Here is a 57,671-nt window from a genome sequence, read left to right on the forward strand (position 1 = left end):
CTCCCTTTTTTGATTCTGTTTCTTTATTTTCTTTCTCTAATTCAATTACTTCTTCTTTTTTTGATTCTGTTTCTTTACTTTCTTTCTTTAATTCAATTGCTTTATCTTCTTTCTCTGATTCTGTTTCTTTACTTTCTTTCTTTAATTCAATTGCTTTATCTTCTTTCTCTGATTCTGTTTCTTCAATTTTTCCCTTTTTTCTTATTTCGCGTGAATCATCTTGAACATTCAGCTTTTTCCCTTTATAAACTTTGTTCCATATTTCCTGACCAACCCATGGATTCTTCATCACCATCCCCCCGTCTAATGAAATTCATAAAAATATGTTTTTTGTACGCGACCATTTCATCATTATATATGTTTTATAATAATAAAAAAGACATTGTCTTTTTATCAAAGACAATGCTTTTTTAGTTTTATACTTGTACTTGTTGTACTTGTAAAACTTTTAAAGTAAGATCTAGTACAATTTTTTCACGAAGAGTATCAAATGGTTCGTTTAGGTCTGTTGGACAAGGTGAAAAGTCTAATTCAAAAAATTGAGCGCTAACTAATTCGCAATACGGTTGTTCATTATAAAAAACTGTATTTTCGAAGAAGTATTTGTCTAAACGTGGTAGATCACCATTTTTAGGATTAATAAAGTGAGAAGTAGTATCTGAGGAAGCAGCCACTATAGCTAGTGATAGAAAATCACCAGCTGTTAAATCAGCAAAACCAGAAAATGGAACATTAGCAATGCGGTCATATAGCACTCCATTACACTCGTCATTTGCATATTCAATATTTTTACGAATATATCCTTGTACAAATAACTTTGCTCTTGTAACTCGGCGGTAAGGTGTTCCTGGTACTGGTTCGAATGCTACAGGAACTAACTTACATTGTGTTAAAAATGCATTTTTTAAGATACGTTTAATTTCAACCGCTGGAGGATCTAATGAAATATCAGATTCTACAACAATTTGAATTGTTCTTTCTGCTAATACAACCGGTATTTTTACAATTGGTGCTCCCGGAGTAGTAATTGGCGTTGCAGGTGCATCACTTAATGGTGTTTGGGTTTGTCCTACTACCTGACATGGTACATTAATTGGACATTGTTCACTCATATTTTATAATCTCCTTTATAAAAAATTTAGAGTTTTTCAACTCTCTATACTGTATATGTACTTTTTCTATTAATGCGTGGGTTTGTATCATAGTCACTTTTATCATTTGCAAAATAAGAGATTCATTGCTTCTAGATAGTTAAAAACACATACATTAATATACGTAGCCTATACTGATATCTACCTATATAAAATAGAATTTCTCGACTTTTTTATGATAGAGCTAATTGGTGTTCCAATATTAATTTTTCAAGACTCTTTTATTCTATCTAACAAAGGATACATTTAATAAGAACCATTTACCAACTTAATACTATCCACAAAACAGAACATCACGACTATTGTCCCCTTTTATAAAAAAATAAAAACCGGCTAAAAAAGCCGGTTTTTGTACTCAATAGATTATAAAATCTCCTTATTATTGAACTAATCATTTTATTCTCTAATATTTCCATAGGAGTTTTTAACAATGGTATCGAAACATTCTAGTCATTTGTCTTTCCCTTTTTAAATTCTTTATTTTGTACAACTCTTACAATCTCTGCTCATTCATCTATTATCCACAAAATAAGTATCATACGCCTTATCAAAAACATACCCTAGCTTTTCTGCTAGTTTGGCAGATGTCGTATTCGCTGCATCCCAGTTTGGGTATTTCCCCTTTTCTAAACAATCCAATATTAACGCTGCACTCACTACGGTCGCCAAACCTTTTCTTCTATGGTTCAGATCCGTCGCAACTTCAATTTCTATCCCCTTATCGTAAATACTATACGAGGATGCACCACATATAACTTCTTCGTTATACAAAATGCTATAACCTATACCTCGATTTAAATAATCTTCTACCGATTGAAATTGACTTGTAAAGTCTTTAGAAAGCTTATGTAGTGTAGAATCATTTGCAATATGCTCATCTATTCTTCTTACCTCATATCCTTTCGGAAGTGTTGATATAAAAGATTGTAATTTTGAACGATCAAAAACTTCCGAATTACGTTTGAATTTATAACGTAAAAACTTATCTATTTTTCTTTCAAAAAATGTTTCTAAACGCTTTTTCCACTCTTCACTATTTACGATTACTAACATTCTATCAGAAATGTTATGTAGTAATTCTTCTGTTTCTTTCACATTTGGATCCCCAGCGTAAAATGTGAAAATCCCTACCGTAACTTGCGCTACCGTTGGATTTTCGAGATTATTTACCCAAGCGTTACCCATATGACCTTGTAAATAAGAAAGTAAAACAACGTTATTGAAATCTTCGAACATAGTAACTAATTTTTCTCTTGTCTGTATATTCGCTTCATATATCATTCACATTCCTGCTTTCATTAGAATCAATGTACCTCTACTTTTTTTCATAAGTCCTTTTATTCTACATATAAGCAATCGTCTACTAAATTCCATATAATTATATATTATTCATAAATATAAAATTATTATAACATCTAATCAAAAAAGTAAAATTCACTTTTGCAATTTCAAAATGCACATCTTTATATCTAAATAAAGCCAATTTATTGAAAAACTTTTACACGTATACCAAACCTATCTAAATAACTGTAAGATTAAATGGAGGAGTTCAATTAATGAATTGGTTTAGCGTTGCAGCTGAATTACAGCGTGACTAGCGAAATGATGTTGAAGGCTTTGGAGCTTTACTTGCTAAACATCTTCCAAGTTATCAAAATATCATCGGAAGCTACGTGGGAGCTCAAAAAGAATTTAGTAAATAACACAATCATTAATTAATCTTAATAAAAGTTACTAACAACTATTTACATAGTTAAAAAAGGGCTACTTCAATAGCCCTTTTCTTATTTGCTTTACTAACATTTATATTAACAAAGCAATTTTTTCGTTAATACCATCCAATTCGCATATTGATTAACCCTCATTATCTTGTAAGAGGGTTAATCAATATGAATACGTTATATCTCCTTCTTAGAAGTAAAGGATTCTGTAGCGCCATTTTTATATATTTTAGTCAGGTTAATAATTGACTTGTACGTATTATTGTCATTCTTTATCATCTTTTTCATTTCTTCTATTTCAGCATTACCAGTTCCACTCTCTATTCTCAAACAGTTCGAAATGTTGAGGTATCCACTCGATGCGAAAAGAATAATAAACGTAAGATCTGGGAAATTAATGAACAGTATTCCAAACTTTAAAGGATTCCCAGCCGTATCGGATAAAACTAATTGAAAGTTTAATAGTTCAGGCACTTGAACAAAGTCTTTAGAAACAATCGCTTCCCCAACTATTGTAACCTGCTTCACTGCATTGCCATTTTCATCTGTAAATTCAGTACAACTAGGTGCATCAATTGTTTTTGCTTGCAGTGATAAATTCAATTCTGGATTGTGAAAGTCAAAAAAGAGTGTACTTCCCTCGGTTAAACATTGCGGACAAACATTTCCAAGTAGACTAAAATCCTCTTCAATAAATTTAACTTTCGTTTTACAACTACAAACTTTTCCTATTCGAATTGCATCAATCTTAGAGCAATCTACAAAAATAACCTCATTGTCCTCTTGTACGAAGGATACGATACCATTCCTCTTATTAAATGAAAGAAAATAAGATACAACAATTCCATTTCCTGCTATTACAATACTCTCAACTTTAGTATACGGTTCAAGACTTTGTAAAAATTCACATATACTATTTTGGCAACATCCACAATCACGTTTCGGCTCACAATCCACTTACACTCCATCCCTTCCCTATATGTTTTTATCTAATACATATAATATGAGCGGAGTATAAAAAAGCTTGGACAATATAACTTTAACGTAAGAATTCACACTAAGAACAAGAAATAACACATAATTTTTACTATAAATACATATAACAATTTCATCTTTCATGAAAAAAACGTTATAATGAGGTGTAGCCTCTACGATTACGTTATAAAGGAGATTAAAACAATGGCTAAAATTAAAGTATACCAAGCAAAAGAAGAAAATATGGAAGCAGTAAAAAACATCATTGATGTTGAGGAACAAAATCCAACTGCTGAAAACTTACAAAATCTATATGCATGTGTATTAGAAACTGAAGATATGGCATTGCCTGAATCATACATTGAAGAAGATATCTTAATCGATTCTATGGAAGTTATGGTTAACGCTTCTCAAAGCAAAGTAAGAGACTTAGGTGCATACGATGTAATCGAAGTTCAAAACAAAGGTAAGAAAACACAAATTTTATTACTTGCAGACGAAGAATACGAAATTATCGAAGGCTAATCTAAATCTGTACATACGAAAAAACTCCTTTCCAATTGGAAAGGAGTTTTTTCATTACGCTTTTGATGTTTCGTTCTTATTATTCTTTTGTTGTTTCTTAATTACCATGCGCTCATTTCCCATAAAGAAAATAAATATGAATGCTAAACCAGCTGGCACCAATGCCCACATAAATGTTTGAACAATTGAATTAGAAAGAGCGCTAATAATTTTATCTAATATTTGCGGCGGAATTTGAGATCTCGCCGATTCTGATAAAATAGCTCTTGAATCTCCTAAAGCGTTTGTATTCATTCCTCCGCTCATACCTTTAAATGCTTCTTCTAATTGATCTTGGAAACCTGTTCTTTGGATCATTCCGAAGATTGTAATACCAAGCGTCATTCCTAATGAACGAATGAAATTACTCGTTGAAGTCGCAGATCCGCGCTGTTCCATACCAAAGTTGTGAATAGCTGCCATACTTAGTACAGAGAATGAGAATCCAACTCCAAATCCGATAATAATCATATACACTGTTAATAATGCACGACTTGTTTCTGGCGTTAATGTGCTTAATAAAAATAGTCCAATTAGCATAATAACCGCAGAAATAATCATAATATTTCGGTAGCTAAGTTTTGTCGTTAAAAATCCGCCTAATTGCGCTGTTACGACTGATCCTAACATCATCGGTAAAAGTAATAACCCTGAGTTTGTTGCGCTACCACCGTATACCCCTTGAATGAATAACGGAATATATACAGTTGCTGACATAAACGCAGCACCGTAACATAATGCAATAATGGTACTCATTCCGAATAAACGTTGTTTAAACATTTCAAACGAAATGATTGGTTCTTCTACTTTACGTTCAATAAAAGTAAATGCAATAATTAAAATAGCGAATCCGCCAAATAAACTTAAAATAAAGCTAGAATCCCAGTCATACTTTTGTCCACCAAGTTCAAGCGCAAACATTAACGAAACTACTGCACCAACTAAAGTAATTGCCCCAAACCAATCAATCTTTTGCTTTCTATGAACTCGTGACTCTTTATAAAAGAATGTAATAAAAATAAGTGCTAAAACGCCAAGCGGTAAGTTAATATAAAATACCCAGTGCCAGCTAATATAATCTGTAATATACGCGCCAAGCAACGGTCCAAAAATACTTGATAAACCAAATACTGCTCCGAATAAACCACCCATTTTCCCGCGCTTTTCAGGAGGGAAAATATCAAAAACGATAGTAAATGCTATTGGTACTAATGCCCCGCCGCCGATACCTTGAATCGCACGATAAATACCTAACTGTGTAATGTTTTCAGCTGTACCACAAAGTGCCGAACCAATCATAAAGACGATTAAACCGAAAATAAAGAACCTTTTTCTACCATACATATCTGATAGTTTACCGAATATCGGCATACCTGCCATTTCTGCGACCATATAGGCAGAAACGACCCATACAAAGTTTTCAAGGCCTCCTAAGTCACCAACAATCGTTCCCATCGCTGTTACGACAATGGTATTATCCATTGATGCCATTAAAATACCTAGCAATAAGCCCGCCACAACAAAGCCGAGCTTATTATTCTTCTCAACCATAACCTTGCTCTCCCTCGTACTACTTATATTTGTTTATGTTCTTTTACGACTGCATTACCCTTTTGATTAAAACTAGTATGATATTCTACAACACTAATTTCACAACCAGGGCCAATTGTAACATTGTTTCCTCTCACTACTTCAGCAATCGTATGTTCTAAATATATATCATCTCCTTCAACAATTGAAGTTTGGAGGTTTCCAACATGACTAGTAAAAGGAAGAAATCTCGCTTTTTTACGAATAGTAATTTTTTTACCACCAATTTCTCTTACCTTACTTCCTTCATAACGAAGTGAGATTTGAATATTTTCAGCATTTAGTAATCCATCACTTTCAAGACCACCAGTTAATGATAAATCTTCTACTTCAATATCTCCCTTCACATTTAAAGCACCTTTTACATCGACAAGATCACCTGAAAACTTTCCTGCAATATCTATCATACCTCTAACTTTTGTTTTTTTAATATGTGCATCACCATGAATTTGTGTATTACCATATACTTTTACATATTCCGCATCTACATTTCCTTGTACTTCGCTATCTCCATACACAACATAATTTTTCACTTTCATATCACCGCGTACATCACTCGTACCATACGTTTTAAATTCATTACAACTCATAGCATTCGTAATCGTTCCTTCACCGCGAATCTTCACTTCATTATAATCTCCGCCTGCTGAATTACCGGAACCATTTACTGTGAGACTATGTGGATGTTCCATATTACTTACTCCCTCCCATTAAACCTGCTTAATTTCTTTTACATTTGCGCTTTTATCAACAGTAAGCTCACCGGTATATTCAATCAGTTCAATCTCACAGTTCGGTCCTACTGTAACATTACCTCCTCTTACCGTTCTTATGTGAGCATAATCAATATCAATATTGTCACCTTCAAGCAGCTCAGCTTCTAACTGCAAGCCAAATACTGTTTTAAATAGCCTACTAAATGTACCTGATCTATGTCTTACTTTAATCGTTTGACCACCAATTTCTTTCGCTCGACATGTACCGTGAATATTAATATTTATTTCATCGGCGCTTAATAATCCACCAATTGTAAATTGTCCTTCTGAAGAAAAAGTATCCACTTCACAATTACCATCAATTGTCGCTTGACCATTGACTTTAAATTCTTCACCAGTGACATTTCCACCTATCGTACCTTTTCCTGCAATTTTCAAACTGTTTGCTTTCACATCTTGCGTAATTGTTGCTTTCCCATCAATTCGCATCTTTTCTGCAAGTACTGTACCATCGACTTTACCTGATCCACTAATTCTTGCATTGCTGCTTTTCAAGTTTCCAGTAACGGCACCGTAACCATTACATTCAAATTGCTCACATTCAACATTTCCATTCACAGTTCCTTTTCCGTTTAATTGCACTTTATGAAACTCGCCGCCATTCGATGAACCGTAACCATTTATAATCAAATTATCTGTACGCATACTTTCTCCTCCACTACAACAATTTAGTTTTTAATGCTTCGGTATATTTCATAATCGCTTCGCGTAAAACGATTTTGGTTCCTTTTTCAAAAATTAAATCATCCACGTTTGAAACTAAGAAACATGTAGAAATCCCTAACTTTCGGACAATGATTAAGTCACAAGTTTTATGTTTAATTGCTTCATAATTTTCACGTAAAACTTGCAAGACCATTTTGCCTTCTTCTAAACTAATCTCTCCCGATTGTAGTAATTCTTCTAACATGTACACATAAAGAATATTTACAAATTGAAACTCTGTTGTTTTATTCGTTTGTTCTATGAAGAATTGTAAAACTGGCTCTGATGCAATCCCCTTACGTAAAATGTCTTCCTTTGTTAAAAGAATTTCTCTCACACTCGGTGAAAACATATTCGCTAGTTCATCAAGTGATAGGTCCTCTTTCATCGTTTGGATTTTATCAATTCGCTCTAAAATCTTTTCTTTCGGAAAAAATGTCTCCTGACCCGTGAAAGTAGACTTTCGTACAAACCAATCTTCCGGTATTAAATTTTTTCTTTTCCACCTATATAACTGTCCGTATGAAATACCAGTAAGTTCTAATAAATCTTTTTTTGAAATTAATTCTGTACTCAACTGTATAACACTCCTTCCTGATAACAATGTAACATAACACTGTTACGTTGTAAATGGACTTTTATCACAAGTAGCGTAACAACGTGTAAAACAACCCTATTTTACATACAAAAAAGGCCCTTACACATCTCATAAAAAATGCATAAGAACCTTTATCTATCAAGGTTTAAACCATATTTTATAAAAATCAATCCACCCTTGTGAATTAATCATTATATTTTGTACTTTTTCGTGAGAAGTTACTTGTTGTTTGTTACGGTATAAAGGGATAACTTGAATTTGACGTAACAAAGTCTCCTCAATATCGCGTAACAGTGTAACTCTTTTCTCTACTTGTTCTTGTTTAAAATAAGGGGACAACGTTTTATGAAAATCCATGTTGCTTTGCCCATGAATAAAACTGTTTTTTGTAAGAAACATATATAGCAAACTATCTTCTATTCGTTCGCTAATTGTTGCGCTATCATGCATCATATCAGCCTTTTGTATCGTACTTATTTCTAACAGATCTTCTATTTCAAGAAAATTATTTTCTACACGAATTCCGTACTTCGCACACTCTTTTTGTATCCATCGCGCATCTTCAACATGATCTTGTCCTGTAAATGTGTAAAGTTGTAGCACTTCATAATGATACATACTCTCTTTAATTAAACTTTCTACCTCCTCCTCAATCTCTACTATGCTGTCACTAGCTAATAGTAGTTCCTTTGCCACTTCTCCACGTTCCCCACCAAGTTCTTTAATGATTGCATGGCCATGAATGATTTTATATAACGCTTTTCGGAACAGCTCATCTTGCATTGGTCCTTCTTTTGCAAGATTACATGTTATATATGTCACATTCGACTCAAGTCGAGACAACTCTTTATTAAGATTTTCTTTATCTTTATACTGCGCCTTTACTAACACGTCATATGTATTTACATTTTGCTCCACATTCAATAGTTCAATTCGGTCAAGAAAAGATCTTTCTCGATAATATAAATCATGTACTTCTAATACAAATAAATGTTCATTCTTTTCGCGTAATTTAAAAGGGCCTGTTCCAATGAGGTTTTCCGCTTCATCTTCATTTACGATAGAACACTGTTCTGAACTTAGCATATGTAAAAATATGCCATTTTCTGTATGTAATTGAATTTCAATAATATATTCATCTACTGCGCGGACGCTTTCAATATGTTGTAACATCCACGCGTGTGGATTATTTTCAGCTTTTATAAATCGATTTAGTGAATGTATAACATCATGTGCAGTAAGTTGTTTTCTATTATGAAAGTGTACTCCTTTTCGTAAATAAAACGTCCATATCTTTTCAGCATCATTATATTCCCAGTGAAAAGCAAGTCTTGGTTCTATATAGTTTGATTGCTCATTTACATATACGAGCGTATCAAAAATATGTTTTACCATATGACATTCTGAACGCATTGTAGCGTAGACCGGATCTAATGCAATATCTAAATTCATTTGAACCTGCAAACGAAGGACATCTCTTCTCCCTTCGGATGTCCTTTCTATTTTATGACCAAATATTGAATCTACCCAAACTTCATACTCTTTCTTTACTGACGGAAATTGTGAGCTGTAGCGCTCCACAAATGAAATTCCGCTTTTCACATCCCCTTTTCTCGTTATCTCTTTTCCTTTAGCTAAAATCAATGGTATCGGTTGCTTTTGAAATATTAGTTTAGAACGATTCCCTCTCCCGCGACCTGGAAACCAAACGATCCAATTTAACTCATGTAATTTTTTTATAATTAATTTACTATTACGCTCTGTACAAAATAATGTTTCGGATATATTTTGCACTGTTATTTCTAATTGTTCTCCTTCTTTTTTCCCTTTCCCATAGGCAATCCATAGCTCAATGTATTGATCTAAAATAAACATCATATTCCCCCTAAAAGGTGAAAAATACTCCCTATTCTTTCTACCCTTTTTCCAATTCTCCTTTCATCTTATCATTTCAATATAGAAAGGAGGAAATAATATTGAATCATCTTTTATTACGTTACAATAAACCAATTATCATTAGACTGTGCGGTGAATTATTAACTCGAACAACAGAATCAATGTTAGCTATTATTATGATTATTTACGTTAATAAGATGCTAAACGGCAATATTATGATGACTATGCTTATTTTCGGGTTACAACCGCTTTCGGACATTATATTTACACTTATTGCTGGAAGAGTCACTGATAAATATGGACGAAAGAAAATTATGTTACTCGGCTTATTGCTACAAAGCGTTGCAATCGGTAGCTTCATCTTTGCTCAATCCGTTTTTATATTTGCTTTGTTATATGTCATAAATGGGATTGGCCGCTCCTTATATATTCCTGCTCAACGTGCACAAATAGCTGATTTAACAAAACATGGGCAGCAAGCAGAAATCTTCTCCCTTCTGCAAACGATGGGAGCAATAGGTACCCTAATCGGCCCTTTAATTGGTACTATTTTTTATAAGACTCATCCTGAATATGTATTTACGGTGCAAAGCATTGCACTTATAGTATATGCACTCGTTGTTTGGACGCAGCTTCCAGAGACCGCTCCGGCAATGACAACACCAACGCAAAAGCTTGAAGGATCATCTCAAAAACATTTTGTACGCAAACATTACGCCGTATTTGGACTTATGGTTTCTACACTTCCTATTAGCTTTTTTTATGCACAAACTGAGACGAATTATCTTATCTTCGTGAAACATACTTTTCCGGATTTCGAACTCATACTCGTTTTTATTTCAACATGCAAAGCTATTATGGAAATCTTTCTGCAAGTTTTCCTCGTGAAATGGTCTGAACGATTTTCCATGGCGAAAATCATTATTATTTCTTATGCCTGCTATACAGTAGCTGCACTTGGCTACGGGCTTTCAGCAACAATCACGTCACTATTTTTCACATTACTCTTTTTAGTCATCGGTGGAAGTATTGCTTTAAATCATTTACTTCAATTCGTTTCAGAAATCGCTCCTTCAGATAAACGTGGATTGTATTTTTCAATTTACGGCTTACATTGGGATGTATCTCGAACGTGCGGTCCTGTTATTGGTGCGGTTTTATTAAGCAAACTAAACGGCAGTATGCTATTTTATATTTGTGCTTGTTTCTTAATAATTGGGGGCATTATTCAAGCTCTTTTTGTTCACAATTTAGAGCGTAATAAAATAAAAAAAGACATTTCAGAGCATACTCCTCATGTTTTATAGGCTGCTTTCCTCATCCTTTTAACAGTAAAAAGAAGGCTATCACAAAAGTCTTGATGACCTTTGGTGATAGCCTTCTTTATTACCCTGCCATCTTATTTATACTATCCTCGGGCGAAAATACCGAAATATGATTTACCTTACCAGTCGATTTTGGAATGATAAATTTTAACTCAAACTGATTGTTTACTTTATATACATATATTTTATCTTCACCATTTACTTTAACTGATTTTGGTTTTCCTAATGCCTTTTCAATTTCTTGTAATGTAATTAACTTTAGCTCTGCATGATAGGAGCGTACATCAAAAACTTGTGATCCTTTATTAAAACCGAAGGAAACATTTTTACTTGTAAAGGTTGCGTACATTCCGTTTCCTGCTTGCTCCGTTTTATCAGCTTTCCCCCACGCTTTTTCTATTTCTTCGATATCTCCTGTATGAGCTGCGAACGGAACATTAGGCACTTTTCCTTCTTTCGCTAGTTCAAACAAATTTTTAACGTGGTTAATTGATTTTTGATTTATTATTGTATCTTTCGAATTTGAATCGTTATTTGATTTAACCTCAGGCTCTTTCTTTTGTTCAGAAGAATTATTCTGTTCGTTTTTACTATTTTCCGAAGTTGGGTTTTTTTCCTTTTTTTCATCTGTTCCTTTACATGCCGCTAAGGCAAATATGCATGTAAAAGTAAGAAATAATAAAGCTATCTTTACATACACTTTCATACATTTCAGCTCCCTATTAAATGCTATTCATTTCGATAACCAATCCAATACACTACTTTTTAAATTGTGTTTATTCCAAAAAGTAAATACTTCACTCTCTCCCCATGCTTGTACAACATATTCTACAAAAGCAGTTCCTAAAAAATAACCGAGTCGATTGTATCCAAAATACTGTCCGCCAGATAACCGAAACCACTCTTTCTCTTTTTCAAACGTCCATCCTTCTATATAATCTTCCAAAAAACGTTTCTTTATATGTTTTTCATTTTCTATATAGCATTGTAACCAACGTTCACCATCATTATCATATGAGTAATATACTGATTCATTTAAACCTTTCATAATTTGCTTTGATAAATATGTTGCAACACCTTCACGATACAAATTAACTGTCGCATCGGCCCACTCTGCTTTCCTCCAGTCCATTCCATCATTTTGTAACATAACATTATGATATATATGTCCTATTTCGTGAGCGACAATAACACGAAGGTGATTTAAATCAGGAGATAATTTTTCTGCCGCAAAAAACATGTCTCCAATAATTTCTCTTTCTACAAATGCATTAGAGCCAAATCCTCCAACAAATAAGTGGAATTTCATTTTTACATCACATTTAAATTTATTATGATATTCATTCGTTACCTCTTGAATAATGATTGGTAATGATTCTGCAATGATACGAATATCTTCTATTTTTGCGGGATATAGGTTAATAGCATTAGAAAGACGTTCTTTCGTTTTAGGACAATGATACTTAAAGTATTCTTCAAATATCTCTGGATGCGAAGTGAAGTATTGATTGAGGACAGCTAATTCTACGTCGTTACTTTCCCATAATTTTAAAAAACTTGGAATTGTATTGTTTATCATTTTTTCCATCTCCTTATATATCCCTTCTCGCCATTTACACTGCAATCCTTCCTTAAACAGAAAAAGCAACAAAGAAAGATGAGCCTTCTTTGTTGCTTTTTCTGTTTAATCAAACCATCTATCACCATCAGAAATCCATTTACCATTTTGCAAATCATAACATTCATCATCGTCATGAAAAATAACGTAAGAGGGTAATTTCACATTCATACCACCAGCTTTATTCCAGCATGTCGCAAACCATTCTATTATAGCTTTCGTTCCAATTTCAGATAACTTCTCATCATTTTTTTTGTAAAAATCCCAAAATTCATCAGATTCTTCATCACTAAACGTATAATATGTAACGTCATCCATTACATCATAGCTACCAGAAAAAATCTCTTCGTCAGTGCCCTCATAAAAGACTTCATTAGCATCTCCATCCATTGAAAACATAACGATAGACAATTCAAATGACTGAACAAAAACAGTAAAATCTAATAAATCTATTTCTTTATAATAATTAAGCTGTGTTGTTGTTTTTAACCTTTCAATCAAATCAGAGGATTTTGCTTCTAGTCCTTTTATTAAAGAATTTTTATAGTTCTCAATTGTAAACAAATACTTCACTTCCTATTCATATTATATATTTATCAAGATATATAAAAATTATAGCAAAGGTTTTGTATATTTTGCTTGAGAAAATGAAAAAAGCTGTCCAAATAGGACAGCTTTACATATGTATTTTTACACTTCGATTGACTTACCATCTTCAACAATATGATAAAGTAAGTGAGCTAAATGATGAATTGGACCATATTCTTCCTCTTCCTCATCCGTTTCGCCTTGGAATTCAAGATCGTTTAAGTATAGTGCTAAAAATTGATAGTATAGTTTTAAATCAAATCCGTAGCACGCAGTTGGCTCTTCATGATCTCCTTCGTATTGTAACATTAAGTATTGATCATTTCCTTCTGCATCTTCTGCGTCAAAGAATACGAAGAATCCAACGTTTGTATCTAAATCAAATAGATGACGAGTACCTTTTTCTGTTGCTTTATTGAAGTCCTCTTCACTTAATTTATGTACTGTTGTTGCTTTAGCATTATCTTCTTGATGGAAATTTACTGTAAATGTTTTCAATGCTGACACCTCCTGAATGTATAATACTAGCATAACATATAAAAAGGACTGCTTACAAATGTAAACAGTCCTTTCATTCATTTCCGCATTGCTCGTAATAAGAAACTTACAATGAAGATTAAAATAATCGCACCGATTAAAGCTGGAATAATTGCAAATCCGCCAATTACCGGGCCGAAACTACCAAGTAATTTCGTACCAATCCAAGACCCGATAATACCAGCAATAATATTACCAATTACACCACCTGGTACATCCCTGCCAGTAATTAAGCTAGCAAGCCATCCTAATATACCACCAACGATTAATGACCAAATCATACGATACCCTCCTTTATATTTCACCAATCAAAATATAATTAGAAACAATTGCTTACCATTAGTTATGTTACATTTTTCATAAGTTATTCACACAGCCCAACTATTAGATTATTTCAAAATAATGAACAAGCATTTTTTCAATTTATGGTGGAAATCCTTCATAATTCACAGATTATGGACAATCAGGCTTCAATATTGTCCGCATAAACTCTTCTTTAAATGCAGGATAGTTAAAACCAACCGCAATTCTTTGTATTGGTCGATCATCGAATCGTGTCGGCTTAGCTATTTTTCTAAAGTCTGCCACACTTTGTCCTCTTGTTACGTCATTTGTCGTACTGATCCAAACTGCTGATTTTTTATATTCAAAAATATCATCATTTATAAACGAAATAAACGGAAGTAAATCATGAATTGGACTTCCAGCAATACCAGGGTATTCTTTTTTATAAAAGTTCTCATAATAAAAATCAATCATTGGCTTAATAAGTTTCGCCTGCCCTGTTCCTTCTTTATTGATAATATCCACCATTTCAGGAGTAATTAGGGCTTCTTGCGTTACATTTAACGGATAAATAGTCGCATTCTTTGCGTACTTCATCACAATATTTGCGGCGATTGGATCTCCATAAAAATTTGCTTCTGATACAGGAGTAACATTACCAGGAAATAAAAAAGCACCGCCCATAATATAATACGAACATACTTTATCCATGACATTTGGATATAATAAAAATAAAGTTGCCAATGTTGTTAATCGCCCAGTCGCTACAATAATAATATCTTCTGGACAAGGTTCAATTAACTTAATTAATTCACAAAAATTTTCCCGTTTACAAATCCTCATATCAGGTGAAATAATTGGACCTAAACCGTGATCTCCATGAATTTCTGGAAAGAACAAAGGTTCTTCAGCCGTCATCGGTCTTGCTGCACCCTCAATGATTTTTACTTCTGTAGCATAGTATCTTTCTAAAAAATACACATTTTCTGTTACAATTTCTCGCGATACATTCCCATATTCAGCAACAATACCTATAATATCTAATTTACATGTTTTATTTGCATAAATTAATGCCACAGCATCATCAATACCAAAGTCTCCAAAAAAGATGATTTTCTTATTAACTATACTCACCCCTCTTCAGCATTATCTACTACTATTATTATGTAAAAAAGACAAGGCTGTGAAACGGTGCAAACTAAAAAAGCCGCCTATTTATTGGCGACTTCAATCTTTTTATAAGATAAATATGCTAGTACATTTTTACTTGAATCGTATTTTGGATTATTTCCTTTTCGCGGTTCTCTCATATGCGTTTTTTCAAATCCAGGAATATCCGGCATTTTCTCCATAAATTCAAGCATTTCTTCTTCAGTTCCTTCAATACGTACGCGAATCATTATTACATTTCCTCAATTCTCATTTTCTCTGTACTAAGTATAACGTACTTTGAAAAGACTGCAAGAAGTTTATCTTTTTAATGTCGCACTTTTTTTACATATAAACAATGCCATTTCAGTATAAAACGACTTGATTTTATTATTTTCATATTGAATGTTAAAGAATTCTTGCATTTCAACTGATGTTTTCATCATACATTCTGTTAACTTCACCCGCTTCTGCAAAGGTACATTCATCATATCGCACCACCAGTCAAATTCAAATTTCTTGTCAAAAGTAAGACATGACTGCATTTGCAAAGCATTTTTCTCTAATAAAGTAATCCACTCTGTTTTTTTCAGTGCTCGTTCATGACTCGGATCTCGCTTTTTTTCTATAAAATTATAAAATGTATCAAATTCATTATTTTCCGGTGAAACATTATCTATTAAAATAAACAATCCATTATCTTCTAACGTACGATTTACTTCATAAATAAACTGAGCTGGATTCGTAAAATGATGTGCTGCGATTCGGCACGTAATCGTATCAAAAGAACTATCGGCAAACGGTAAACTTTCAGCGTTTCCAGCGACAAAAGTTACATTTTCATGTCCATTATTTATAATAAAATTTTTCGCATTCTCTAACATTTTTTCTGTTAAGTCTAAAGCAATTACTTCTTTAAACAATGGAGCTAAAACATTTGCAACATGTCCACCGCCAGTAGCAATATCAAGAAGACGATTATTATGACGAGACTCAACTTGTTGAACTACATATTGTAAATCCGGTCCTTTTGCATGAATTTTACTTTTCACATACTTTTCCGCATTATTACCAAATTGTTGTTTTACAAGCTCTTCTTTATTCATTTTATCATCTTCTTTCTATTGTTATTTACACGATTCAGATAACTAATAAGTTCTATTTCATATTTTCAATTCCTCTTTTAGACAGATTACATATAGTGCTTTGAAAAAATAAAAAACTGTAAGAATGTATCTCACAGTTTTTTAAGTATGCTAAAATCTGTTTTTTAATCTTCTATATAGTTTCATCTTCCCTTTTTTCATTTCCTGAAGCTAGGCTACCAATAGCATCTGCCGTTACTTCAACTACAAATTCACAAATACCTGCTACAACTTCTCCAATTACTTCATCCATCTTTTTACCCCCTAATTTTATGTAACTTATTTGTAGTATAGAGGAGATTGGTTATTTTTAACTATCGGAAAACGTGACAACAACATTACAGTTTTGTAAGCTTTTTCAATGCGCTTAACTTCTTTCCTTCCATCTTTTGAAACTCCAAGTATGGTTCATGTACATCTAGGCCATCATATTATTAGGTAAGTTCCAATTCTGCTAGAGGAGGCGTGTAAAATATACTACGTAAAATTAATTAAAGGTCAATCATTCTATGCTTTTGATCATCGTTTCTTAATGTCTGAAGAAGAAGAGGTTTCTGAGAAAGTATATAATTACTTACGTCGTAATGAATTTTTCGAAGTGCGTAAAGAAGAATATTCTGCTTAATTACAAAAAGCATCAAGAGGAACATCACGTTATTGTGATATGTTACGGTGCAAGTGCCGATGTTGTTGATCCATTATCTTTTAGTGATTTAGCTATTGGAAAAGAGCTTAAATGCTGCAAAGTGAATGTTATTGAGAAAAGCGAGACGTAGCTATACGTTCTTGCTTTTTTATTTTTTCGATATTCACTCCTACTTTTAGTTAGTTTTCACCCCTCTAATATTTGCATTTTGATTTACTTATTTTATCAACTAACAAATCAAATTTTTGACAAATCAAAAATATTGAAATCCACTCATGAAACACGTAATATAGACTCTGACTCTAAAAAAGTTCGTTAAAAATAATACATAAAATAAGGAGGTTTTATATACGAGTTTTTCATTTTAAAAGACGGAGAGGTTTTACATTATGTGGCGTAATAAAAATGTTTGGATCGTTTTAATTGGGGAGTTTATTGCTGGTCTAGGGTTATGGCTTGGTATTCTTGGCAACCTTGAATTTATGCAAAAATATGTCCCTTCTGATTTCATGAAATCAGTTATATTATTTATCGGACTATTAGCAGGTGTTCTAGTTGGTCCTATGGCTGGTCGCATTATTGATCAGTATGAAAAGAAAAAAGTTCTTCTTTATGCCGGGTTTGGTCGTGTTATTAGTGTTATTTTTATGTTTTTCGCTATCCAATTTGAAAGTATCGCCTTTATGATTGCATTTATGGTTGCGCTTCAAATTTCAGCTGCATTTTATTTTCCTGCATTACAATCTGTAATTCCACTCATCGTACGTGAGCATGAGTTATTACAAATGAACGGTGTACATATGAATGTAGGTACAATCGCTCGTATTGCAGGTACTTCACTAGGTGGAATTCTTTTAGTTGTAATGAGTTTACAGTATATGTATGCCTTCTCAATGGCAGCATACGCTTTATTATTCCTCTCGACTTTCTTCCTACAATTTGAAGATAAGAAATCAACAACACCAAGTAAGCAAGCTGCAAAAGATAATAGCTTTATGGAAGTATTTCGTATTTTAAAAGGAATTCCGATTGCTTTCACAGCACTTATATTAAGTATTATCCCTCTATTATTTATAGCTGGATTTAATTTAATGGTAATTAATATTAGCGAAATGCAACATGATCCAACGATTAAAGGATTTATATATACAATTGAAGGTGTCGCATTTATGTTAGGGGCCTTCGTTATAAAACGTTTATCTGATCATTTCAAACCTGAAAAATTATTATATTTCTTCGCTATTTGTACCGCTTTTGCACACCTTTCATTGTTCTTTAGCGATATAAAATGGATGTCTCTTACATCATTTGGTTTGTTTGGTTTTAGTGTCGGTTGCTTCTTCCCTATCATGTCGACAATTTTCCAAACAAAAGTGGAAAAAAGCTATCACGGCCGTCTCTTCTCATTCCGTAATATGTTTGAGAGAGTTATGTTCCAAATCGTATTACTCGGTACAGGTTTCTTCTTAGATACGATTGGATTACAGTACATGGTCTTAATTTTCGGCGTCATTTCATTATTAATTATTTTCATATCGCTTTCTAAACAGAAACAGTATGAAAAACAACCGTCACAATCTGCGAATTTATAACATACACAAAGACGCATGGATCATATTAGATTAATCCATGCGTCTTTGTTATATAAAAACGTATTTATTACGCTTATTGTAATTATTTAAAGGAGTACCCTCTTTCGCTTTCGAATACAGTATATTAACATGATATATATAGGAGGTACGCAATTGTCTGATGGTATGCAGTTATTTATTATCTTTATTTTTGTATTAGCTCTGTTTAGCATCATAAACTTTTTAGCTATTTCCTTATCTGGACATAACTTTAAAAGAAGAATTATCGCCGGTTTCATATTTTTACTGATAACTCCTATTGTTTTTTTTGCTACCGTAGCATTCGCTTCTATATTCGATAAAGCTGGATTTGGCGCAGGGGGGCTAGCCCTTATTGTTGCAATTATATACATTTTAAATGGAATTGTGATCCTACTTTCCTCTTTATTTTTCCTCAAAAGAGACATAACATAGGCCTCAGTACTCGGCATAAATCTAACTTTACACTAGATTTATGCTTTTTCAATTCCCCCTAAATTTTTATATGAAATTAAATAATTCTTTATAAAAATTTAAACTTTATTTATTACAATATACCTATTGGATTTGCACGTTGATTGAAAATAAAAAGAAAGGAGCACAAAATGAAAAAGTTTGTATTAATTATTCCAATATTCATCATGCTACTTAGTGGATGTAGCAATAATGATATATACGGTTCTTGGGAAGTTGTTGACAACAAAAATGGTCTTTGTCCCGCATCTTATAAATTTGAAACAGTTGTAAAAGAAGAAAAAAAAGAAAAAATCATTCAAAACTTAGTGGAAATGCAAACAACAAAGAAAAAAGAAGATTTATATAAAGGAGCATTTGTAAAAGATTCCAGTGTATATCACATTGATTATGGTAACTCATTCACATCGGATCAAACTTTAAAAGTTGTCGATGGCAAATTAAATGTATACTTTTATGCAGTAGAAAAATTATGTATATATACAAAGAAATGATTACACTTCATATAAAACGCAGAAAATATTTTCTGCGTTATTTTACTTTACAACGATTTCTTAAAAATATTATCCTCTTTTAAAACTCTTAATTTGAATGTAATATTATATAATAACAATATTCTTACTGCGAGGTGCTTTTTTTGAGAAGTTTAAATTCATTAATTGTATCAACAATCTGTTCCATTATCCTAATCCTATGGAATGCACTTTCATTTTATGAAAAATTCACGACAGGAAATTCATACTATTGGCTTAGTGGTATAATAGGCCTCGTTTTCGTGTTCTTTTTTATCCAAAATATGCGGGATATACTCAACAAAAACTATAAAATATCCTAAACAATATAGAAAGATATAATAAACAGTTCAGTTAACCGATTCTTATTTACTACGCCCCTTTCAAAAAAGACGAATCCTCCCTCTAAATTTGTCAATCGTTTTAATTTTCATAAAAAAATGATAAAATGTAACCATGTGTTTTCAGAATAATTAAAAACGCAGAAAGAAAACACTGTTTTTAGGAGGGGTTTTGATGACTTACACGTTAGCAACTAGAATGAAAGCATTCCAATCTTCTATATTTAGTGAATTAGGGGCCTATAAAAAAGAAAAAATTGCAGCAGGTCATAAAATGATTGATTTAAGTATCGGGAATCCTGATATGCCGCCTGCCGATTTTGTAAGAGAAGAAATGGTACATACAGCAAATCAAAAAGAAAGCTATGGATACACATTAAGTGGTATTCAAGAATTTCACGAAGCTGTAACTGAATATTACAACAACACTCATAATGTTATATTAAATGCCGATAAAGAAGTTTTATTACTAATGGGGTCACAAGATGGACTCGTTCATTTACCTATGGTTTATGCGAATCCGGGAGATATTATATTAGTTCCTGATCCAGGATATACAGCTTATGAAACAGGAATTCAAATGGCTGGTGCAACATCCTACTACATGCCTTTAAAGAAAGAAAATGATTTCTTACCTAACTTAGAAGCTATCCCTGTAGAAATCGCCGATAAGGCGAAGATGATGATTTTAAACTTCCCAGGGAATCCTGTTCCAGCAATGGCTCATGAAGATTTCTTTAAAGAGGTAATTGCATTCGCGAAAAAGCATAACATTATTGTTGTCCACGATTTTGCTTATGCTGAATTTTATTTTGATGGTAATAAACCAATTAGCTTCCTCTCTGTACCTGGCGCTAAAGAAGTTGGCGTAGAAATCAACTCTTTATCAAAAAGTTATAGTTTAGCAGGTAGTCGTATCGGATATATGATTGGAAATGAAGAAATTGTTCGTGCGCTTACTCAGTTTAAATCAAATACAGATTACGGAGTGTTTTTACCAATTCAAAAAGCAGCATGTGCTGCACTAAGAAATGGCGCTGCTTTTTGTGAGAAAAACCGCGGTATTTATCAAGAACGTAGAGATACTTTAGTCGATGGGTTCCAAACATTTGGCTGGAATGTCGATAAACCAGCTGGTAGTATGTTCGTCTGGGCTGAAATTCCAAAAGGCTGGACTTCTATAGACTTCGCTTATGCATTAATGGAACGTGCAAATGTCGTTGTCACACCAGGTCATGCATTCGGACCTCATGGTGAAGGCTTTGTACGCATTGCACTCGTTCAAGATAAAGCAGTTTTACAACAAGTTGTTGAAAACATTAGAAATAGTGGTATTTTTTCTCTTGAAAAGGCAGAAGAATTGGTTAAAAATTAATTGCAACTCCCCTGCTTAACTATAGCAGGGGTATTATTCATTGGAGGTACTTTCATATGCATATTAAAGACACTCTTCCTCATCGCTATCCATTTTTAATGATTGATAAAGTAACAAATGTAAAACAAGGTGAATCCGTTACAGGATATAAACTCATTACAAATAACGAATGGTTTATAAATGATAGTCAAAAACATATGCCTCATATGTTAATTGTAGAAGCACTTGCTCAGCTTAGTGCATTTGTACATACAAGCGAATCTGAAGGACTAGGCTTCCTCTCCTCGCTAGATGGGGTTATGTTCCATGAAAAAGCATATCCCGGTGATAAACTTGATTTGCATTATGAGTTAACTCGCAATCGCCGAGGTTTTATTCTCGGTAAAGGTACCGCAACCGTTAATAATCAGCCGATTGTAACGATAGAAAAGCTATTAATATATCAAGCAGAATAGAGACGTTTTCATTCACCAGGGTATCTATCTCCTACAAATTCGTCTCATCAACATGAACAGAGTAAACAAATTACTTAGTTAGGAGCAGGAAAATGGAAAGTACTATCGGTATCGATGCTGGTGGAACATTAACAAAAATTGCTTATTTGAACAGAAAAAAGCAATTAGCTTTTGAAAAATTTTATTCAAATGAACAAGATAAAATAATAGATTGGCTTAAGAAAAACGCTGGTAAAAAACAAATATGTATTACAGGTGGTAAAGCAAAACAATTACAGCAACTACTTTCAGACTCATATAAAATAGTAGAACTAAACGAATTTGAAGCTACTCTTGTAGGTGTCCAATACATATTAAAAAAAGAAAAATATGATATAAACAACTTCATTTTAACGAATATCGGCACAGGTACTTCTATTCATTACGTTTATAATGACAAATATATTCGAGCTGGTGGAACTGGTGTTGGTGGCGGTACTATTATGGGGCTTTCAAAATTATTAACAAATATAGATGATTTTGAAGATGTGATTCCTTTAACAAAAATAGGTTCTAGAAAAGAACTAGATATTACGGTTGGAGATATTTATGGTGGTATTCTCTCCCCTATTGATAATAGTTTAACTGCAAGCAATTTTGGTAAAGCGGCTACTATAGAATCAAATTATAATAGCTCAGATATACTTGCTACTGTACAAGGACTTGTCGGTGAAGTCGTTACTGCATTAAGCCTTCAATTCGCCGAAACAAAAAACATTGACCATATTATTTATATTGGTTCGACTCTATGTAATAATGTACACCTTCAAAATATTATTAGTAGCTACACAAAATATCAAAATAAAACACCAATCTTTTTACGAGATGGTGGTAATAGCGGTGCGATTGGTGCTTTACTTCATGCTACGAATAAAAAAAGCTGACTTTTGTCAGCTTTTTTGCAACGGTACTTCAAATTCAATAATTGATTCTCCACCCTCTCCAATTCGCTCTACACTAATTCTATCAATTACACATTGTAACTTTTCAGGTAAACTACGAATATCCTTGGCTACTTTAGCAGCTAACTCCTCACTACTTTTTCTTCCCACTGTTACATGCGGTATGTATAGAATATCTGCTCTCAAAAATTGTAGCAAAGGACCTGTATATAATTTAGCGTGTAATTCTTCTATCTGTTCTTTCCCTCTCTCCACTTCCAAATACAAATAGTTTCCTACATTATTGATACAATTTGCAAACTCAATTTCAATTTTGCCTATCCCTTTTGCTAAATTCAAAATATGAGATTTTAATTCATCATTTGAAATATTACTCTTAAACGGAAATACAACTGTTATATGCGTTGGAATTAATTCAAATAAAGGATCATGTATTTGTCTAATGTTCTCTATTTTATCGATGGACATATTATTTAGAAAAACTAAAATTGTACGCATTTTTATCCTCTCTACTTTCCCTTATTTTAATATGTATCATATTCTATAACTGTCTTGCACTTCAACAAATTATTTTACTTACATGTAAAAATAAAAAACTTCTCAAATGAGAAGTTTTCATATAACATGATTACTATTTTCTCGCCAAACTTTTCTAAACTTTATATAACAAGTAATTCTCCATGGAATAATATACGATACTGCAACTACGTAAAATAATAAACCAATCGTTTGTTGATCTAAATCAACGATAAATTGTCTTGAACCATATCTTAAAACAACAAGTGCAATAAAAGTAATTAAAAAGGCTACACTTTTTTTCGTATAAATATTCCCATCATCTCTTCGCTCATAATTTGTTAGTGCTATAAGTGGTACAGAGAAAAGAATCCCAATAAATGCTGCTATAGCCACTTGTAATATAGCTGGATGTACGGGACCAAAAAACCACACAATACCTGGCGTTAAAAATAGTAATGGCCATAAAATACGTTTTCCTGCTCCTTTTATTGGCTTATGCATAGAACGATAACGACGCCAAAATATTAGTAGTGCAATGCATAAAAAGACTGTAATTAGTGAAGAAGTGTCTCCCATTTGTCTTTCCTACTCTCCTCAAATATATACTTAATTATATTTTAAATTGTTTGCTCAAATGATACCTTTCGAATAAATATACCGCTAGTCACGACATAGACGATAGTTAATATAATTGAAATGACAATAAAGTATGGGATATCTATTAAAGATAGATTAGATGTAGAATTTAAATCCTGTATTCCTACTTCTGCATAAAGCACACTATTCAATGATATAAAAAATGTTCCACCAATCATAAGACCAATCCACTTAAAACGTTTCTTAATCACTACTACTACTTGAAAGAAAGTTGCTATTGTAACATACAATAATAGTTGTACAATAAACTGTTTAACTGATTGTTCTCCTAAACTAATATTTACTGTACTATACAATGTATTTTTAAAAAAAATCACTTGAAGGAATGAGAAAACCACAGCTTGTAATAAGATATAGAAAACTGATCCAATGAAAAACTGTAATCTCGTTACTCCAAATGAAACCACTAAACGAAACACATCATCCTGTATGATAAAAGTACTTACTACTATAAACAGTGTAATTGCAATCGAAGGATTATTTAATATATGTTGTAAAAATCCTTCTCTTATTTCTCTCAAATCCATTACACTTGTAATTCCTTTTATAAGTAATGCTGTAATCCAAAATATTAAAATTGCTTTATAATGAAAATTTATATGTAACTTCAACTGCTTCATTAAAATCGTCATTTTATTTCACCGCCAGTTATGTGAATAAATAGTTTTTGTAATGTAATTCTATCAATCAGTAGCCCTTCTTTTTCAAGAGAATAATAATCTTCATTAGAAAGCTCTTCCCATAAAACAACAATCCCCTTATTTCCATAAACTTCTCGATTTATAACTTTTTTATTGATTGAAAACTCATCCACTTTATCTTTTTTCCCTGAAATAATATGACCTTGTTGTAATAAATCATCCACTGATAATTGAACAACCAGCCTTCCTTCTTTTATGATAATTACCTCTTCGATAACATGAGTTACTTCTTCTACTAAATGTGTTGATAATATAATTGTTCTTGGATACTTGCCGTAATCTTCTAATAGTAAACTATAAAATAACTCACGATGTGCTGCGTCTAAACCTGTAGTTGGTTCATCAAAAATTGTAATTGGCGCTCTACTTGCCAGTCCTTGAATAATTCCGACGACCGTTTGCATGCCATGTGATAGTTTGTGATATTTCTCTGTCATATTAAGCTGAAATTTGCCCGCTAGTTCTTCAGCAAACTGCTGATTCCAATTTTTATAAAACATGTTACATAACTTAAAAATTTCTTTTACTTTATAACTTAAATGAGCTTCTTCCTTCACTCTAACGAAACAAATATTCTGCATCGCTTTACTATTTTCAAAAACATTTTCACCAAATATTGATATACTTCCACTGCTTGAAGTAATTTGGCCTGCAAGTAAATTTAATAGTGTCGTTTTTCCTGCTCCATTTCTTCCAAGCAAACCATATATTTTATGCTCTTCCAATGAAATCGTAACTTCATTTACAGCTACTTTCTTTTTATATTTTTTCGTTATATCCTTCGTTTCAAGTGCAATCATCCCTCTTTCCCCTCCTTCGTAATTTTTCGAATCATATCCATCAATTCATCATTGGATATTTCTAATACTTTTGCTTCTTCCCACACTTTAGGTAAATATTCGGTCATAAAAGTGTTTTGTCTTTTTTTAAGTACGACTTCTTTCGCTCCCTTTGTAACAAACATCCCGATCCCTCTCTTTTTATATAAAATCCCTTCATCCACTAATACATTTACCCCTTTAGCTGCAGTAGCTGGATTTATTTGTAACATCTTCGCAAATTGATTTGTTGATGGAACTTGTTCTTCTTCTAGTAATATGTCTTTTAAAATATCAGACTCAATCGTTTCTGCAATTTGTAAGTATATTAATTTATTTTGCTCTAGAGTAGGTTTCACAATTTCACCACCTTAGGTTCATAGGTTCATTACTTATGTAATTAACCATATCACATTAAATTACTTATTTCCATAAATTTCTTTTACAAAAAAAGAGCCATTCTTAAACGAATGACTCTCTTTCTAAAATTTCGAAGTTTCAACTCTTGTTCTCAAATTCTTTTCATTTATACCATTTTGACAAAAGTTAAATTGTTGTCCTTTTATTGACTTTGTACGATCTACTATTTGCCCTAAATGATAACTTGTGTGCTCCACTAAATGTAATAAACTATGAAGATCAATATGTCTTTTTTCTTCCCATGCTTGTATATATGCTTTTCTCCATTCACCAAATACTTCTTCAACGTACTGTAGCAAAACTTCAGTATGTTGTCGTTTTACTGGAAAATACTCCTCAATTTCCTTTTCAAAAACTATATTTTGATTTTTATAACGATTAGTATTTCTTTGTATATGTTCACAAATATGCAATACGATTCTACCAATTGAATTAATAGAGTTCCCTTCCTTCCACAAATCTTCTTCACTAACGAGGCTAATTGTCTGTATGAACTTAGGTAAATAATGATCCTGCATTCTATGATAAGAAATTTTGTATACTAACTCCATCTTTGTCACTCCAATTATTTCGACTACTTTACTGGATATTTAACAAATAAAGATTTTCGGAAATCTTTATCATTCACAAGCCTATTAATTTTTTCGTTATTATCATTAAGGAACTTTACTACTTTCTTTTTATCCCATATATCATCTTCGTTTGGAAAATCATTAAAATTTTCATACAAGATTGGTCGTATTTCTTCTCTTTTCACCGTAAACTTTTTATTTTCCACTTGAAACTCATAACCTTTTGCATTTGGTACTAAAATGACAAGATAAGTGATATTAAAGACAAAATTCTTCTTCACCGTATCCTTACCATCAAACCAATACGTCTCAACCATGTCTTCTGTAAGGGTTCCATTCCCTTTTGCACCATAGTTCACCTTTATACCTTCATTCTCTAAACTTATACTTTGAATTGTTTCACCACCCGGTAAATGATTAACAATTGCAACTACATCTGAATTATTACCAACGTATGTCCCAGCATATTTTTTTAAATCACTTGGTTCCATATCTGATATTTCTTTTATTCTTTCTCCGCTTGAACAAGTCGTAATAAATAAAAAAATTGTTAGCATAACAATGACATTACGATGCATATATTTCATTTAGCATCCCCCATTTTTATCACTATTTCTTTAATTACAATAGTACTTATCAAATCCCTTTAAAACATACGCATTTTAATCAAAATTAAAAATTTTCAATTTTCATGTTTACAATTATCCATTAATTGTATATACTTACTAACGTAAGAAAAATATTCTAAAAGGAGGTCGAAGGAAATGATGAAATTACAATTACATGCTTTAACTTTAGCGTTAACTGCACCTGTGTTTTCTGGACAATTAAATATGAATTCGACCACCCTAATGGAGAATTGAAAATCGTACTTTATTTCTATTAATTCATAAATTCGCCACAGGAGGTCGTATACTTTCCTGTGGCTTTTTCACGCCAAGCCATAGGAGAACTATATCTTCCTGTGGCTTTTTTGTGCGATTTTTTAGTCTCTTACATTATTTTTTAATGAAAGGAGCAACATTCGATGACTATTAGCGTATTGTTTTTAAGTATTACGATTCAAAGAAATACAATTTCCAAGGATGAAATTTTTCATAATAAGCAAATTGAAAAAGCAATGAATGATGTTAAGGAGCGCCAAGCACTTTATTGTGATCACCTGTAATTCCTTTTCGAAAGGAGGAATTCATTTATGACTTTTCATATTTTCTTTTTTACGACTGTACTTCAGAAAAACACTTTATCTGAAGCTGAAATCATTCGTAAACAACAATTAAAACAACTGACTGATAAAATGACTGACATTAAAAGTTCATACTATACGCACATGTATTAAAAATATATTTTTAAGGAGAAATACCTTCATGAAATTTAAAGCATTCTTTTTAACCATCACCATCCAAAAACGTAAGCTTTCACAGAATGAGATTTCACATGAACAACACGTTCAAAACATTATGGATGATGTAAAAGAGCGTCAAGCTTCTTATTACACACGTCTTTTCTAAATCACTTATAAAGGAGCAATGCCTTCATGAAATTTAAAGCATTCTTTTTAACCATCACCATTCAAAAACGTAAGCTTTCACAAAAGGAAATTTTGCGTGAGCAACACATTCAATCTATTATGGACCACGTAAAAGAGCGTCAAGCTTCTTATTACACACGTCTTTTCTAATTAACTTATAAAGGGGAATTATCAAATGAAATTTAAAGTATTCTTTTTAACGATTACCATTCAAAAAACTAAGTTCTCAGACAGTGAGATATTGCATGACCATCAAATTAATAAAGCTATGGAAGATGTAAAAGAACGTCAAAGTCACTACTGTAGCCATCTATAAATTCCTTTCGAAAGGAGGAATGTATCATGAAGTTTCACCTTTTCTTTTTAACAATTACAATCCAGAAAAAAAGCCTTTCTGAAGCTGAATTAAAACAAGAGCAACAATACAAAAAGATTATGGACGAAATTCGAGATCGTAGAAGCAACTACTACACTCACCTATAATTCTTTAAAAATATAAATATTGAAAGGAGTCGATTATGATGTTGATAGTACGTTGTAAGGAAATGATTTGGATAGTTCAGAGGGATTCCACATAGTTTTATAGACGTTATATCACACAAGTTTACCGTTACATTTAATGTATAATAAATATACAATAAAATGTTATTCATACACTTTTAACATTGATTAATAAACAAAAAGATACACCACTTAAAAAGCGGTGTATCTTTCTTAACATATACTATTTTCTATTACTTCGCTTCGTCTTAAACAATCTCACCAAGTTTGATACAACTGTTTTCGTTACTGCATAAACTGGCACTGCTAAAATCATTCCGATAATTCCCGCGAAGTTACCTACCCCTAAAATTAAAATAATAATTGTTAACGGATGGATATTTAATTTTGAGCTCATAATACGCGGTGAAATGATGTTACTTTCAAACTGCTGTACAATTGTTACGATAATAATTACGTACAACGCTTGCATCGGAGATACGAACAGACCTACAATAACAGCTGGTGCTGCACCAATAAATGGACCTAAGTTTGGAATTATATTTGTAAATGCTGCTATAATTCCTAAAACAAAAGCGTACGGTAAATCGATAATTAAATAACCGATAAAAGTAAAAGCACCTACAAATATACAAACGAGCGCTTGACCTTGAATATATGCAGATAATGTTTCGTTCGTTTCCTTAATGATACGAAGCCCCTCTTCACGGTATGATTCCGGTAACAAGCTAACTGCTTTTCCTGGAAACGCATGTCCATCTTTAAACATATAAAATAAAATGAACGGTACTGTAAAGATAACTAATGCCACGTTCGTGATTATACCAAATAAAGCCGTTGCACTCGACGTAATCGTGTTTGGTATATCCTTTAAGTATTCAATTGCATTTTTCTCAATTGTTTCAATGGAAACATAATTTTGTGTAGATAGCCATTCAAACAATCTATGATGGGATAAATCTTGTATGTATAGTTTTCCCTCTTTAATATAACCTGGCATATTTTTTACTAAATCCATTAACTGTTGTGAGATTGTTGGAACAACTACTCCAACTCCAACCGCAGTTAACGTTATGATAAAAAGATATAACAGTAAAATCGCTAAATTTCTAGGTACTTTTTTATCCTCCAAAAAGACTAATACCGGATTAAAAATGAAGTATAAAAAAAGCGCGATTAAAATTGGGAAAAACAACGTTGATATGAAGATACCAATCGGTTGAAATAGAAACGATATTTTTGTGCAAATAAATATGATCGCTACAACCATTAGCACTTCTAATGTCCAAAAGTGCACTTTCGATTTCAAAAAAACGTCCTCCTTTAAACTAGCACTTCTCTTCATTGTACCAAAATAAGCAAGAATTTCACATAATATTTTCCTTTACAATATTCCAAAATACCAATAAATAAACTACAATGAGATTACATACAAATTTGCAGGTAAAGGTGATAAAAATGACACAATGCATCATTTGCAGAAAAGATACGAAAGAACTTAGTGAACAATATGTCATCCCAGAAATATTATGTGGATATTATTTCACAAACTCAATTTGTGATACTTGTCATGAACAAATGACAACAAATATTGATCGCCCCTTAATTCGGCATAAATTAAGTCAATTTAAGATTGAACAAATGAAAAAACAGATTGACTCCCCACTCTATACGAATGAGCATAGTGAGGAACTTGCAGCGGCTGAGACAGATGTTGTTGAAGTAAGTGATGAAATACTTTATTCCAATGCATTAATTATGAAACTATGTAAAAAGCACGATATTTCACTACATAATGAAATTTGGAAAGAAGAACGTGTAACGAAAGTAGCTAGCTCTATTCAACGTGAATTACTTTTAGATAACCGTAAATACAAAATGAGTATTTTAAAAATGGCTTATGCTTTCGCTGTACAAGCTGTTGATGGCTATTTTGAAGATCCAGATGCGATTGATATTTCTAATATTCTAGTAAATGCCGACTTCATGGAATTAAAAGAAAAGAGCATCGTTCGCGATTTAAGTAAAAGTTCTTTATGGAATACATTAAATACAAATAGTGAAAACCATTATTTTATTTTATTAAGTGATAAAGATGGCCTGTTCTGTTTCATTCGTCTATTTGATATCTTTGACGTTGTCGTTCATTTATCAGAAAAGAGATATGAACTTTCATCACCCATTGTCGGCGTAAATAATGTAGATAGGCAGGAATTTTATATCCAAACTTTAAAACAGTATATGGATGGGCTATTTAAAGAAAAAACCTCTTCTATTTAATCGAAATCAGAACATACGGTCTCCTTTCTTGATGAAAAGACACTGTGTTATAATAAGTATGAAAAGAACAATACAATCACATAAACCAATTATTAATTGTATATAAATAAAAAAGACTAGTGTGCGGCTACACACTAGTCCACGTAACTTAGCAGATTGGATTGTTCATTTATCCTATTTGTTTCTTACAAACAAAACAACCCACATTCTATTGGCATAGGTGGGTTGTTATTTTTTGAGCTTGTCTATTAAAACGACGACGAACGTTAACAATGCAACGAGAAACAGTCCACCTTGCAATAACAACGCTATTTCACTCACTTATTATCACCCCCCTCCTACTTGGAGAAGTGATAATTGAACAACCAACCATACCTTAAGTTACTATTTAATTTTACCATATTTTCTAATAGTTTACGATGAAAACCCGCAAGCGAATTACTTGCGAGTTTTTTTATCTTGTATTAACAGGCAGTAAACAATACGAAGTAAAGCATAGGTGAAACTGCCTGTTAATGCCCGATTGGTTCAACTAATAATCCTTTGGGACAATTCACCCAAAGGATTAAAGTTTCACTTTATTTCTCATTATTTTTTTAGTGTAAATGCATCAGCTATCATTTCGCCAACAATTTTCTTTTCTTGTTCCTTTTCTTCTTTCAATAAAGGAAATAACAGTTCCGCCACTTCATAGGCCTCTTCTAAATGAGGATATCCAGATAATACAAAAGTATCAATTCCTAACGCTTCATATTCTTTTATCCTTTCTGCTACTGTATACGGATCCCCAACAAGCGCAGTACCTGCACCACCTCTTACAAGCCCGATGCCAGCCCATAAGTTAGGACTTATCTCTAACGACTCCCGTGTACCTTCATTTAAATGAGTCATTCGTTTTTGACCAACTGAATCATATCTTGCAAATGTCTTTTGAGCAAGCTCAATTGTTTCGTTATCTACATATTGAATTAAACGTTCTGCCTCTTCCCATGCTTCTTCTTCTGTCTCTCTTACAATTACATGTAACCTGATGCCAAATCGCACCTTACGCACCTTGTCTTCTGCCAGTTTTCTTACTTCATCTATTTTCTCTTTCACTTGCTCTGGCGGCTCTCCCCACGTTAAATATACATCACTATGTTCAGCAGCCACTTCTTTACCCGCAGCAGACGATCCGCCAAAATAAATTGGTGGATACGGTGTTTGAACCGTAGGAAATACAACTTTACTATCCGTAACTTTAATATGTTTTCCTTCTAAAGAGATCGTTTCCCCTTGCAGCGTCGATTTCCAAACTTTTAAAAACTCATCTGCTGCTTCATATCTTTCATCATGTTCAAGATACAATCCATCTCCTTGTAATTCAACTGGATCTCCTCCAGCGACTACATTAATAAGTAGTCTTCCGTCTGAGATTCTATCAAATGTCGATGCCATCCTCGCTGCAACTGTCGGTGACATTAGCCCTGGTCTAACTGCTACTAAAAACTTTAATTTCTCTGTCTCCGCTGCAAGTGCCGATGCTAATACCCATGGATCTTCACAACCTTGACCAGTTGGAAGTAACACACCTGTATACCCTAAATAATCTGCTGCTTGTGCAACCTGCTTATAGTAACCGTATTCAGCGGCCCTTCCTCTTTTTGTCGTCCCCAAATATCGACCATCTCCATACGCTGGAATAAACCATAATAATTCCATGTCTTTACACACCCCTTAGTTATATTAAAACGTATACTAAAACACTCTATATAAATTACCCCTAATAATTTATATGTTAATTTCCTATCTCTCCTTTAAAATTATCTCGCCATCTTAAAAACTTCACTTCTAGTAAACGTACGATTGAATCAGAAAACTTCCCAACGAATGCAAAGATAATAATACCGACAAATACGATATCTGTATTTGAAAATTGCCTTGCATCCATTATCATATAGCCAATACCTTCTGTAGATCCCATAAGTTCCGCTACTACTAAACTCACCCATGCAACTCCTAATGATAATCTTGCTCCTAGTAATAGGTTCGGTAATGCGGCAGGTAAAATTAATTTTGTAATTAATTTTCTTTTACTAAACTCTAATACTCTCGCAACATCAAATAACTTTGAATCTACACCTCGTATTCCTAGAAACGCGTTTACGTATAAAGGAAAAAAAGCACCATCTGCAATTAATAATACTTTCGATGTTTCCCCAAAACCGAACCATAATACGAAAAGCGGTGCAACAGCTAAGTGAGGCACAGTTCTTAACATTTGTACTGACGGATCTAAATATTGCTCACTTCTCGTTGAAAACCCAACAATTGTCCCTAAAATAATTCCTAAACTCCCGCCAATAAAGAACCCAGCCGCAGCCCTGAATACACTAATACTTAAATGACCGAATAACTCTCCTGTTTTTATAATTTCTTGACAAGCTAAAAATATATCTAGCGGCGTTGGTAAAACTGTTTTAGAAACTAGACCGAATACGCCGGCTAACTGCCAAATTATTAATACGATAATTGGTATAGTAATCGCTCTTACTAACACTTTTACTTTTGTCTTTCGCACTTTCTTTACATCGTTATTACCAATTGTTATACTCGTTGGTTTCATAACAGCTTTCGTATTATCCAATTTACAAAACCTCTCTTCATTTCGCCTTTAACGCTTTTTCTACGAAAGAATTATCTACCACTTTATCGGTCTTGATATCTTTCTTTATAGAACCGAGCTTATATTGAAAATCCGCTGTTTTTTGCTGTTCTGCTATTATTTCTTTCGTTACTGGAACTAAAATGGGTTTGTCGTGATTAAACACTTCTTTTACAATCTCTGCATCTATTTTCTTTGCAGAAGTGTATATTTTTATTGCTTCATCCAAGTTTTCATCTTGCCATACACGTGCTTTTTCATATACTTTAAGGAATTTCTCAACTAATTCTGGATGCTCTTTCGCAAATTTTGTTCTCGTAATTAAAAACTCTGGAGAAGATACATTTAATAGTTCACCATCTGTAATCACCTTCGCTCCTTTATTTACCGTATGTAACGATATGAAAGGATCCCAAATTGCCCATGCATCTACTGATCCTGATTCAAATGCTGGCTGCGCTTCATCTGGTTGTAACTGAATGACATTTACATCTTTCGCATTGATACCTTCTTTATCTAGCGCTCGATACAATAAATTAAAAGCGCTACTTCCTTTTGCAACAGCAATTTTTTTACCTTTTAATTGTTTGAAACTCGTAATCTTGCTATCCTTTTGTACAAGAATCCCTGTTCCTTTTCTCGCATAACTTGTATTAGCAATTTCGGAAAATTCAATACCAGCTGCTTGAGCTGAAATAACTGGGGAGTTCCCAACTTCACCAAAGTCTAATCGATTTGATGCAATTGCTTCAAAATAAGGAGGCCCGCTTTGGAACTCTGTCCACTTCACTTTAACGCCTTCTTTTTTAAACTCTTCTTCAAACCAGCCTTTTTTCTGTGCGAGTAATAGTGGACTTAATCCTTGCTGAATACCAATTTGTACTGTTACATCTTCCTTCTTACTACTTGCTGTGCTTTTTTCACATCCAAATAAAAAGAAAGAAATAGCTAAAGCAAAAGAAAGAACTTTGATTTTTTTATACATATACTCACTCTTTCCCTATATACTTGTTTGAATTAGTCCTCCGTGTTCAAACTGCTGTAATACTTTCCTTCGAATTTCTTGGAATGACTCCGAAGTTTTACTACGCGGATAAGGTAAATTATTTTCAATCACTTTATGTATTTTTCCAGGCTTTGCACTCATGATAACAATTCTGTTCGAAAGATATATTGCTTCGTCTATATCATGTGTAACGAATATCATTGTCGTCTTTTTTTGTTCCCAAATGTTGAGCAGTACTTCTTGCAAATGACTTCGGGTAAATGCATCCAATGCTCCAAATGGTTCATCAAGCAATAATACATTGGGATCTCTTAGCAACGCTCTTGCAATCGCAACACGTTGTGACATCCCGCCTGATATTTCTTTCGGATATGATTTTTCAAAACCGTCTAACCGAACAATTTCAACCCATTCCTTTACCTTATCCTTCACATACTTATCTTTTAATGACAAATCAGCTGCAATATTTTCTTCCACTGTTAGCCATGGAAACAATCGATGCTCTTGAAATATAAATCCTTGCTTCTTACTCGGTTTTGTTATACGCTCTCCGTCAATAATGATTTCTCCTTCAAAATCGCTGTCTAAACCTGCAATAATTTTTAATAGTGTACTTTTTCCGCAACCACTTGGACCAATTACTGTAACAAAATCCCCTTTCTCTAATTGAAAATTAATATTCTCTAATACTTGAACAGTACGAGTTTGTTTCGAAAAATATTTTGATACTCCATCAATTGATACAGTCACTTTTCCCCCTCCTTGAAATGATTCATCTAAATGAACAGATTCAGTATTTATGCAATAAAAAAACCAAAGGCATTTTATCAATAGATAAAATGCCTTTGGTTTCTCCAATCAGCAATACGTAATGGAATTAAGTACATATTATACAAATTTTTCCGATAAGTCAACTAGGTTTTATTAAAACATACGTATGATTTGTTTAAACATCTTGACTGTTGTTTATTTGAAAATTATTTTTTATGGTCCTTAATCCACTGTAACCAATAAGAAAACTCACATGCCAAATGCATTTGATGCGATTTAATAAGACTATTAGGACAAAGTGCTGGGAACTCTACAACTAGACTTACTTCTATACCAGTGTCTGTATCTTTGAATTGATGTCGAACTCCACCAATAGTAGTACCGTCTTTCATACGTGCAACACCTGTTGATTGGTATTGATAAGACTTATCTCTAGGTGTCTTCAATCCCGTTTCGTCACCAAAAACAATAAAAAATCGAACTGGAAACGGAGAATTACCAGTAGTTTCGATAACCTCTAATTCATTTTGCCCAAAGGGTCTTAATACATAGTGATCAGGACAAGCTGATAAATTCACTTGATCATTTTCACTTGATTGTTCAAGCATAAAACTATCAATTCCATTTATCGCTTCTTCTGCTGTAATCCCATCTAAATAGATACTTGTTTTTGAAAATTTTCGTCTATCGCCAGATAAAACAGTACAAATACGCATACCCATTTCACTTAATTTAAGTTTAGATTTTAACTTATCATACATTTCATTGGATGAATAATTTAACTTTAGTTCCGTTAGTTTTTTTATCATAACGTCTGTATCATTTAATTCCAGTTCTTTATGTCCTAATGTATTTAAAACTTTTTTAATACGTTCTCTTTTCCACTTTGTAAGTTGTTCATTCGAAATATTGTTTCCATCAATTATAATCTTCATATACATTCTCCTTCTCTTTGATCGTATCGTAGTGTATTTAATACTAAATTAACCATTTCTTGCTTCGTATCTAAATTCAAATTCGCGTCTGAATGGGCAATACTACTAAGACCGTATAAAATAAATCCTGAAGCTAATAATGAGTTAACAGTATTAAAAACCCCTGTTTTTACCCCTTCTTCAATCACTTGTCGAATTAATGGCTGCATTCGCGTAAATAATTTCTGTTCCAGTTGAAAATGTTGTTCCGTCTGAAACGAACTCACATTTTTATAAGGTGCTAATTTTTCGATAAATGTCCAAAATATATTTAGAGAATCTTTCATCTTTTGCATGACAGATCGTTCATTAGAAATAAGTATTTCTTCAATTAACTTCATATTTTTCACAATAAAATCATTTAATACTTCATCAACAAAATTCTCTTTAGACTTGAAGTAATAATAAAATAAGCCCGTTGCTACACCAGCATGATTCACAACATCTTTTATGCCAAATCCTTTCATACCATTTTTCATATATAGTTCAAATCCAATATCCATTAACTCTTGCCTTCTTATATCTGGTTCTTTTGATATTCTTTTCATACGTCATCTCCTAGTATGTTTTCTCTGCGACTGAATCTGATTCAATCATAAACGACTGAACTATATTCAGTCAATATTCGTTTCCACAAAAAAGAGTAATCCCAAGAAATATACATCTAACCTTAGACTTATCAAAAAAGTTAGATCATATAACTTAAGACTACTCAATTTCATTAAACACATATTTTCTTTTCAAATCAATTTCACTTTAGTTTAACCTCACCATTTCTGTCTCTACAATCATTTGAGGAAGCGTCTTTTGAATTATTTCCTCTAATACATAAAGAGCTTCATTCACATAGCCACCCTCAAAACCCTCTAAAGGCTCAGGTAACTCATCTTCATCTAAAATAAAATATTCTCCGCTTGGAAGTACCAAAATATCAATAATTAAGTCTTCAAATGAAACTAGTTCGTCTGTTATTTGCGTATTTTTTACAACATTAAAATAAGAGCCTAAATACATTCCATTTTGATCTCTCCATATGTATAAATTGTACGGACGATCTTCCCAGTAGTATGCAATGGTGTAACTTCCTTTTGGGATTGCTAAACTCGTACTATGTGTAGTCATTGTAAATGAATACTGAACCTCATGAAATAACACGATACTTTGCAACTGCTTTTCAAGTAATAAGCAAGTGTGATCTACTACGGTCGAGTCATACCTGATTTTTCTTTCTACAATTTTACTTTTAAGTGTTAGTAATTTATTCATTCTTTTTTTCCCCTTATGCTATTTCTAATCTTAATTATATCCATTTATATAGCGATAAAGAAGTGTTTGGTCTCCAATTACACAATAAAAACTCCCTCTTATTTAGAAGGAGTTTTTCACTGTCCATGTTTCAATTTCTCTGTTACCACATCATAAAAGTTCCGTTCCTCATCAACATTTAAGTGAACACGACTTACTGTTTTAGAAAATCCATATAACAATTGTGCTTTCACTGGCTCTTTTAGCGTTATTTCAAATGTTGGAGGTTCCTTTATAAATTCCATCACCGTTGCGTCAAGAACTTCTTTCTCTTTTTTTAAAGGTTCGCCTTTATAAAACGCAATTTTATCTATTTGTGAAAATGGTAAAACAATTTTCTTTCCTAATCCAATTTGAATAATTATTTTTTCTTTCGCAACAATAATTGGATTTTTACGCATTGCTTGTATTTCAGCTAAAAAATAAAACATTGCATATACGTTTAAAATAAGTAACACCCATGCTACTACTGGATTCCATTGATGAAACAAATAATGAAAACCGATACTTTCTATTAAGGTCGCATGGATGATCATGATATATACACCTATTGCACCAGTCTTTTTGTGATATGAGTATACGGATTCACCTTCTGATACTTTTTCACGCCACGATAAAAATGCATAATAGATTAACTTACACTCCGTTACAATAATATCTATTAATTTATTTCTTTTCATAGTAGCGTCAAACGCAGCATCAATTGCATAAGAAAATGAAGAATACTCACTTTTATATTCTTTATATTTTTTTATTATGGTAGGAAGCTTTCTAACAATTTTATATAGAAGGAATAACTCTAAACATACAAAAGCAATTTCTCCTGCTACTATAATATAAGAAACGTATGAAAAAGCTTGTAAATAATCCCTTGGAATAATAAATCTTGCAAATATATAACCAGCTATTACAACAGGAAATATATACGTTAACGAGTATCTTTTTCGAATAATAAAGAAATACGTAATGACCGGAATTACAAACATGCAATCTAATAATGATCCAAGAACAACTTCTTTCGGAGTAGTTGGTACAATCGGAAGAGCATATAATAAATAGTTTGATAACAAGATTAAAGATACGAGTCCAATCCAGATACTTTTTCGCCTTAGCGAAAGTGTGACATTCGTACGTCCACTCCTCTATTTAAAAACCTCGTTTAAATGGTCTTTATAAAATGAAATAGCACGTTCAAATTCTTTAACTTCTTCTACTTTTACGACTGTTTCAAGTAGTAATTTCATCGCGGATTCATGATCGTTTACATTATATTTTGCTAATGACAAAAATACTTTCATCACATCGTTATCTGGAAACTGCTGTAAACCTGTTTCTAAAACAGTAATTGCTTTGTCATACTCCCCTATACAACGATATGTACTACCAAGGCCGATATATGCGCCGCAAAGTGACTCACCTTCAAGACCGTTTGCAATTGCCTGTTCATAGTATGGCATAGCTTCTGTTTCAAGACCCATTACATCATGTATCCAGGCACATTGATAAAGTACTTCTGCATCTCTCGTAAAGTTTGTTAATCCAATGAGTATCTCTTTAGACTGCGCATATTTCTTTTCTTTCCGGAGTTTAATAGCTTGCTTTAATAAATGTTCCATAGAATTCACTCCTCACCAATTATTCTATGTATCCATTTTGAATGTTTAACGTTTGTGTAAAAGTAAAATTCCCATAAATTAAAGTTTCGCTTACCTATATATACTATGCGGATTTACTCTTATCCAAATACTTAAAATTAAAAAGCAGTAATGTGATTACATAGTACTTCTAACCTTTTGACAATTTCTTTCGCTGTTTCATCTTTCCCATTACATAGCTTCCCTTTCCCGTCTTGTCCAATTACGTAGTGTACTGCTCCGCGCGAATATAAAGAATGTGGTGAATTCGCAATTATTATACTCGCCTTTGCTTCTTCCATTCTATTTTTTGCTCTTTCAAACAGTTCTTCTTCATTTACATCACTTTCAAGCTTAAAGCCTACGAGCACTGTTTCTGGATCCCACTTTTTTATTTGTTTTAATACTTTCGGCGCCTTTTGAAAATGAATAATTGGCGCTATATCACTTGAAATTTTTCCATTCATATCAAGAACATTCCCATCTTGATCACAAATCTTGTCCACAATCCAATCTGATCCAGCCGCTGCCATAATGACTGCATCAACCTTTTCATGCGTAATGATACTTTTCATTTTATCTTGTAAATCAACAATTCCTTCAAATGGGTGTAATTCTAATTGATTATTTATATCGTTTGGTTTCTCGGCAAAATAACCGTGTAAATATATAACATGCGCTCCTTTACTTATAAGCTCTTCAGCAATTATTCTTCCAATTGTTCCTTTTGCCATATTCGTATGACCACGCACTTGGTCCCATTTTTCTAAACAACCACCACTTGTAATTAATACCTTTTTCCCCTTCATTGTAACCATCCCTTACTGATTTTTCTTACGAAACCATTCTGTCCCAAAGTCAACGATATCTCGTTGTTTCATAAGACGACACTTTGCGTTTCCTATTTTCCCCATTGTTACAGTACCTTTTTGCTCAAACGCCACTCCGATTTCTACAAACTTATCAGAATCGTAATCCATATCCACAAACTCTTTCCATACTCTTTCACTATTTTCTATAATAGGTGCCCCCACTTTAATTAACTCACATGCACCAGAACGTACTTCAGATAAATGTACAGACGTGTTGGAATCATAGCCAACACCAATTAATAATATGTACCCGTCTAAATCATATATTTTTCTTAGTGGAGATTCCTCTCCTAAACTCATCGATAGTGACTGATTTATCGTTATTTCTTCTGCGTGTTTTCCCCATGCAGCAAAACTCCCTAATGGATGATTGCTACGAACTACATTCGGATATGTACGAAAACATTCAACTATTTCCCCCATGCCTCTTGTTGGTGTTATTCGTGGGTCATACGCTGGGACATTATCACGGATAATCTGCCACCAGTCTTCAGGTACAGGCGGTCTTGACCAATGTTTCGGATCGGATAAATCTGAAGATTGCGTTGGCATAATGATTGTTCCTTCTTTTGTAACAACTTTCATTAATGCTTCAACTACCGCAACCGCTCCACCAGATATCCAGCCGATAGAACTTAGCGAAGAATGCACAATAACCGTCATCCCTTTTTCTAACCCTAATTTTCTTAAATCATTTGTAATTGTTTTGATTGTATTTGGCAATTGTGTACTTGCCACTATGTCATTCATTTTCACGATTGTTCCCCCATTTTATTTTAAACTACTACATACATATATTATCATATTTTTCTTAATTTTTAACTTAATCATTTTTATCTACGTAAAAAATGGTAATATATTGATTTTATATAACAAAAGAAGAAACATAAAGGCGTTACATCCAAACAATAATAACACTATATAGAAACAAAGAGCTCATCAAAAATGATAAGCTCTTTGTTTCATTTACCCTTCAATTGTAACCCCTGTAAACATCGATAAGTTTCCTGTTATTTTCTCACCTACACGTAAAAATAACCCTGCGGCTCTTCCGCTTATGCAGTGTGACCCAATTAATAGTTTACCGGTATATGGACCATCCCATGTGTCAATTGTATAGTCAGGCATTTCTATATATTGCTGATATATTTTCCGTTGTTCAAAGTAATACTCTGTTTTATCTTCAGCTAATAGTTCATCATTTTTGTATATAGATACCCCTCCGCCTTCACGGCCGTATAAAGGTTTAGAAACATATGATTCATTTTTTTCTATAAATGGTTTATTTGTAAAATATGTTGGTAGGAAGTATTTCTGAATGATTCCTCGATCTTCTTCCTCAAAAAAAACTTCTTCTTCGTAAAGTTGCCAAATTAATGCGAGTATACTTTTATTTTGCATAAGAAAAGCAGCCGGTGGATTAATGATTTTCACTCTTCCTTGCGCTATATGATCTAAAAACTGGAGTCCAATTCTTTTCCCGTTTTTATCAGTATCTGAAACTAAATATTCAATTGGATATAGTCTATATAAATAATGGATTCGTTCACCATTTGGCGTATATATACCATCATCTGCAACGACGATATCTTGTATTCCTATATAATCTGTTGATTGATCTAAACAATAGTTTCTTAAAAACTGTACTGTTTGATGGTCTTCCTCGTGCCAATCATAACTAGTAAAATATATTGTTTCTCTAGGATTTATACTATAGTCATGTTTAATTTGTTGCCATGCCTGCACTATATGCTCTTCTATATGGTTTGGATGACTTACATCATGATAACGACACAACACTTCATTAGCGACAGACGGTTCTAAATAACCTGTTGGTGTATCACAATTTACTTCTATTAACTTTATATCTTCACCGTTTACGATAAAGTCAAATCTTGTAAAATATGAAAACAAACCAGTATGTTTCATTCTCGCAATTTCCCACGTTTCAGCTGGGAATCCTAGTTTTTGAAAATCTTCTGTCGTATTTACAATATATTGATACGTTCTATATAACACGTACATGATTTCTTCTGTCGCTTTTGAAATAGCAGTATATGTGTTTACTGCCATACGATACATCCCTGTTGCCATATATTGGTTCCATTCATCATTCTCTAATAGACTCGGCCAAGTAAATCCATTCCGACCAGCCTCTTCTGCAAGAGAAAACCATACTTTCATATACTCTTTCTGTTCTTGTTCTGTATACATGGTTCTATTATCCTTTCATATTATGATCCAGCTGGCGCTTTTGCGTTCCCAATTCCACTGGAACCAGAATTCACTTTTGGTGTTTGTGTCGTAGATGATTTCGGCGTATTTGTATCTGGCGTCACTTTATTTGTTGGATTTGGCTGTTGTTTATTTAAATCCACTTTATTGGAAGAGTTGTTGTTACTGTTAGTTCCACCGTAATACCCTCCACCACCGCTGCCACCAGTTCTACGTTCGTCTTTTTCACGATATGGAATAACATTATTTGCATACGGTTTCTTCATTACATTTGGTTTTGCTGTAAAATTCATATTTGAAGTTCTGCTTGCTAATAAATATCCTGCTACGAATGGAAGTATCGGTAAATGTGAGTTTTCATGATACGATGAAAATGACGGATTAAATTCCTTACATAACTCATCATTTTCTACATTTTCATTAGTAGGAGTTTTATCATCACAATTTAAATTTTCTTGTTCATTCCCTTGCTTTGCACCATCTGTTTTAACAGCAGTACTTTCTTTCTGTGCAGTTTCTTCTTCATAATCACCACAGCCAGTTAATAAAAAAGATGACACCCCTATTGAAGTAGCAATTTTTATAAATTTACTTTTATCCATTCTCATGTGTTATACACCTAATTTCTTTTATCTATATTTTTCCAGATAACTTTATTATATAATGTAAATATTAATGTTTTCAAACTAAACATTTTATGCACATTTGCATCTTTTGCTTTTTATTCCCTAAATAAAAACGAACTATTATTATATTATACATACTATAATAAATTAAAAGACGACCTAATACTCGGATCGTCTTTTAATTTATTTATTTTTATATACTAAACGTCTCAATAAAATCTCTAATGGTCCATTGAGATTATTTTTTTCCATTATTGTAGCTAATATGACAGAAGATATCCAAATACTTATAGCTATCAATGCAGCGAGAGTGATACTTACATACCCTCCTAAATCAAATGCTACAGGTGATAAAAGTATAACAAGCAGTGCCTCATTCAAAACAAAAAATGTTAATGAACGCTTTCCTAAAGCGATCAATGCAAGGCTAAAGTACCCTAGATTTTTTAATTTACTCCCTATTATTCCGAAACCTGTTGCATATGCTAATCCTCCAACAATTCCAGTTACAATATGGATTCCATTTATCATTCCAGCTGCAAATACACTTGGATACCATATAGTCCCTACAAAAGATAGTGGCAAAGCACCTACTAAGGAAATTGATAATCCTATAATTGTTATAAAATATAATTTTTTCAAATGTTGCTCTGGTTTTATTAGTAACCGATATTTAGCAATCCACAAACCAAGAATTACAGAAGGAATTATCGGGAACATAACATGGATGAGAACAGGTATAACAGGAAAGAAAAGTAATCGTAACATGGTAGTACTAAGATACGTGTCTTTTGCTGAAACATCTGGTGAAAAACCGTAAACGCCTATTGCTTGCATATTAAATCCCCATATTATTGGAATAAAAATGATATACAATATAGTGATAATCGTAAATGTTCGAATTGATGTTTTCATTTTACACTTTAATAGTGGACTAACAAGAATCCCCGCTACACCATAGGCCATAAGAATATCTTGCCCACCAATTAAGACCGCTAACACAATCCCGAACAGTATTAAATACAAAGAGCGTCTTCTTACTATTTTTACAGCCTGATTTTCATCTATCCCTTTTGATATTTGCCCTTCAAGCGCTAGAACCAAACCGTATCCTAATAATACGGCAAACATTGCCCGTGCACGGTTATCAATTATGAATATACCAAAAAGGTTTACAATTTGATCAAAGAAATTACCGCTTTCCACCCTATGCATAATTCCAGGATCTGCAGCATATAAGTAAAGCGGTGCATGAGCAAGTACGATTAATAGTAACATTGTACCCCTTGCTAAATCTAATGAGACTGCACGCTTCTTATCAATTGTTCCATTACTTATAGATTTACTCATATTTTGCTTCCTTCCTTAGCATCAACTAAACATTTCGACCTTTCTTACATTTTTGCCAAAAACGAATAACTAGCTACTATTAAAATTAGAACAGATAAAGTGAAACTTGAATCAGTGGAGGTTTTGTGCATCCTCCACTGATTATAAGCCCGTACCAATCGGGCATTTATGGGCTGCAAGGCTTCCAACTAACTAACTTCCTTACTCCAGCCGAATTTTAATGTGGGAGCTTTACTACCCACCAATAGCGAGATAAATAAAAAACGAACTATTTCTTCAAATCGTCTTCCGGATATTATATTCTAAGATTATTTCATTATGTTTTATTTTTAAAATACAAATGAAATCTTTCTATCCCCGGGTATTTTTCTCCTAAACTTTTAACCTTAAAACCAATTTTCTTATAAAATTCTACTGCCTCTTTATCTGTCTCTGCTTCTACATAAGTCAATTGATGTATTCTTACTACTTCCCTTATCATTTGCAACGCAATTCCTTTTTTACGATATTGTGGAGCGACTGCTATGTGGCAAATTTCCGCTTTATTTGCGCCGAATATTTCAATACCTATACAAGCCTTTTCTTCATATTTATACAATGTGCCTGTATTCCTTTCATAAAATACAACTGCTTTCTTTAAGCTAGTTTCACTTGGTCCAACTGCATACTGTAGTACATTTAAAATGGGATCTTTCTCAATTTGTTCAACGTGTCGCAAATTCATATCTTCATTCCTTTCTATGAAAAAAGATTAGCTCTTTATATAAAGAGCTAATCTCATTACGCAGTTATTTTTTCTTCTTTCTTCACAACGACCGCTACATAACTATGTAGTATCATTCCAACAATAACGAGGCTCATGCCGATCCAAGATAAAGATGACGGAATTGGCGCAGATAGCAAGATAAGTTCTCCTACTAGCGCAAATAAAACTTCACCAGACTGAGTTGCTTCTACTGTTGCTAGTTTTTGTGGATCATCTTTTACAAGATCTGTCGCAAAGAAGAATAGTACGGTCGCGATTAAACCTGAACTAACAGCTACAATAAAACATTGAAAAACTTGGCTACTTGACGGTAGTCCGCCTGTTGATACTTCATAACCAGATAGTAAAAACCAAAATGGTAAGCTTGCTAATGTCATACCGAGAACTCGCTGAAATACATCTAATTCCCCTTTACAAACTTGCATCATTTTTCGATTTCCAAGAGGATACGCAAACGCTGCAATAAGTACAGGAACGACACATAAAACGGTTTCACGAATACCTAATGAAGAAGCATGTTCTACTTGCATAAGTACAACGCCGCATAAAATAATACCCGACATAACTAATTCCTTCATTGGAAGTTTTTTATGTAATGGATCTACTGCAAAAAATGGTGTTAACAAAATCCCTGCGACGATCGTAATTTGCCATGTTGAGGCAACAAGCCAACCAGGTCCAAAAGCTCCGGCAAAACTAAGTGGTGCATAGAAGAGACCAAATCCAACGATACTCCACACTAACCATTCTTTCGGATTATTTTTCATATATTGAAAGAGTTGCTTTAAGTTCCCTCTATACATGACAATAAGTAAAAGCATTGGAACCATAAAGTAATACCGTAATGATGCACTCCAAATCCAGCTTCCACCTTCTAAGTCCATCGCCCGGTTTAAAACGAAGGTAAAGGCAAAGAAAAATGATGCCAATATTCCTATGACAATTGCTTTCATTATAAAACCCCTTGTTTAGTTTCTTCTTATACTATACAACAAATTAAATATAATTAAAATTCGAAATGTTTATCTCGCATGTATTCTAGCTCTAAATCGTTTTCTTAACTGACTAATATGAGCCTGATGGTACCGATTATGATCAGCTATATGCCATATCCCCCACCTTATAGTCGCATTTTCTCCCTTTTCGTAAAAAACTTCTCGTGTTAAATCCTTTTCTGTTAGTTTCATACATTCCTCATATAACATATGTTGCACATCTTCATAATCTTGCATTACTTGTTGCAACGTCTGTTTTCTTAAACTTGGCAGTTCTCCTACTTCATTTAACATAGGTCCATATATATTATTCAGTGTCTGTGGAACTTCCACTCCTTTTAAACGATACACCCAGTGTAAATCAACCACCGCTAAATGCTGAAGTAGCTGTCCTGTACTATTTTCATTATTTTCTGACCCTTTAAAGGACAGTTCTTTCTCATCAGTACCTTCTACTAACTTTTGCAATCGTTTAAATGTATCAGTAACCATCGCATATAGAATCGCTACTTGCCGGTTCATATTTTTTTCTAAACGGAGATCTTTCATACTAAACTCCCTCTCTTAAAAGAACAACACCATATGTTCATCATCACTATACACACCATTCATCTTTATAGCCCTCTTTTCAATCCCATACGTTTTAAAGCCCATTGATTCATACAACTTCTTTGCTGGCACGTTTGTGGACACAACACCTAAAGTCAATTGTTCCAAGTCCATTTCTTTTGCTCTTTCAATTGCCTTGCGTATTAACTCACGTGCAAGGCCACTTCTTCGATTGCTTGCATCTACATACATCGCAACGATATAACCTTTATGTTTATACGCCTCTTTTTCCTCTGTTAGTAAAGTGACAACGCCAACTAATTTCTGACCCTCATTAAAAGCACCGAATGTATAACTAGTAGTAGCTGTTAAATTACTTTCCACTCGCTTAATAGGATTTTCCTGACGAATCGCCTCTTCATAAGTTGTTACAAATGCCTCTGGGTTTACTTGTAATGCTTGTAAACGTAAATCCCAATATTTTTTCGCATCTTCTTTCGCAAGTAATCGAATCATATTACTCCAGCCTCTTTAAGTTAACATAATAATTTTATAATAAACCATTTAAAGATTTGTATTCTTCTCTTAACATACTATAACGATAACGATGAATGAACTTCCCTTGACGTAATCGATCATTTCTCATTAGTCCTTCACAAACAAAACCTGCCTTTTCATAACTCTTTCTAGCTTGAAAATTATCTTCATCTACACGTAGCCAAACTTTTTCTAATTTAAATGCAAAGAATGCTTGATATAACATACTATATAGGGCTGCTATTCCATACCCTTTACCCCAGTATTCTTTATTACCAATCGCGATTCCCAGTTCTGCATTTTTATTTGTTTTATCAAAGTTTTTAAGATCTACCCATCCAATATGTATGCCGTTCTCTGCAGTGATGGCTCTTTGTTCATAACCATTTTTTCGATTTATACATGCTTCAATCCATTTTTTCGTATCTTCACGAGTGAACGGTGGATATTGATCTGGTACAACTAAATACTTTGTGACTTTTGTATCTAATGACCATTGATATCGATCTTCTACATCATCTAGTGTCAGTTCTCTTAATTGAACGAATGGAACATTCATTGCGCTATCCCCTTTTTTATTTTCCTATAGAAAATCCTTCGAATATTCTGCCTCCATACTGTTCTAGCGTTTTTTCTACAAAAGTAATTAATTTTCTTTTTTCTCCCGTTGTATAAAAATGATCGAACGCCGCTACAAATTGGTCTGCGTATTGTTCATCATATTTTCTAAGTACCCTAATAAACCATTTTGAATTTCCAAGCCAGCTACCATTTACCCTTAATACATATTCATGTAATAATTCAGCTAATAAATTAGCGATAAATAATTCTTCTTCTCTTTTTGATGCACCAATAAAATCATCCAAAGTATCTGTAATAAAATAACGTTTTTGCTTCATCGTTTCTTCGGACCATTTAGCAGGTCCTTTATTTAGTAAATCATTTGCTTCTCTTTTTAATTTCTCAATCATTTCATTGTCACCTTTTAATACAATCCCCTCTGAAACTAATTGTGGCAATGAAGGTCTCCCGCGATCACAATCCATTTTAAAAAAGGTTTTATACGTTTCAAAATTATGTACAAACACTTCAACAGGCCATCCATTACTATAGAAAGATTCTCGATAACAAGACGTTAAACTATGATCAACTATTACAATGTCCAGATCAGATGTTTTTGTCGCTTCTCCTCTTGCAACGCTTCCTCCAAGTAAAGCTACATCACAATTCGGAAATTGTGATGTAATTATGCTTTTTGCCGCTTCCATTGCTTTCATAACCGTTCCCCTTTTCTTATTTCACTTTCTTTTTTTCAGCTCTTTCTCTCGCTTTTTTTATATACGGTTCTGCGTCTGGTGTTTTGCATGATGTTGCCCCGTGATCAACCTGTACTTTTCCAATTTCACGTGCAATTTCAATCGCTTTTCGCTCTAAGTGTTCATTACGAATACCTATCGCAATTAAAGCACTATTCATCGCTTCTTTTTTTCTATTTTTTTCATTATGTATATTTGCTTTAATTTCTTCTAAATACGGTGAAAAGAAATCATCATATAACGTTTTATTTTTAATCGCTATATTTGCTAATAAAGACCAACCTGCTCTTCCAATCCATTCATCATCAGATTTTGCCCATTCTTCCATTCTTTCTATCGCAATTGGCGACGTACAAATAGCCGTCATCAAAACGTCCATTAAACAATAATAATCAACTTCCTGTACCCATTTATTTAGCAGTTCTGTCGTAACTTCCTTTGGATCTAATACCATTGTTGCTAAAGTCATTGCATCCATATTTTTTGTTTCCCATAATAAAATTGCTAAATCATGATCTTTTTTTATCTTCTTTTTTAACAATTTTAAATTGGCAAAACTAACTCCGAATAGTGGCTCTTTCGCTCCGTGATTTTTATACGTTTTACAATTTTGTTCTGTTCCATATTCCTCTAGTTGCTGCATTACTTCCTCAAGTAACATATATCCACCTCTTTAACTTTTATGTTGACTTCATATATATATATACGATACATTCTACATTACTTTTTAGTTTTCCTATATTTATTTTTTAAATACGGTATGTGAAATTTTATAGTTCTACAAATAACTAAAACACCCACGAAAAACCTGTACATTTTACATATACAGGTTTTCATTTTATCCATTTCCCATGGTGTAAGAAATAGACTATGAAAGCACTTTTATTTGTTTAATTCTCTCTTTATTTTTTGTAAGCTCTTTACATCTGACCACTCTTCTATAGAGCCTGCGTCCGGAAAAACTGTAACTACATTAAAATTCGTACCTTTTTCTTTTCCAATTTTTTTAGCGGCTAATAAATTCGCTGCCGCAGACGTTCCTATTTTCATACCAGTTTCATTATAAAAACGTGCCATTTCATACAAGGTTTCTTCATATGAATAAGTCCATTTTTTTTCTATCAAATTATCTTCCTGTTCTATGAAATGTTGTTTCCTCCCTAAGCCGAACCCACCTGAACCAGCATATTTCTTTAAATCATTTGGTGGTTGTTCGGAACCATAAGGCAATTCAGCAGGCATTACTAAATGTAGCTCAACATTTTTTGTATAATTCTTTACTGCTTTATAGACCCCCATTAGAGTTCCACCAGTACCAGCAGATGCTACCCATGCGTGTATTGGTTTTCCGTTCATTTGCGCAATAATTTCTTGGCCTGTACCTTCTATATGACTTGATAGATTTGCATTATTATAATGTTGGAATAAAAAGTATAACTCGGGTTTTTGTTTGCTAATCTCAATTGCCTTTTCAATTACTGCGTAAAAACCCATACATTTATCAACTAAAATCACGTTAGCTCTATAATGCTCAAGTTCATTTAATAGTGATTTACCAGTTCCGGAACTTAAAACTAACGTACATTGAATTCCTAAATAATAACAAATACGCCCGATTGATCTCGCTAAGCTTCCACCACTATATTCTAAAATAGATTGTTTTTTGTCCGCTTCTTGTAAATATTTTTGAATCATTCCAAGTGCTGCTCTATCCTTAATCGATCCTGTAGGGTTGTGCCATTCACATTTAGCATAGATAGAAAGATCCTTCGTTTCTTCGCATTCTAATTTCATGAGAGGTGTATTCCCAACATTTTTAGCAAACTCATCAAAATGCTTTAATGTCATACTTCTATATCTCCTTCATAAATCATATTTATTATATTTTTTTAGCCAAAATACTTTTTACATTTTCAATACTCTCTTAACTAAATCTTCTTATATAAAAATCCCTACAATGCTGTAGGGATTTATGTCTAAATCATTTTGTTACACTCCTTACATACGAAAAGAGCTTCTTTATTCAAATGCATTCATAAGCACAATTCTCCAACCATCTGGATCCTCTATTGTGGTACCTTTCTCTAGCCAATACGGATTTTCTGGTTCCACCTCATGGTAGCCCATATTACTTAATCGATTCACTATTTTTTCAATTTCATCTTTATTAGGCATATAAAAAACTAGTAAATTATCTTTTGTTGGTGCCGGACATGGACTTCCATTAACATGCGTTGTAAACTCCAAATGATACTCGGCATCCGGTAATCCAAACATAACTCCATCATATCCTTCATGATTGTGAAATTCTCCTATACGCTTTAACCCTAACCCCGTCTCATAAAAGCTTATAACTTCTTCAAACTTATCTGTTGGTCTTGCAATTCTAAATTGAACCCAATTCTTCATGCAAATCTCCTCCTTTTCATTTTCCAAAGCTTTATAGTAATCATTATAGGTTACATATATTTCCTTTAACATCCCTCATTAGTGTGAGAACTGCCTAAGTTGAAAGACCTATTAGTTTATAAATAGTAGGACTTTAGTATTAAATTCATATAGAATTAATTATAAAAATATAGAGATAAAATAACTATCCCTTCCTTAAAGAGAGTTATTTGTCATGTCAAAATCATAACAGTAGCTGTTGGCTCTGCCGGTATTGATATGACTCTTTCGTTTGTAGTTTGGGAATTCAGAGATGAAAAAACAAAGCAGTTCATCTCATGCTAGAATACGACCTACAGACTCGCTTTAATATAGGTTCAACCCATAAAGAGCCTGTATTATTAATAGAAGAATTTAATTTAATTAAATTTAATACTTGAAGAGTTTGTAAAGAAGGATTAATACGTGGCCAATCTTCATTTTAAGAGCAATAGCTATGTTAAAAGACATTAATTGGAAAGTTGCTTTAAAACAAAAATTATATACATGATATACTTAAATTCATACATAATTTTATACAAACCACTTTTCTTATATAGAAAAGTGGTTTGTATATTTCCAGAAAATTTTTGTTACAAAATCACGCTACATATTTCATTAAACTGCAACTACTCATTTTCTTTTTTCTTCTTTTGCTCCTCAGATGGCTCTTCTGTTGGATCTGGTTCTTGTTCATCCTTTTTGTTTAACTCATTATTTTTTTCTTTAGCAGGATCTTGTTTTTCATTCTTTTCCTCTTGTCTTTGCTCAGAAGGTTCCTCCGTTGGATCTGGCTCCTTTTCATCCTTTGGAGCTGGATTACACCCGATTAACAATCCTACTGTGAATATGCTCGTCATAAATATAGAAAGCATTTTTTTATAATTCAATTAAAGCACCTCCTAAAATTAATATCCCTTGTATTGTTTCCAATATATAATTCAATTTATCCAATTTTTTATGACGTTTCTTTAAAAATGACATTCCTTTAAAATCTTGCATACTTTTTGACAAACTTTCTTGCACTTGTAAAAAATTTTTTTTGCATTTCCATACCTATAATTGCTAATATAGTAGAGTAGAACTTTTATAGAGAGAAGGAAAATTATGCACAATGGAATTCGAATGACAACTTTAGTGAAAAGGGCTATGTTGATTTGCGCGGGGGTATTATTTACATACGAAGCGGCTTTAGGTTCAGCACATACTGCTCTAGCAAGTACAGAGGATGAAGCAAAATCTGTTCAACTTGTAAGTGAAATTCAATCATCTCTTGCACCGAAAGAAGCTCCAAAACAATATAATGGGCAAGTTAGAAAAGTAGCTTATTTAACATTTGATGATGGTCCTGGAAAATACACAGCTGAGCTTTTAGATATGTTAAAGAAAGAAAATGCAAAAGCAACATTCTTCCTTATTGGTTCAAATGTAAAAGCTTTCCCTGACCTTGTAAAACGCGAAGATGCTGAAGGCCACTACGTTGGGATGCACAGTATGACTCATAACTACAAAAAACTTTACACAGAAGGTCATTATGTAGATGAGATGAAGGAAGACCAAGGCTTAATCGCTGGCGTTCTAGGTAAATCGCCAGTATTAACTCGTCCATCTTACGGCTCAATGCCAGGATTAAACGAAGCGCTTCGTAACAAAGTTGTTGAGAATGGGCTAAAAGTTTGGGATTGGACAATTGATTCATTAGACTGGAGATATAACACAATGCCTGTTGACGCTGCATCAGCTAAAATTGTACAAAACGTTATTAATGGTGCAAACAAGCCAACAGAAGTTATCCTTATGCACGACATTCATCCACAATCCGTAAAAGCAGTACCTGGTATTATTAAAGGGCTGAAAGAAAAAGGATATGAATTAGAAGCCTATAATGAGAATGAACACTTCCCATTAAACTTCTGGCATGATAATCGTATGTAATGAAAAAGACTTGATTTCCTCTAGTAGGTTATTGAGTCTTTTTTATCGTTTTGGAAATTCTCTCATATAGAAAACCGGATCAAAAAGATGAATCGAAAATTAAGAAAAAGAAACGAAAAGCAAAAAAGATTGCACAAGCGACTTATACGAAATTAAAACATATATATCAAAATACAGTAAGAAATTATGGATTGAATATACAAATTCAATCCTATTTTTTATATTATCAACACTTTAGCACATATTACTCTTAAGGAGTGATATGTGTATGGATTTTCTTTCAACTGAATATTTGTCAGCCTTGCTTGCCATTATTGTAATTGATTTAGTTTTAGCGGGGGATAATGCTATTGTAATTGGATTAGCAGCAAGGCGATTACCGAAAGATCAACAAAAGAAAGTGATTATATGGGGCACCATCGGGGCAATTGCGATTAGAGCCCTCGCTACCTTAGTTGTCGTTTGGTTGTTAAAAATACCAGGGTTACTTCTAATTGGTGGTGTACTCCTTATATGGATTGCTTACAAATTAATTGCTGAAGGCAAAGATCATGATATTAAGGCAGAAGAAGGATTTTGGTCTGCTATTAAAACTATTATTATTGCTGATGCATTAATGGGTATAGACAATGTTCTTGCTGTTGCAGGAGCTGCGCATGGCAATTTCTCTTTAGTAATCATCGGGTTATTAGTTTCTATTCCTGTAGTAGTATGGGGCAGTACATTAATTTTAAAATGGGTAGATCGTTTTCCTGTCATCATTACGATTGGAGCAGCAGTTTTAGCTTATACCGCTGCGAAAATGATTGTAGACGAGAAATGGTTTGCTGCATTTTTTGAGAGTAATCCTTTAATTAAATGGGCATTCATCATTGTTATCATTTTCGGTGTAGTGTTCCTTGGAAAGATGAAGCAAAAAACTAAAGATAATACTATATAATGCCAATGTAATTTTAGTTACAAACAAAAGCGCTACTCATATGAGTAGCGCTTTTTAATATTTATTTAGCTTCCCCTTCCGGAGCCGTTTTTACCTTCGTTTTGTTTTTATCACGATTGTTATAGTTATACTTCGAACGATCTACTGGAGTGAAACCTTCTGGTGTGTAGAATCGTAATAAGTCACCATTTACGACTTGGTCAGAGTATTTTAACGAGTTTTGAACCATTTGTTCATTTTGTTTTATTTCATCTGTAAATTCTACTGGATTTCCAGTCGTTGTATCGTAGTATTTGCCGTTTAATGCAGTAACAGTTGGGCTTACGAAGTTGCCGTTACGGAACGCAACAACTTGTTTATGATCTGGTGATAATAAATCTGAACCAAATTGAACATAATTTTTTGTATCTGTTCCTAGTAAGTGTAAAAGAGTTGGAAGGACATCAATTTCACCACCGTATTGATGTTGTACGCCACCTTTCACACCTGGTACACGAACGATTAAAGGTACACGCTGTAACTGTGCATTTTCAAACGAGTTAATTTCTTTACCCATTACTTTTGACATTGCTGCGTTATGATTATCTGAAATACCGTAATGGTCTCCGTACATAACGATAATAGAATTATCGTATAAACCAGATTGTTTTAAGTAATCGATGAAACCTTTTACAGATTCGTCTAAATAACGTGCTGTTTGGAAATACGTATCTACAGATGAGTCACCTGTGTTCGCTGGTTCAATTGTCGCTTCCTCTTTATCAATTGGATACGGGAAGTGATTCGATAACGTAATAAACTTCGTATAGAACGGTTGTTTCAATGTTTCTAATAACGGAATGGATTCATTAAAGAATGGTTTATCTTTTAATCCATAGTTTACTACATCTTTTTCATTCATATCATAGTATGAAGCATCAAAGAATTTATTAAAACCAAATGATTTATAAACATCGTCACGGTTCCAGAATGTTTTATAGTTACCGTGGAATACTGCTGATGTGTATCCTTGTTGTCCTAAAATTGCTGGTGCTGATTGATACGTATTATGAGATTTCGTTGTAAAGACAGATCCTTGTGGTAAACCAAACATTGAATTCTCTAACATAAACTCCGCATCAGATGTTTTTCCTTGTCCTGTTTGATGGAAGAAGTTATCAAAGTAAAGCGTATTCGCATCTTTTGTGAATGAGTTTAAGAATGGCGTAACTTCTTGACCATTTAATTTATAATCGATTAAGAAGTTTTGGAATGACTCTAAATGAATATAAATTACGTTCATTCCCTTTCCTTTACCGAAATACTCAGGATTTGGACTTGCGTAAGTTGATGTTAAATAATTTCTTACTTCTGTCATATTATCTCCATCAGCTAACGCTCGTTCGGTTGATGCTTTCGCACTTTGAATACCATCATAAATTGTATAGTTATATGCCCCTAAATATTTCACAATATAATTACGGTCAAATGTTCTTGTTAATAATTCAGGACGGTCAGATTCTGCAAGTCCTAAGTTAACACTGAATAATAAAATACCTGCTACAAATACTAGAGATACTTTATGTTTCGCAACACGAATTGGTTTTGGATTTGCAAATTTCGTTGCTACTAACACAATTAAAATAATTGTATCTAAGAAATATAGCGGATCATAAAGATGTAGCAACGCAATAATACTACCACCTAAATCTCCAAAGTTATTCGTTTGTGTTAATGTTGGGAACGTAATAAAATCGCTGAAAAAACGATAATATACTACGTTTGCGTATAAAAGAATCGACAATAACAAATTAATGATAATTAACCAAATATAAGATCGTTTCCCTTTTGCAAATAATGCAAGTCCTAAAAATAGAACTGCTGAACTAAGCGGATTGAAAAACAGCAAGAATTTTTGGATTGTGTTTGAAATTCCTAAATTAAATTCCGTTACATAAGCTGCATATGTTTTGAGCCAAAATAAAATAACGGCAAACAGAAAGAATCCAAAATGATTGCTTAGCACACTTTTGCTTTTTAATAAGAATTGTTTCATTTCTCCACCTCTTTTGATCATCCAAGGCTTATTTTTTTATAAGTCTGTCTCTCTATTCAATTTTTTATCTTCAAATAGATTTTATCTATTTAACTATATGAAGAATACTAGTAATTATAATTTGAAGCTAGTATTTATTCAACTATTTCTTTCCAGACATTTTGACCTTGGTTTCTATTTAACAAAATAAATTTGTAACATTCCCTGTTTTCTCCCAAGATTCATCCACTAATTATGACATCACATACTATATACCTTTATTCACTGCTTCGCAAATAAATATGTCTCCAGTTCTGGAACATTAATGTAATATAATTAAATTCATATTTGAAAGCATGTGTTTTTTTCTATGTATATTAAACCTCTTCACGTATTTCAAGTATATTCATACCTCAGCCATTCCTCTATATGCAATATCAAAATCTCTCCCCCCTTCACTAAAGCTATTGTTGAATAATTATTCATAATCCATAAAAATAATGATTATAAAAAACCCTCGCTCTCATAACGAGAGCGAGGGTTTTTTATATTTATTATTGACCTTTGTACATTGCATCTACTTGTTTTTGAAGTTCTTCATTTTCTAAGAACTCATCGTAAGTAGCCTCTTTATCGATTACACCGTTTGGCGTTACTTCGATAATGCGGTTTGCAATTGTTTGTACGAACTGATGGTCATGAGATGTGAATAACATTGTACCTTTGAATGCGATTAAGCCGTTGTTTAATGCAGTGATAGACTCAAGGTCTAAGTGGTTCGTTGGATCGTCAAGAGTGATTACGTTTGCACCACTTAACATCATTTTAGATAGCATACAACGAACTTTTTCTCCTCCAGATAGTACAGAAACGTTCTTCTTAACTTCTTCACCTGAGAATAACATACGGCCTAAGAAACCACGTAAGAAGCTTTCTGACTCATCTTGTGGAGAGAATTGGCGTAACCAATCAACTAAGTTGGAGTCACTGTTCTCAAAGTATTTAGAGTTATCTCTTGGGAAGTAAGATTGAGATGTTGTAACGCCCCATTTGAATGAACCACTATCTGGCTCCATCTCACCCATAAGGATTTTAAATAATGTTGTCATCGCAATATCGTTACGACCGATAAATGCAACTTTATCACCTTTATTTAAAGTGAAGTACACATTATCTAACACTTTTTCGCCATCAATTGTTTTAGAAAGACCTTCAACTGTTAATAAGTCATTTCCTACTTCGCGTTCTGGTGTGAAGCCAACGAATGGGTAACGACGTGATGATGGTCTAATATCATCTAATGTAATTTTATCTAAAAGTTTTTTACGAGAAGTTGCTTGTTTCGCTTTAGATGCGTTTGAGCTAAAGCGTGCAATGAAGTTTTGTAACTCTTTTACTTTCTCTTCTTTTTTCTTATTAGCATCTTGTGTTAATTTTAAAGCTAATTGGCTTGACTCATACCAGAAGTCATAGTTACCAACATAAAGTTGAATTTTACCGAAATCAAGATCAGCCATGTGCGTACAAACTTTATTTAAGAAGTGACGGTCATGGGATACAACGATTACTGTATTTTCAAAGTTCATTAAGAAGTTTTCTAACCATTGAATTGCTTTTAAGTCCAAGTGGTTGGTAGGCTCATCTAGTAATAGAATGTCCGGTTTACCGAATAATGCTTGAGCAAGTAATACTTTTACTTTCTCTGACCCAGTTAATTCTGACAATTTCTTATCATGAAGATCTTCACCAATACCAAGTCCTTTTAGTAAGATTGCAGCTTCTGACTCAGCTTCCCAACC

69 protein-coding genes and 2 pseudogenes (1 of these 71 running past the window's edge) are annotated in these 57,671 nt (G+C 33.1%); 19 read left to right on the plus strand and 52 right to left on the minus strand.

Features of this window, described 5'->3' with window-relative positions; translation table 11 throughout:
- The 3 genes and pseudogenes from ACQVV1_RS24185 to ACQVV1_RS24195 form a co-directional block, all read right to left on the minus strand.
- Positions 1-289: pseudogene (locus ACQVV1_RS24185) on the minus strand (BC_2427 family protein); the annotation flags it as partial.
- 127 nt (positions 290-416) lie between these two features.
- Positions 417-1,112 (minus strand): CsxC family protein, encoded by a 696-nt coding sequence (locus tag ACQVV1_RS24190; RefSeq protein ID WP_001294998.1) that lies wholly within the window; start codon positions 1,110-1,112, stop codon positions 417-419.
- A gap of 549 nt (positions 1,113-1,661) precedes the next feature.
- Positions 1,662-2,432: a GNAT family N-acetyltransferase gene (locus ACQVV1_RS24195; RefSeq protein ID WP_242252955.1), complete on the minus strand. Its 771-nt coding sequence runs from the start codon at positions 2,430-2,432 to the stop codon at positions 1,662-1,664.
- A 257-nt stretch (positions 2,433-2,689) separates the two neighbouring features.
- On the opposite strand from ACQVV1_RS24195, the pseudogene ACQVV1_RS24200 reads away from it, so the two are divergent.
- Positions 2,690-2,854, plus strand: a pseudogene (locus tag ACQVV1_RS24200) (isochorismate family cysteine hydrolase YcaC); the annotation flags it as partial.
- A gap of 195 nt (positions 2,855-3,049) precedes the next feature.
- Here the strand turns inward: ACQVV1_RS24200 and ACQVV1_RS24205 are convergent.
- Positions 3,050-3,829, minus strand: coding sequence for a BC_2878 family exosporium-associated protein (locus tag ACQVV1_RS24205; RefSeq protein WP_242252954.1), 780 nt, complete (start codon positions 3,827-3,829; stop codon positions 3,050-3,052).
- Between the two features lie 222 nt (positions 3,830-4,051).
- Here ACQVV1_RS24205 and ACQVV1_RS24210 point away from each other — a divergent pair, with 222 nt between their 5' ends.
- Positions 4,052-4,372 (plus strand): hypothetical protein, encoded by a 321-nt coding sequence (locus tag ACQVV1_RS24210; RefSeq protein ID WP_063221509.1) that lies wholly within the window; start codon positions 4,052-4,054, stop codon positions 4,370-4,372.
- Between the two features lie 54 nt (positions 4,373-4,426).
- Here ACQVV1_RS24210 and ACQVV1_RS24215 read toward each other — a convergent pair whose 3' ends face one another.
- The 5 genes from ACQVV1_RS24215 to ACQVV1_RS24235 all read right to left on the minus strand — a co-directional run bounded on the left by ACQVV1_RS24215 (position 4,427) and on the right by ACQVV1_RS24235 (position 9,955).
- Complete coding sequence (locus tag ACQVV1_RS24215; RefSeq protein ID WP_242252952.1) at positions 4,427-5,962, minus strand: MDR family MFS transporter; 1,536 nt, start codon at positions 5,960-5,962, stop codon at positions 4,427-4,429.
- Between the two features lie 23 nt (positions 5,963-5,985).
- The gene (locus tag ACQVV1_RS24220) at positions 5,986-6,693 is read right to left on the minus strand and encodes a cytoplasmic protein (RefSeq protein ID WP_242252951.1); all 708 of its coding nucleotides are present in this window, start codon (positions 6,691-6,693) and stop codon (positions 5,986-5,988) included.
- 18 nt (positions 6,694-6,711) lie between these two features.
- Entirely contained in the window at positions 6,712-7,422 is a 711-nt protein-coding gene (locus ACQVV1_RS24225) for a polymer-forming cytoskeletal protein (RefSeq protein ID WP_242252950.1), read from the minus strand.
- Between the two features lie 13 nt (positions 7,423-7,435).
- Positions 7,436-8,059, minus strand: coding sequence for a YhbD family protein (locus ACQVV1_RS24230; RefSeq protein WP_242252948.1), 624 nt, complete (start codon positions 8,057-8,059; stop codon positions 7,436-7,438).
- A gap of 159 nt (positions 8,060-8,218) precedes the next feature.
- Complete coding sequence (locus tag ACQVV1_RS24235) at positions 8,219-9,955, minus strand: ABC transporter substrate-binding protein (RefSeq protein WP_242252946.1); 1,737 nt, start codon at positions 9,953-9,955, stop codon at positions 8,219-8,221.
- 101 nt (positions 9,956-10,056) lie between these two features.
- On the opposite strand from ACQVV1_RS24235, the gene ACQVV1_RS24240 reads away from it, so the two are divergent.
- Positions 10,057-11,283, plus strand: coding sequence for an MDR family MFS transporter (locus ACQVV1_RS24240; RefSeq protein ID WP_242252944.1), 1,227 nt, complete (start codon positions 10,057-10,059; stop codon positions 11,281-11,283).
- Positions 11,284-11,362: 79 nt separating this feature from the next.
- Here ACQVV1_RS24240 and ACQVV1_RS24245 read toward each other — a convergent pair whose 3' ends face one another.
- From ACQVV1_RS24245 to ACQVV1_RS24280, 8 genes are all read right to left on the minus strand, one after another.
- On the minus strand, positions 11,363-12,007 hold the full coding sequence (locus tag ACQVV1_RS24245; protein WP_242252942.1) for a YjgB family protein: 645 nt from the start codon (positions 12,005-12,007) through the stop codon (positions 11,363-11,365).
- A 27-nt stretch (positions 12,008-12,034) separates the two neighbouring features.
- Entirely contained in the window at positions 12,035-12,880 is an 846-nt protein-coding gene (locus ACQVV1_RS24250) for a gluzincin family metallopeptidase (protein ID WP_242252940.1), read from the minus strand.
- A 105-nt stretch (positions 12,881-12,985) separates the two neighbouring features.
- On the minus strand, positions 12,986-13,483 hold the full coding sequence (locus tag ACQVV1_RS24255) for a hypothetical protein (RefSeq protein WP_277930112.1): 498 nt from the start codon (positions 13,481-13,483) through the stop codon (positions 12,986-12,988).
- Positions 13,484-13,609: 126 nt separating this feature from the next.
- Positions 13,610-14,005, minus strand: a complete 396-nt coding sequence (locus tag ACQVV1_RS24260; protein ID WP_000847587.1) for a hypothetical protein — start codon at positions 14,003-14,005, stop codon at positions 13,610-13,612.
- A 77-nt stretch (positions 14,006-14,082) separates the two neighbouring features.
- Entirely contained in the window at positions 14,083-14,325 is a 243-nt protein-coding gene (locus ACQVV1_RS24265) for a GlsB/YeaQ/YmgE family stress response membrane protein (RefSeq protein WP_000638308.1), read from the minus strand.
- A gap of 172 nt (positions 14,326-14,497) precedes the next feature.
- A complete protein-coding gene (locus ACQVV1_RS24270) occupies positions 14,498-15,463 on the minus strand; it encodes a nucleoside hydrolase (RefSeq protein ID WP_242252936.1) in 966 nt (321 codons plus the stop codon).
- A 77-nt stretch (positions 15,464-15,540) separates the two neighbouring features.
- Complete coding sequence (locus tag ACQVV1_RS24275) at positions 15,541-15,729, minus strand: DUF3970 family protein (RefSeq protein ID WP_000621879.1); 189 nt, start codon at positions 15,727-15,729, stop codon at positions 15,541-15,543.
- Positions 15,730-15,798: 69 nt separating this feature from the next.
- Positions 15,799-16,584, minus strand: coding sequence for a class I SAM-dependent methyltransferase (locus tag ACQVV1_RS24280; protein ID WP_242252930.1), 786 nt, complete (start codon positions 16,582-16,584; stop codon positions 15,799-15,801).
- 511 nt (positions 16,585-17,095) lie between these two features.
- Between ACQVV1_RS24280 and ACQVV1_RS24285 the strand changes: the two genes are divergently transcribed.
- From ACQVV1_RS24285 to coaW, 7 genes are all read left to right on the plus strand, one after another.
- Complete coding sequence (locus ACQVV1_RS24285; RefSeq protein WP_071680000.1) at positions 17,096-17,248, plus strand: YqbF domain-containing protein; 153 nt, start codon at positions 17,096-17,098, stop codon at positions 17,246-17,248.
- A gap of 410 nt (positions 17,249-17,658) precedes the next feature.
- Positions 17,659-18,861 carry an MFS transporter gene (locus ACQVV1_RS24290; protein WP_242252928.1) on the plus strand — a complete coding sequence of 401 codons (1,203 nt, stop codon included), beginning with the start codon at positions 17,659-17,661 and terminating at the stop codon, positions 18,859-18,861.
- A 153-nt stretch (positions 18,862-19,014) separates the two neighbouring features.
- Positions 19,015-19,314 carry a hypothetical protein gene (locus ACQVV1_RS24295; protein WP_242252926.1) on the plus strand — a complete coding sequence of 100 codons (300 nt, stop codon included), beginning with the start codon at positions 19,015-19,017 and terminating at the stop codon, positions 19,312-19,314.
- Positions 19,315-19,484: 170 nt separating this feature from the next.
- Positions 19,485-19,847 carry a hypothetical protein gene (locus ACQVV1_RS24300; protein ID WP_242252924.1) on the plus strand — a complete coding sequence of 121 codons (363 nt, stop codon included), beginning with the start codon at positions 19,485-19,487 and terminating at the stop codon, positions 19,845-19,847.
- A 534-nt stretch (positions 19,848-20,381) separates the two neighbouring features.
- The gene (locus tag ACQVV1_RS24305; protein WP_431169625.1) at positions 20,382-21,581 is read left to right on the plus strand and encodes an LL-diaminopimelate aminotransferase; all 1,200 of its coding nucleotides are present in this window, start codon (positions 20,382-20,384) and stop codon (positions 21,579-21,581) included.
- Positions 21,582-21,637: 56 nt separating this feature from the next.
- The gene (locus tag ACQVV1_RS24310; RefSeq protein WP_309258928.1) at positions 21,638-22,036 is read left to right on the plus strand and encodes a 3-hydroxyacyl-ACP dehydratase FabZ family protein; all 399 of its coding nucleotides are present in this window, start codon (positions 21,638-21,640) and stop codon (positions 22,034-22,036) included.
- 92 nt (positions 22,037-22,128) lie between these two features.
- The gene (coaW, locus tag ACQVV1_RS24315; protein ID WP_242252916.1) at positions 22,129-22,959 is read left to right on the plus strand and encodes a type II pantothenate kinase; all 831 of its coding nucleotides are present in this window, start codon (positions 22,129-22,131) and stop codon (positions 22,957-22,959) included.
- A gap of 6 nt (positions 22,960-22,965) precedes the next feature.
- On the opposite strand, the gene ACQVV1_RS24320 is transcribed toward coaW, so the two are convergent.
- The 7 genes from ACQVV1_RS24320 to ACQVV1_RS24350 all read right to left on the minus strand — a co-directional run bounded on the left by ACQVV1_RS24320 (position 22,966) and on the right by ACQVV1_RS24350 (position 27,251).
- Positions 22,966-23,475 (minus strand): 2'-5' RNA ligase family protein, encoded by a 510-nt coding sequence (locus tag ACQVV1_RS24320; protein ID WP_242252914.1) that lies wholly within the window; start codon positions 23,473-23,475, stop codon positions 22,966-22,968.
- A gap of 117 nt (positions 23,476-23,592) precedes the next feature.
- Complete coding sequence (locus tag ACQVV1_RS24325) at positions 23,593-24,072, minus strand: cytochrome c biogenesis protein CcdC (protein ID WP_309258930.1); 480 nt, start codon at positions 24,070-24,072, stop codon at positions 23,593-23,595.
- Between the two features lie 41 nt (positions 24,073-24,113).
- A complete protein-coding gene (locus tag ACQVV1_RS24330) occupies positions 24,114-24,785 on the minus strand; it encodes a DUF4052 family protein (RefSeq protein ID WP_242252910.1) in 672 nt (223 codons plus the stop codon).
- A complete protein-coding gene (locus tag ACQVV1_RS24335) occupies positions 24,782-25,654 on the minus strand; it encodes an ATP-binding cassette domain-containing protein (RefSeq protein WP_431169627.1) in 873 nt (290 codons plus the stop codon). Before ACQVV1_RS24335 ends, ACQVV1_RS24330 begins: the two co-directional genes overlap by 4 nt.
- A complete protein-coding gene (locus ACQVV1_RS24340) occupies positions 25,651-26,031 on the minus strand; it encodes a GntR family transcriptional regulator (protein WP_242252906.1) in 381 nt (126 codons plus the stop codon). Before ACQVV1_RS24340 ends, ACQVV1_RS24335 begins: the two co-directional genes overlap by 4 nt.
- Before the next feature lie 123 nt (positions 26,032-26,154).
- Positions 26,155-26,643 carry a hypothetical protein gene (locus ACQVV1_RS24345; protein ID WP_242252905.1) on the minus strand — a complete coding sequence of 163 codons (489 nt, stop codon included), beginning with the start codon at positions 26,641-26,643 and terminating at the stop codon, positions 26,155-26,157.
- Positions 26,644-26,666: 23 nt separating this feature from the next.
- Positions 26,667-27,251: a DUF4825 domain-containing protein gene (locus ACQVV1_RS24350; RefSeq protein ID WP_309258931.1), complete on the minus strand. Its 585-nt coding sequence runs from the start codon at positions 27,249-27,251 to the stop codon at positions 26,667-26,669.
- 440 nt (positions 27,252-27,691) lie between these two features.
- Here ACQVV1_RS24350 and ACQVV1_RS24355 point away from each other — a divergent pair, with 440 nt between their 5' ends.
- The 6 genes from ACQVV1_RS24355 to ACQVV1_RS24380 are packed head-to-tail and all read left to right on the plus strand — an operon-like array spanning position 27,692 to position 28,678.
- Positions 27,692-27,832: a YrzI family small protein gene (locus ACQVV1_RS24355; protein ID WP_144612070.1), complete on the plus strand. Its 141-nt coding sequence runs from the start codon at positions 27,692-27,694 to the stop codon at positions 27,830-27,832.
- 27 nt (positions 27,833-27,859) lie between these two features.
- Entirely contained in the window at positions 27,860-28,003 is a 144-nt protein-coding gene (locus tag ACQVV1_RS24360) for a YrzI family small protein (RefSeq protein ID WP_000142717.1), read from the plus strand.
- A gap of 28 nt (positions 28,004-28,031) precedes the next feature.
- Positions 28,032-28,175, plus strand: coding sequence for a YrzI family small protein (locus ACQVV1_RS24365; RefSeq protein ID WP_242252903.1), 144 nt, complete (start codon positions 28,032-28,034; stop codon positions 28,173-28,175).
- A gap of 26 nt (positions 28,176-28,201) precedes the next feature.
- The gene (locus tag ACQVV1_RS24370; RefSeq protein ID WP_063221535.1) at positions 28,202-28,345 is read left to right on the plus strand and encodes a YrzI family small protein; all 144 of its coding nucleotides are present in this window, start codon (positions 28,202-28,204) and stop codon (positions 28,343-28,345) included.
- 25 nt (positions 28,346-28,370) lie between these two features.
- Entirely contained in the window at positions 28,371-28,511 is a 141-nt protein-coding gene (locus tag ACQVV1_RS24375) for a YrzI family small protein (RefSeq protein WP_000669812.1), read from the plus strand.
- 26 nt (positions 28,512-28,537) lie between these two features.
- Entirely contained in the window at positions 28,538-28,678 is a 141-nt protein-coding gene (locus tag ACQVV1_RS24380; RefSeq protein WP_063221536.1) for a YrzI family small protein, read from the plus strand.
- Between the two features lie 241 nt (positions 28,679-28,919).
- On the opposite strand, the gene ACQVV1_RS24385 is transcribed toward ACQVV1_RS24380, so the two are convergent.
- Positions 28,920-30,005 carry an AI-2E family transporter gene (locus ACQVV1_RS24385; protein ID WP_000837884.1) on the minus strand — a complete coding sequence of 362 codons (1,086 nt, stop codon included), beginning with the start codon at positions 30,003-30,005 and terminating at the stop codon, positions 28,920-28,922.
- 149 nt (positions 30,006-30,154) lie between these two features.
- Here ACQVV1_RS24385 and ACQVV1_RS24390 point away from each other — a divergent pair, with 149 nt between their 5' ends.
- Positions 30,155-30,976, plus strand: a complete 822-nt coding sequence (locus ACQVV1_RS24390) for an HNH endonuclease (RefSeq protein WP_431169629.1) — start codon at positions 30,155-30,157, stop codon at positions 30,974-30,976.
- A gap of 228 nt (positions 30,977-31,204) precedes the next feature.
- Here ACQVV1_RS24390 and ACQVV1_RS24395 read toward each other — a convergent pair whose 3' ends face one another.
- The 25 genes from ACQVV1_RS24395 to ACQVV1_RS24515 all read right to left on the minus strand — a co-directional run bounded on the left by ACQVV1_RS24395 (position 31,205) and on the right by ACQVV1_RS24515 (position 51,873).
- Complete coding sequence (locus ACQVV1_RS24395; RefSeq protein WP_001289320.1) at positions 31,205-31,297, minus strand: putative holin-like toxin; 93 nt, start codon at positions 31,295-31,297, stop codon at positions 31,205-31,207.
- A 267-nt stretch (positions 31,298-31,564) separates the two neighbouring features.
- Positions 31,565-32,677: an FMNH2-dependent alkanesulfonate monooxygenase gene (gene ssuD, locus ACQVV1_RS24400; protein WP_309258932.1), complete on the minus strand. Its 1,113-nt coding sequence runs from the start codon at positions 32,675-32,677 to the stop codon at positions 31,565-31,567.
- A gap of 76 nt (positions 32,678-32,753) precedes the next feature.
- Positions 32,754-33,602 (minus strand): ABC transporter permease, encoded by an 849-nt coding sequence (locus tag ACQVV1_RS24405; RefSeq protein ID WP_242252901.1) that lies wholly within the window; start codon positions 33,600-33,602, stop codon positions 32,754-32,756.
- A 16-nt stretch (positions 33,603-33,618) separates the two neighbouring features.
- The gene (locus ACQVV1_RS24410; RefSeq protein WP_309258934.1) at positions 33,619-34,605 is read right to left on the minus strand and encodes an aliphatic sulfonate ABC transporter substrate-binding protein; all 987 of its coding nucleotides are present in this window, start codon (positions 34,603-34,605) and stop codon (positions 33,619-33,621) included.
- 15 nt (positions 34,606-34,620) lie between these two features.
- Positions 34,621-35,376, minus strand: coding sequence for an ABC transporter ATP-binding protein (locus tag ACQVV1_RS24415; protein WP_431169630.1), 756 nt, complete (start codon positions 35,374-35,376; stop codon positions 34,621-34,623).
- A 227-nt stretch (positions 35,377-35,603) separates the two neighbouring features.
- Complete coding sequence (locus ACQVV1_RS24420; RefSeq protein ID WP_242252897.1) at positions 35,604-36,332, minus strand: hypothetical protein; 729 nt, start codon at positions 36,330-36,332, stop codon at positions 35,604-35,606.
- Positions 36,329-36,919, minus strand: coding sequence for a TetR/AcrR family transcriptional regulator (locus ACQVV1_RS24425; RefSeq protein ID WP_063221543.1), 591 nt, complete (start codon positions 36,917-36,919; stop codon positions 36,329-36,331). The genes ACQVV1_RS24420 and ACQVV1_RS24425 overlap by 4 nt, the downstream gene beginning before the upstream one ends.
- A gap of 208 nt (positions 36,920-37,127) precedes the next feature.
- Positions 37,128-37,637, minus strand: coding sequence for a ribonuclease FAU-1 family protein (locus ACQVV1_RS24430; RefSeq protein ID WP_431169631.1), 510 nt, complete (start codon positions 37,635-37,637; stop codon positions 37,128-37,130).
- Positions 37,638-37,753: 116 nt separating this feature from the next.
- Positions 37,754-38,773, minus strand: a complete 1,020-nt coding sequence (locus ACQVV1_RS24435; RefSeq protein WP_431169662.1) for a hypothetical protein — start codon at positions 38,771-38,773, stop codon at positions 37,754-37,756.
- A gap of 45 nt (positions 38,774-38,818) precedes the next feature.
- Positions 38,819-39,292: a tetratricopeptide repeat protein gene (locus ACQVV1_RS24440; protein WP_000400626.1), complete on the minus strand. Its 474-nt coding sequence runs from the start codon at positions 39,290-39,292 to the stop codon at positions 38,819-38,821.
- Positions 39,293-39,429: 137 nt separating this feature from the next.
- On the minus strand, positions 39,430-40,119 hold the full coding sequence (locus ACQVV1_RS24445) for a phosphopantothenoylcysteine decarboxylase domain-containing protein (RefSeq protein WP_242252894.1): 690 nt from the start codon (positions 40,117-40,119) through the stop codon (positions 39,430-39,432).
- Between the two features lie 12 nt (positions 40,120-40,131).
- The gene (gene aacC, locus ACQVV1_RS24450) at positions 40,132-40,932 is read right to left on the minus strand and encodes a BA2930 family N-acetyltransferase (RefSeq protein WP_142332774.1); all 801 of its coding nucleotides are present in this window, start codon (positions 40,930-40,932) and stop codon (positions 40,132-40,134) included.
- 216 nt (positions 40,933-41,148) lie between these two features.
- Positions 41,149-42,396, minus strand: a complete 1,248-nt coding sequence (locus ACQVV1_RS24455; protein ID WP_242252893.1) for a glutathionylspermidine synthase family protein — start codon at positions 42,394-42,396, stop codon at positions 41,149-41,151.
- A 20-nt stretch (positions 42,397-42,416) separates the two neighbouring features.
- On the minus strand, positions 42,417-43,025 hold the full coding sequence (locus ACQVV1_RS24460; RefSeq protein ID WP_431169632.1) for a hypothetical protein: 609 nt from the start codon (positions 43,023-43,025) through the stop codon (positions 42,417-42,419).
- 201 nt (positions 43,026-43,226) lie between these two features.
- Positions 43,227-44,393 (minus strand): DUF418 domain-containing protein, encoded by a 1,167-nt coding sequence (locus tag ACQVV1_RS24465; protein ID WP_431169634.1) that lies wholly within the window; start codon positions 44,391-44,393, stop codon positions 43,227-43,229.
- Positions 44,394-44,709: 316 nt separating this feature from the next.
- Positions 44,710-45,117: a GNAT family N-acetyltransferase gene (locus ACQVV1_RS24470; protein WP_242252890.1), complete on the minus strand. Its 408-nt coding sequence runs from the start codon at positions 45,115-45,117 to the stop codon at positions 44,710-44,712.
- A 56-nt stretch (positions 45,118-45,173) separates the two neighbouring features.
- Positions 45,174-46,112 carry a DMT family transporter gene (locus ACQVV1_RS24475; RefSeq protein ID WP_242252889.1) on the minus strand — a complete coding sequence of 313 codons (939 nt, stop codon included), beginning with the start codon at positions 46,110-46,112 and terminating at the stop codon, positions 45,174-45,176.
- A 69-nt stretch (positions 46,113-46,181) separates the two neighbouring features.
- The gene (locus ACQVV1_RS24480) at positions 46,182-46,703 is read right to left on the minus strand and encodes a DinB family protein (protein WP_431169635.1); all 522 of its coding nucleotides are present in this window, start codon (positions 46,701-46,703) and stop codon (positions 46,182-46,184) included.
- A gap of 15 nt (positions 46,704-46,718) precedes the next feature.
- Positions 46,719-47,219: a GNAT family N-acetyltransferase gene (locus ACQVV1_RS24485; protein WP_431169636.1), complete on the minus strand. Its 501-nt coding sequence runs from the start codon at positions 47,217-47,219 to the stop codon at positions 46,719-46,721.
- Positions 47,220-47,253: 34 nt separating this feature from the next.
- The gene (locus ACQVV1_RS24490; RefSeq protein ID WP_242252884.1) at positions 47,254-47,799 is read right to left on the minus strand and encodes a GNAT family N-acetyltransferase; all 546 of its coding nucleotides are present in this window, start codon (positions 47,797-47,799) and stop codon (positions 47,254-47,256) included.
- 16 nt (positions 47,800-47,815) lie between these two features.
- Positions 47,816-48,517: a nucleotidyltransferase domain-containing protein gene (locus ACQVV1_RS24495; protein ID WP_431169637.1), complete on the minus strand. Its 702-nt coding sequence runs from the start codon at positions 48,515-48,517 to the stop codon at positions 47,816-47,818.
- A gap of 16 nt (positions 48,518-48,533) precedes the next feature.
- Entirely contained in the window at positions 48,534-49,217 is a 684-nt protein-coding gene (locus ACQVV1_RS24500) for a DNA alkylation repair protein (protein WP_431169638.1), read from the minus strand.
- Positions 49,218-49,438: 221 nt separating this feature from the next.
- The gene (locus ACQVV1_RS24505) at positions 49,439-50,404 is read right to left on the minus strand and encodes a pyridoxal-phosphate dependent enzyme (RefSeq protein WP_309258943.1); all 966 of its coding nucleotides are present in this window, start codon (positions 50,402-50,404) and stop codon (positions 49,439-49,441) included.
- A 171-nt stretch (positions 50,405-50,575) separates the two neighbouring features.
- A complete protein-coding gene (locus ACQVV1_RS24510; RefSeq protein ID WP_242252876.1) occupies positions 50,576-50,965 on the minus strand; it encodes a VOC family protein in 390 nt (129 codons plus the stop codon).
- Positions 50,966-51,612: 647 nt separating this feature from the next.
- The gene (locus ACQVV1_RS24515) at positions 51,613-51,873 is read right to left on the minus strand and encodes a hypothetical protein (protein ID WP_001106983.1); all 261 of its coding nucleotides are present in this window, start codon (positions 51,871-51,873) and stop codon (positions 51,613-51,615) included.
- 217 nt (positions 51,874-52,090) lie between these two features.
- Here ACQVV1_RS24515 and ACQVV1_RS24520 point away from each other — a divergent pair, with 217 nt between their 5' ends.
- Positions 52,091-52,918 (plus strand): peptidoglycan-N-acetylglucosamine deacetylase, encoded by an 828-nt coding sequence (locus ACQVV1_RS24520; protein WP_309258944.1) that lies wholly within the window; start codon positions 52,091-52,093, stop codon positions 52,916-52,918.
- Positions 52,919-53,186: 268 nt separating this feature from the next.
- Positions 53,187-53,858 (plus strand): TerC family protein, encoded by a 672-nt coding sequence (locus tag ACQVV1_RS24525; protein ID WP_309258945.1) that lies wholly within the window; start codon positions 53,187-53,189, stop codon positions 53,856-53,858.
- Positions 53,859-53,919: 61 nt separating this feature from the next.
- Here the strand turns inward: ACQVV1_RS24525 and ltaS are convergent, their stop codons facing one another.
- Positions 53,920-55,893 (minus strand): lipoteichoic acid synthase, encoded by a 1,974-nt coding sequence (gene ltaS / locus ACQVV1_RS24530; protein ID WP_063225374.1) that lies wholly within the window; start codon positions 55,891-55,893, stop codon positions 53,920-53,922.
- Between the two features lie 533 nt (positions 55,894-56,426).
- A protein-coding gene (locus ACQVV1_RS24535) for an ABC-F family ATP-binding cassette domain-containing protein (protein WP_063225373.1) crosses the window boundary here: on the minus strand, positions 56,427-57,671 show its 3' portion. The gene runs 381 nt beyond the window's last position; the window shows 1,245 of its 1,626 coding nt (coding positions 382-1,626); the start codon falls outside the window, past its right edge; it ends in the stop codon at positions 56,427-56,429.

It is taken from the genome of Bacillus basilensis (assembly GCF_050630465.1).
Classification (GTDB): Bacteria; Bacillota; Bacilli; order Bacillales; family Bacillaceae_G; genus Bacillus_A; species Bacillus_A basilensis.

Coding starts and splice junctions, on each gene's coding strand:
- ACQVV1_RS24190 (WP_001294998.1), bottom strand. CDS start 1,112: ATGAGTGAACAATGTCCAATTAATGTACCATGTCAGGTAGTAGGACAA.
- ACQVV1_RS24195 (WP_242252955.1), bottom strand. CDS start 2,432: ATGATATATGAAGCGAATATACAGACAAGAGAAAAATTAGTTACTATG.
- ACQVV1_RS24210 (WP_063221509.1), top strand. CDS start 4,052: ATGGCTAAAATTAAAGTATACCAAGCAAAAGAAGAAAATATGGAAGCA.
- ACQVV1_RS24215 (WP_242252952.1), bottom strand. CDS start 5,962: ATGGTTGAGAAGAATAATAAGCTCGGCTTTGTTGTGGCGGGCTTATTG.
- ACQVV1_RS24220 (WP_242252951.1), bottom strand. CDS start 6,693: ATGGAACATCCACATAGTCTCACAGTAAATGGTTCCGGTAATTCAGCA.
- ACQVV1_RS24225 (WP_242252950.1), bottom strand. CDS start 7,422: ATGCGTACAGATAATTTGATTATAAATGGTTACGGTTCATCGAATGGC.
- ACQVV1_RS24235 (WP_242252946.1), bottom strand. CDS start 9,955: ATGTTTATTTTAGATCAATACATTGAGCTATGGATTGCCTATGGGAAA.
- ACQVV1_RS24245 (WP_242252942.1), bottom strand. CDS start 12,007: ATGAAAGTGTATGTAAAGATAGCTTTATTATTTCTTACTTTTACATGC.
- ACQVV1_RS24250 (WP_242252940.1), bottom strand. CDS start 12,880: ATGATAAACAATACAATTCCAAGTTTTTTAAAATTATGGGAAAGTAAC.
- ACQVV1_RS24265 (WP_000638308.1), bottom strand. CDS start 14,325: ATGATTTGGTCATTAATCGTTGGTGGTATATTAGGATGGCTTGCTAGC.
- ACQVV1_RS24275 (WP_000621879.1), bottom strand. CDS start 15,729: ATGATTCGCGTACGTATTGAAGGAACTGAAGAAGAAATGCTTGAATTT.
- ACQVV1_RS24280 (WP_242252930.1), bottom strand. CDS start 16,584: ATGAATAAAGAAGAGCTTGTAAAACAACAATTTGGTAATAATGCGGAA.
- ACQVV1_RS24290 (WP_242252928.1), top strand. CDS start 17,659: ATGTGGCGTAATAAAAATGTTTGGATCGTTTTAATTGGGGAGTTTATT.
- ACQVV1_RS24300 (WP_242252924.1), top strand. CDS start 19,485: ATGAAAAAGTTTGTATTAATTATTCCAATATTCATCATGCTACTTAGT.
- ACQVV1_RS24305 (WP_431169625.1), top strand. CDS start 20,382: ATGACTTACACGTTAGCAACTAGAATGAAAGCATTCCAATCTTCTATA.
- ACQVV1_RS24310 (WP_309258928.1), top strand. CDS start 21,638: ATGCATATTAAAGACACTCTTCCTCATCGCTATCCATTTTTAATGATT.
- coaW (WP_242252916.1), top strand. CDS start 22,129: ATGGAAAGTACTATCGGTATCGATGCTGGTGGAACATTAACAAAAATT.
- ACQVV1_RS24320 (WP_242252914.1), bottom strand. CDS start 23,475: ATGCGTACAATTTTAGTTTTTCTAAATAATATGTCCATCGATAAAATA.
- ACQVV1_RS24325 (WP_309258930.1), bottom strand. CDS start 24,072: ATGGGAGACACTTCTTCACTAATTACAGTCTTTTTATGCATTGCACTA.
- ACQVV1_RS24330 (WP_242252910.1), bottom strand. CDS start 24,785: ATGACGATTTTAATGAAGCAGTTGAAGTTACATATAAATTTTCATTAT.
- ACQVV1_RS24335 (WP_431169627.1), bottom strand. CDS start 25,654: ATGATTGCACTTGAAACGAAGGATATAACGAAAAAATATAAAAAGAAA.
- ACQVV1_RS24345 (WP_242252905.1), bottom strand. CDS start 26,643: ATGGAGTTAGTATACAAAATTTCTTATCATAGAATGCAGGATCATTAT.
- ACQVV1_RS24350 (WP_309258931.1), bottom strand. CDS start 27,251: ATGAAATATATGCATCGTAATGTCATTGTTATGCTAACAATTTTTTTA.
- ACQVV1_RS24355 (WP_144612070.1), top strand. CDS start 27,692: ATGACTATTAGCGTATTGTTTTTAAGTATTACGATTCAAAGAAATACA.
- ACQVV1_RS24360 (WP_000142717.1), top strand. CDS start 27,860: ATGACTTTTCATATTTTCTTTTTTACGACTGTACTTCAGAAAAACACT.
- ACQVV1_RS24365 (WP_242252903.1), top strand. CDS start 28,032: ATGAAATTTAAAGCATTCTTTTTAACCATCACCATCCAAAAACGTAAG.
- ACQVV1_RS24370 (WP_063221535.1), top strand. CDS start 28,202: ATGAAATTTAAAGCATTCTTTTTAACCATCACCATTCAAAAACGTAAG.
- ACQVV1_RS24375 (WP_000669812.1), top strand. CDS start 28,371: ATGAAATTTAAAGTATTCTTTTTAACGATTACCATTCAAAAAACTAAG.
- ACQVV1_RS24380 (WP_063221536.1), top strand. CDS start 28,538: ATGAAGTTTCACCTTTTCTTTTTAACAATTACAATCCAGAAAAAAAGC.
- ACQVV1_RS24390 (WP_431169629.1), top strand. CDS start 30,155: ATGACACAATGCATCATTTGCAGAAAAGATACGAAAGAACTTAGTGAA.
- ssuD (WP_309258932.1), bottom strand. CDS start 32,677: ATGGAATTATTATGGTTTATTCCAGCGTATGGAGATGGTCGATATTTG.
- ACQVV1_RS24410 (WP_309258934.1), bottom strand. CDS start 34,605: ATGTATAAAAAAATCAAAGTTCTTTCTTTTGCTTTAGCTATTTCTTTC.
- ACQVV1_RS24420 (WP_242252897.1), bottom strand. CDS start 36,332: ATGAAGATTATAATTGATGGAAACAATATTTCGAATGAACAACTTACA.
- ACQVV1_RS24425 (WP_063221543.1), bottom strand. CDS start 36,919: ATGAAAAGAATATCAAAAGAACCAGATATAAGAAGGCAAGAGTTAATG.
- ACQVV1_RS24430 (WP_431169631.1), bottom strand. CDS start 37,637: ATGAATAAATTACTAACACTTAAAAGTAAAATTGTAGAAAGAAAAATC.
- ACQVV1_RS24440 (WP_000400626.1), bottom strand. CDS start 39,292: ATGGAACATTTATTAAAGCAAGCTATTAAACTCCGGAAAGAAAAGAAA.
- ACQVV1_RS24445 (WP_242252894.1), bottom strand. CDS start 40,119: ATGAAGGGGAAAAAGGTATTAATTACAAGTGGTGGTTGTTTAGAAAAA.
- aacC (WP_142332774.1), bottom strand. CDS start 40,932: ATGAATGACATAGTGGCAAGTACACAATTGCCAAATACAATCAAAACA.
- ACQVV1_RS24455 (WP_242252893.1), bottom strand. CDS start 42,396: ATGTATACAGAACAAGAACAGAAAGAGTATATGAAAGTATGGTTTTCT.
- ACQVV1_RS24460 (WP_431169632.1), bottom strand. CDS start 43,025: ATGAGAATGGATAAAAGTAAATTTATAAAAATTGCTACTTCAATAGGG.
- ACQVV1_RS24465 (WP_431169634.1), bottom strand. CDS start 44,393: ATGAGTAAATCTATAAGTAATGGAACAATTGATAAGAAGCGTGCAGTC.
- ACQVV1_RS24470 (WP_242252890.1), bottom strand. CDS start 45,117: ATGAATTTGCGACACGTTGAACAAATTGAGAAAGATCCCATTTTAAAT.
- ACQVV1_RS24475 (WP_242252889.1), bottom strand. CDS start 46,112: ATGAAAGCAATTGTCATAGGAATATTGGCATCATTTTTCTTTGCCTTT.
- ACQVV1_RS24480 (WP_431169635.1), bottom strand. CDS start 46,703: ATGAAAGATCTCCGTTTAGAAAAAAATATGAACCGGCAAGTAGCGATT.
- ACQVV1_RS24485 (WP_431169636.1), bottom strand. CDS start 47,219: ATGATTCGATTACTTGCGAAAGAAGATGCGAAAAAATATTGGGATTTA.
- ACQVV1_RS24490 (WP_242252884.1), bottom strand. CDS start 47,799: ATGAATGTTCCATTCGTTCAATTAAGAGAACTGACACTAGATGATGTA.
- ACQVV1_RS24495 (WP_431169637.1), bottom strand. CDS start 48,517: ATGAAAGCAATGGAAGCGGCAAAAAGCATAATTACATCACAATTTCCG.
- ACQVV1_RS24500 (WP_431169638.1), bottom strand. CDS start 49,217: ATGTTACTTGAGGAAGTAATGCAGCAACTAGAGGAATATGGAACAGAA.
- ACQVV1_RS24505 (WP_309258943.1), bottom strand. CDS start 50,404: ATGACATTAAAGCATTTTGATGAGTTTGCTAAAAATGTTGGGAATACA.
- ACQVV1_RS24510 (WP_242252876.1), bottom strand. CDS start 50,965: ATGAAGAATTGGGTTCAATTTAGAATTGCAAGACCAACAGATAAGTTT.
- ACQVV1_RS24520 (WP_309258944.1), top strand. CDS start 52,091: ATGCACAATGGAATTCGAATGACAACTTTAGTGAAAAGGGCTATGTTG.
- ACQVV1_RS24525 (WP_309258945.1), top strand. CDS start 53,187: ATGGATTTTCTTTCAACTGAATATTTGTCAGCCTTGCTTGCCATTATT.
- ltaS (WP_063225374.1), bottom strand. CDS start 55,893: ATGAAACAATTCTTATTAAAAAGCAAAAGTGTGCTAAGCAATCATTTT.